Origin of the sequence: Corynebacterium pseudopelargi, from assembly GCF_003814005.1 — a bacterium.
In the GTDB taxonomy this organism is placed as follows: Bacteria; Actinomycetota; Actinomycetes; order Mycobacteriales; family Mycobacteriaceae; genus Corynebacterium; species Corynebacterium pseudopelargi.
In genome coordinates this window covers 795,220-852,890 of sequence record NZ_CP033898.1, presented here as the reverse complement: position 1 = coordinate 852,890, position 57,671 = coordinate 795,220, and the positions used below count along the sequence as shown (strand labels likewise).

Annotated in this window: 51 protein-coding genes (2 of these 51 only partly in view); 15 read left to right on the top strand and 36 right to left on the bottom strand. The window is 57.6% G+C overall.

What is annotated here, in order from left to right:
• The 6 genes from glgX to CPPEL_RS11330 all read left to right on the top strand — a co-directional run.
• On the top strand, positions 1–827 hold the end of the coding sequence (gene glgX, locus CPPEL_RS04060) for a glycogen debranching protein GlgX (RefSeq protein WP_123959937.1). It extends 1,354 nt beyond the left edge of the window; 827 of the gene's 2,181 nt are visible here — the last part of the coding sequence; the start codon falls outside the window, past its left edge; its stop codon occupies positions 825–827.
• 15 nt (positions 828–842) lie between these two features.
• Positions 843–2,150: a 3'-5' exonuclease gene (locus CPPEL_RS04055; protein ID WP_123959936.1), complete on the top strand. Its 1,308-nt coding sequence runs from the start codon at positions 843–845 to the stop codon at positions 2,148–2,150.
• Between the two features lie 93 nt (positions 2,151–2,243).
• Positions 2,244–2,900, top strand: a complete 657-nt coding sequence (locus CPPEL_RS04050) for a hypothetical protein (RefSeq protein ID WP_123959935.1) — start codon at positions 2,244–2,246, stop codon at positions 2,898–2,900.
• Between the two features lie 113 nt (positions 2,901–3,013).
• Positions 3,014–5,392, top strand: coding sequence for a malto-oligosyltrehalose synthase (gene treY, locus CPPEL_RS04045; RefSeq protein ID WP_123959934.1), 2,379 nt, complete (start codon positions 3,014–3,016; stop codon positions 5,390–5,392).
• 6 nt (positions 5,393–5,398) lie between these two features.
• Positions 5,399–6,448, top strand: a complete 1,050-nt coding sequence (locus CPPEL_RS04040) for a GTP pyrophosphokinase (protein ID WP_123959933.1) — start codon at positions 5,399–5,401, stop codon at positions 6,446–6,448.
• A 101-nt stretch (positions 6,449–6,549) separates the two neighbouring features.
• On the top strand, positions 6,550–6,672 hold the full coding sequence (locus tag CPPEL_RS11330) for a hypothetical protein (RefSeq protein ID WP_281270513.1): 123 nt from the start codon (positions 6,550–6,552) through the stop codon (positions 6,670–6,672).
• Between the two features lie 10 nt (positions 6,673–6,682).
• Here the strand turns inward: CPPEL_RS11330 and CPPEL_RS04035 are convergent, their stop codons facing one another.
• The 3 genes from CPPEL_RS04035 to CPPEL_RS04025 all read right to left on the bottom strand — a co-directional run bounded on the left by CPPEL_RS04035 (position 6,683) and on the right by CPPEL_RS04025 (position 7,981).
• On the bottom strand, positions 6,683–7,057 hold the full coding sequence (locus tag CPPEL_RS04035) for an RNA-binding S4 domain-containing protein (RefSeq protein WP_123959932.1): 375 nt from the start codon (positions 7,055–7,057) through the stop codon (positions 6,683–6,685).
• A complete protein-coding gene (locus tag CPPEL_RS04030) occupies positions 7,054–7,287 on the bottom strand; it encodes a hypothetical protein (protein WP_123959931.1) in 234 nt (77 codons plus the stop codon). The genes CPPEL_RS04035 and CPPEL_RS04030 overlap by 4 nt, the downstream gene beginning before the upstream one ends.
• A 61-nt stretch (positions 7,288–7,348) precedes the next feature.
• Positions 7,349–7,981, bottom strand: a complete 633-nt coding sequence (locus CPPEL_RS04025; RefSeq protein WP_123959930.1) for a YigZ family protein — start codon at positions 7,979–7,981, stop codon at positions 7,349–7,351.
• A gap of 41 nt (positions 7,982–8,022) precedes the next feature.
• Here CPPEL_RS04025 and treZ point away from each other — a divergent pair, with 41 nt between their 5' ends.
• The gene (gene treZ / locus CPPEL_RS04020; RefSeq protein ID WP_123959929.1) at positions 8,023–9,702 is read left to right on the top strand and encodes a malto-oligosyltrehalose trehalohydrolase; all 1,680 of its coding nucleotides are present in this window, start codon (positions 8,023–8,025) and stop codon (positions 9,700–9,702) included.
• Here treZ and ilvA read toward each other — a convergent pair.
• Positions 9,699–10,991 (bottom strand): threonine ammonia-lyase IlvA, encoded by a 1,293-nt coding sequence (gene ilvA / locus CPPEL_RS04015; protein ID WP_123959928.1) that lies wholly within the window; start codon positions 10,989–10,991, stop codon positions 9,699–9,701. The genes treZ and ilvA overlap by 4 nt on opposite strands.
• Positions 10,992–11,062: 71 nt before the next feature.
• The gene (gene dnaE, locus CPPEL_RS04010) at positions 11,063–14,623 is read right to left on the bottom strand and encodes a DNA polymerase III subunit alpha (RefSeq protein WP_123959927.1); all 3,561 of its coding nucleotides are present in this window, start codon (positions 14,621–14,623) and stop codon (positions 11,063–11,065) included.
• 106 nt (positions 14,624–14,729) lie between these two features.
• On the opposite strand from dnaE, the gene rarD reads away from it, so the two are divergent.
• Entirely contained in the window at positions 14,730–15,590 is an 861-nt protein-coding gene (gene rarD / locus CPPEL_RS04005) for an EamA family transporter RarD (RefSeq protein ID WP_123961215.1), read from the top strand.
• Here the strand turns inward: rarD and CPPEL_RS04000 are convergent.
• The 4 genes from CPPEL_RS04000 to lspA all read right to left on the bottom strand — a co-directional run bounded on the left by CPPEL_RS04000 (position 15,562) and on the right by lspA (position 17,862).
• Positions 15,562–16,101 (bottom strand): hypothetical protein, encoded by a 540-nt coding sequence (locus tag CPPEL_RS04000; protein WP_123959926.1) that lies wholly within the window; start codon positions 16,099–16,101, stop codon positions 15,562–15,564. The genes rarD and CPPEL_RS04000 overlap by 29 nt on opposite strands.
• Positions 16,102–16,125: 24 nt before the next feature.
• The gene (locus CPPEL_RS03995; protein ID WP_123959925.1) at positions 16,126–16,335 is read right to left on the bottom strand and encodes a YgaP family membrane protein; all 210 of its coding nucleotides are present in this window, start codon (positions 16,333–16,335) and stop codon (positions 16,126–16,128) included.
• Positions 16,336–16,436: 101 nt separating this feature from the next.
• Positions 16,437–17,360, bottom strand: a complete 924-nt coding sequence (locus CPPEL_RS03990; protein ID WP_245990503.1) for an RluA family pseudouridine synthase — start codon at positions 17,358–17,360, stop codon at positions 16,437–16,439.
• On the bottom strand, positions 17,353–17,862 hold the full coding sequence (gene lspA, locus CPPEL_RS03985; protein ID WP_281270512.1) for a signal peptidase II: 510 nt from the start codon (positions 17,860–17,862) through the stop codon (positions 17,353–17,355). Before lspA ends, CPPEL_RS03990 begins: the two co-directional genes overlap by 8 nt.
• A gap of 84 nt (positions 17,863–17,946) precedes the next feature.
• Here lspA and CPPEL_RS03980 point away from each other — a divergent pair, with 84 nt between their 5' ends.
• Entirely contained in the window at positions 17,947–18,978 is a 1,032-nt protein-coding gene (locus CPPEL_RS03980) for a hypothetical protein (protein WP_123959924.1), read from the top strand.
• A gap of 79 nt (positions 18,979–19,057) precedes the next feature.
• Here CPPEL_RS03980 and CPPEL_RS03975 read toward each other — a convergent pair whose 3' ends face one another.
• The gene (locus CPPEL_RS03975) at positions 19,058–19,708 is read right to left on the bottom strand and encodes a WKL family lipoprotein (protein WP_123959923.1); all 651 of its coding nucleotides are present in this window, start codon (positions 19,706–19,708) and stop codon (positions 19,058–19,060) included.
• A 155-nt stretch (positions 19,709–19,863) separates the two neighbouring features.
• Here CPPEL_RS03975 and CPPEL_RS03970 point away from each other — a divergent pair, with 155 nt between their 5' ends.
• Positions 19,864–20,805: an asparaginase gene (locus CPPEL_RS03970; RefSeq protein ID WP_123959922.1), complete on the top strand. Its 942-nt coding sequence runs from the start codon at positions 19,864–19,866 to the stop codon at positions 20,803–20,805.
• Here CPPEL_RS03970 and CPPEL_RS03965 read toward each other — a convergent pair.
• From CPPEL_RS03965 to CPPEL_RS03860, 22 genes are all read right to left on the bottom strand, one after another.
• Positions 20,802–22,142: a DNA polymerase IV gene (locus CPPEL_RS03965; RefSeq protein ID WP_123959921.1), complete on the bottom strand. Its 1,341-nt coding sequence runs from the start codon at positions 22,140–22,142 to the stop codon at positions 20,802–20,804. The genes CPPEL_RS03970 and CPPEL_RS03965 overlap by 4 nt on opposite strands.
• A gap of 51 nt (positions 22,143–22,193) precedes the next feature.
• The gene (ileS, locus tag CPPEL_RS03960) at positions 22,194–25,346 is read right to left on the bottom strand and encodes an isoleucine--tRNA ligase (protein ID WP_123959920.1); all 3,153 of its coding nucleotides are present in this window, start codon (positions 25,344–25,346) and stop codon (positions 22,194–22,196) included.
• 316 nt (positions 25,347–25,662) lie between these two features.
• Positions 25,663–26,625, bottom strand: a complete 963-nt coding sequence (locus CPPEL_RS03955) for a DivIVA domain-containing protein (RefSeq protein WP_123959919.1) — start codon at positions 26,623–26,625, stop codon at positions 25,663–25,665.
• Between the two features lie 302 nt (positions 26,626–26,927).
• A complete protein-coding gene (locus tag CPPEL_RS03950) occupies positions 26,928–27,227 on the bottom strand; it encodes a YggT family protein (RefSeq protein WP_123959918.1) in 300 nt (99 codons plus the stop codon).
• Between the two features lie 162 nt (positions 27,228–27,389).
• A complete protein-coding gene (locus tag CPPEL_RS03945) occupies positions 27,390–27,830 on the bottom strand; it encodes a cell division protein SepF (protein ID WP_123959917.1) in 441 nt (146 codons plus the stop codon).
• Between the two features lie 155 nt (positions 27,831–27,985).
• A complete protein-coding gene (pgeF, locus tag CPPEL_RS03940) occupies positions 27,986–28,723 on the bottom strand; it encodes a peptidoglycan editing factor PgeF (protein WP_123959916.1) in 738 nt (245 codons plus the stop codon).
• Positions 28,724–28,726: 3 nt separating this feature from the next.
• Positions 28,727–29,971 (bottom strand): cell division protein FtsZ, encoded by a 1,245-nt coding sequence (ftsZ, locus tag CPPEL_RS03935; RefSeq protein ID WP_123959915.1) that lies wholly within the window; start codon positions 29,969–29,971, stop codon positions 28,727–28,729.
• Positions 29,972–30,152: 181 nt separating this feature from the next.
• The gene (locus CPPEL_RS03930; protein ID WP_123959914.1) at positions 30,153–30,800 is read right to left on the bottom strand and encodes a cell division protein FtsQ/DivIB; all 648 of its coding nucleotides are present in this window, start codon (positions 30,798–30,800) and stop codon (positions 30,153–30,155) included.
• Positions 30,800–32,224, bottom strand: a complete 1,425-nt coding sequence (murC, locus tag CPPEL_RS03925; protein ID WP_123959913.1) for a UDP-N-acetylmuramate--L-alanine ligase — start codon at positions 32,222–32,224, stop codon at positions 30,800–30,802. Before murC ends, CPPEL_RS03930 begins: the two co-directional genes overlap by 1 nt.
• An 84-nt stretch (positions 32,225–32,308) precedes the next feature.
• Positions 32,309–33,361 (bottom strand): undecaprenyldiphospho-muramoylpentapeptide beta-N-acetylglucosaminyltransferase, encoded by a 1,053-nt coding sequence (murG, locus tag CPPEL_RS03920; protein ID WP_123959912.1) that lies wholly within the window; start codon positions 33,359–33,361, stop codon positions 32,309–32,311.
• Positions 33,362–34,897, bottom strand: a complete 1,536-nt coding sequence (locus CPPEL_RS03915; RefSeq protein WP_123959911.1) for an FtsW/RodA/SpoVE family cell cycle protein — start codon at positions 34,895–34,897, stop codon at positions 33,362–33,364.
• Between the two features lie 16 nt (positions 34,898–34,913).
• Positions 34,914–36,278: a UDP-N-acetylmuramoyl-L-alanine--D-glutamate ligase gene (murD, locus tag CPPEL_RS03910; RefSeq protein WP_123959910.1), complete on the bottom strand. Its 1,365-nt coding sequence runs from the start codon at positions 36,276–36,278 to the stop codon at positions 34,914–34,916.
• A gap of 3 nt (positions 36,279–36,281) precedes the next feature.
• On the bottom strand, positions 36,282–37,382 hold the full coding sequence (mraY, locus tag CPPEL_RS03905) for a phospho-N-acetylmuramoyl-pentapeptide-transferase (protein WP_123959909.1): 1,101 nt from the start codon (positions 37,380–37,382) through the stop codon (positions 36,282–36,284).
• Positions 37,379–38,875: a UDP-N-acetylmuramoyl-tripeptide--D-alanyl-D-alanine ligase gene (locus tag CPPEL_RS03900; protein WP_123959908.1), complete on the bottom strand. Its 1,497-nt coding sequence runs from the start codon at positions 38,873–38,875 to the stop codon at positions 37,379–37,381. Before CPPEL_RS03900 ends, mraY begins: the two co-directional genes overlap by 4 nt.
• The gene (locus CPPEL_RS03895) at positions 38,872–40,416 is read right to left on the bottom strand and encodes a UDP-N-acetylmuramoyl-L-alanyl-D-glutamate--2,6-diaminopimelate ligase (protein WP_123959907.1); all 1,545 of its coding nucleotides are present in this window, start codon (positions 40,414–40,416) and stop codon (positions 38,872–38,874) included. Before CPPEL_RS03895 ends, CPPEL_RS03900 begins: the two co-directional genes overlap by 4 nt.
• A gap of 91 nt (positions 40,417–40,507) precedes the next feature.
• Positions 40,508–42,415, bottom strand: a complete 1,908-nt coding sequence (locus tag CPPEL_RS03890) for a peptidoglycan D,D-transpeptidase FtsI family protein (RefSeq protein WP_123961212.1) — start codon at positions 42,413–42,415, stop codon at positions 40,508–40,510.
• Between the two features lie 113 nt (positions 42,416–42,528).
• Positions 42,529–43,260, bottom strand: a complete 732-nt coding sequence (gene ftsL / locus CPPEL_RS03885) for a cell division protein FtsL (RefSeq protein WP_245990502.1) — start codon at positions 43,258–43,260, stop codon at positions 42,529–42,531.
• A gap of 44 nt (positions 43,261–43,304) precedes the next feature.
• Positions 43,305–44,300 (bottom strand): 16S rRNA (cytosine(1402)-N(4))-methyltransferase RsmH, encoded by a 996-nt coding sequence (rsmH, locus tag CPPEL_RS03880; protein ID WP_123959906.1) that lies wholly within the window; start codon positions 44,298–44,300, stop codon positions 43,305–43,307.
• A gap of 155 nt (positions 44,301–44,455) precedes the next feature.
• A complete protein-coding gene (gene mraZ, locus CPPEL_RS03875; RefSeq protein ID WP_123959905.1) occupies positions 44,456–44,887 on the bottom strand; it encodes a division/cell wall cluster transcriptional repressor MraZ in 432 nt (143 codons plus the stop codon).
• A gap of 675 nt (positions 44,888–45,562) precedes the next feature.
• A complete protein-coding gene (locus CPPEL_RS03870) occupies positions 45,563–45,946 on the bottom strand; it encodes a DUF3040 domain-containing protein (RefSeq protein ID WP_123959904.1) in 384 nt (127 codons plus the stop codon).
• A gap of 112 nt (positions 45,947–46,058) precedes the next feature.
• Positions 46,059–46,175, bottom strand: a complete 117-nt coding sequence (locus CPPEL_RS11410) for a hypothetical protein (RefSeq protein ID WP_123959903.1) — start codon at positions 46,173–46,175, stop codon at positions 46,059–46,061.
• A gap of 53 nt (positions 46,176–46,228) precedes the next feature.
• Entirely contained in the window at positions 46,229–46,642 is a 414-nt protein-coding gene (locus tag CPPEL_RS03860) for an SAV_6107 family HEPN domain-containing protein (protein ID WP_123959902.1), read from the bottom strand.
• A gap of 359 nt (positions 46,643–47,001) precedes the next feature.
• On the opposite strand from CPPEL_RS03860, the gene CPPEL_RS03855 reads away from it, so the two are divergent.
• A complete protein-coding gene (locus tag CPPEL_RS03855) occupies positions 47,002–47,571 on the top strand; it encodes a GNAT family N-acetyltransferase (protein WP_245990501.1) in 570 nt (189 codons plus the stop codon).
• 86 nt (positions 47,572–47,657) lie between these two features.
• On the opposite strand, the gene CPPEL_RS03850 is transcribed toward CPPEL_RS03855, so the two are convergent.
• On the bottom strand, positions 47,658–48,635 hold the full coding sequence (locus CPPEL_RS03850; RefSeq protein ID WP_123959901.1) for a methylenetetrahydrofolate reductase: 978 nt from the start codon (positions 48,633–48,635) through the stop codon (positions 47,658–47,660).
• Positions 48,636–48,890: 255 nt separating this feature from the next.
• Between CPPEL_RS03850 and CPPEL_RS03845 the strand changes: the two genes are divergently transcribed.
• Both CPPEL_RS03845 and CPPEL_RS03840 read left to right on the top strand, forming a co-directional pair.
• Positions 48,891–50,015 (top strand): polyprenyl synthetase family protein, encoded by a 1,125-nt coding sequence (locus tag CPPEL_RS03845; protein ID WP_123959900.1) that lies wholly within the window; start codon positions 48,891–48,893, stop codon positions 50,013–50,015.
• Positions 50,016–50,048: 33 nt separating this feature from the next.
• Positions 50,049–51,515: an alpha-(1->6)-mannopyranosyltransferase A gene (locus tag CPPEL_RS03840; protein ID WP_123959899.1), complete on the top strand. Its 1,467-nt coding sequence runs from the start codon at positions 50,049–50,051 to the stop codon at positions 51,513–51,515.
• Here the strand turns inward: CPPEL_RS03840 and CPPEL_RS03835 are convergent.
• Positions 51,484–51,852, bottom strand: coding sequence for an Rv2175c family DNA-binding protein (locus CPPEL_RS03835; RefSeq protein ID WP_123959898.1), 369 nt, complete (start codon positions 51,850–51,852; stop codon positions 51,484–51,486). The two genes, CPPEL_RS03840 and CPPEL_RS03835, sit on opposite strands and share 32 nt — an antisense overlap.
• 124 nt (positions 51,853–51,976) lie before the next feature.
• On the opposite strand from CPPEL_RS03835, the gene CPPEL_RS03830 reads away from it, so the two are divergent.
• The gene (locus CPPEL_RS03830; protein ID WP_123959897.1) at positions 51,977–54,343 is read left to right on the top strand and encodes a PASTA domain-containing protein; all 2,367 of its coding nucleotides are present in this window, start codon (positions 51,977–51,979) and stop codon (positions 54,341–54,343) included.
• Between the two features lie 59 nt (positions 54,344–54,402).
• Here CPPEL_RS03830 and CPPEL_RS03825 read toward each other — a convergent pair whose 3' ends face one another.
• Both CPPEL_RS03825 and CPPEL_RS03820 read right to left on the bottom strand, forming a co-directional pair.
• Positions 54,403–55,791, bottom strand: coding sequence for a class II 3-deoxy-7-phosphoheptulonate synthase (locus CPPEL_RS03825; RefSeq protein WP_164470373.1), 1,389 nt, complete (start codon positions 55,789–55,791; stop codon positions 54,403–54,405).
• An 85-nt stretch (positions 55,792–55,876) separates the two neighbouring features.
• Complete coding sequence (locus CPPEL_RS03820) at positions 55,877–56,392, bottom strand: polyadenylate-specific 3'-exoribonuclease AS (RefSeq protein WP_123959895.1); 516 nt, start codon at positions 56,390–56,392, stop codon at positions 55,877–55,879.
• Positions 56,393–56,538: 146 nt separating this feature from the next.
• Here CPPEL_RS03820 and CPPEL_RS03815 point away from each other — a divergent pair, with 146 nt between their 5' ends.
• Positions 56,539–57,671 carry the 5' portion of a glycosyltransferase 87 family protein gene (locus tag CPPEL_RS03815; protein WP_123959894.1) on the top strand. 157 nt of this gene lie beyond the right edge of the window, so only the first 1,133 of its 1,290 coding nucleotides appear in the window; the start codon lies at positions 56,539–56,541; its stop codon lies off the right edge, out of view.

Genomic DNA, 57,671 nt, shown 5'->3' with positions numbered 1-57,671 from the left:
CCAGCATCAACTTCGTCACCGCTCACGATGGCTTTACCCTTAATGACCTGGTCAGTTATAACGAAAAGCACAACGAGGCCAATGGTGAAGGCAACCGCGACGGCGAAAGCCACAACCGCTCGTGGAACTGCGGTGTGGAAGGCCCCACAGACGATGAGACGGTGTTGAAGCTGCGCCAGCGCCAGCACCGCAATTTCCTCACCACCTTGATGCTCAGCCTTGGCACCCCGATGCTGGCTCACGGCGATGAGATGGGCAGAACCCAAGGTGGCAATAACAATGTCTACTGCCAAGACAATGAGCTCAGTTGGATCGATTGGGATTTGGCCACCGAAAACGAAGAGCTGGTGGAATTTACCAAACGCCTCATCCGAATCCGCCAGAATCACCCGGTATTTCGTCGTCGCCGCTTCCTCGCCGGTGGCCCGCTTGGCTCTGAGGTGCGCGACCGCGACATCGCCTGGCTGACCCCCGCCGGACGTTTGATGACTCAAGACGATTGGGGCTTCGCCTTTGGCAAATCCCTCATGGTCTACCTCAACGGCCAAGGCATCACCGAAACCGATATGCGAGGCCAAAGGCTTGTCGACGACTCCTTCATCCTCATGTTCAACGCCTACCACGAGCCGATCGAGTTCACCTTGCCCGGCGAGCAATACGGTGCGTCCTGGAAGATGATCGTTGATACCGACCAAGACACAGGGCACCCGGAAGAAGCGCTGATCATTCAATCAGGTGGCACCATCGAGCTTCCCGCTCGCACCTCAATGTTGTTGCGTATGGTCGAGCCAGAGCAAAAGAAACCCACCGACGAATACAGCTTGTAGCCTGAAGGAACCCCAATGCCCGCTGCTGAATTCCAAGCCCACGGATGCCATGTGCAACTCAATGGCCAACAGTTAAGGCTGCGCTACTCGGTGCTTCAGCGCGCCCTCGGAGCCAGCGACCAGCACCTTTTGCTCAACGATGCCCAAGCCATCAACCAAACAGCACAGCCAACTGCCACCACCATGGGCGAACTCAGCATCGCTGACGTGCGCATCCCCTTTGCCCCCGGCGCCCAAAAAGAACAGCAGCGATGCCTAAGCGCGCTGCAGGCCGCCGCCAAAGGTGAGCTCGCACCCATCGTGGTAGTGCCAGGGCTTGATTTCCTTGCAGTGGATGTAGAAACCGCCAACGCCGATTGGGGCTCAATCTGCCAGATCGGGGTATGCCAAGTTCGCGACGGAGCCGTTGTTGCTCAAGACGCCTGGCTGTGCAAGCCACCTGCCAAGCTCGGCAACTTCGAAGAAGCCAATATCGCCATCCACGGCATCACCGCTGAAGATGTAGCAGATGCCCCAGATTTTTCCGAGGCCATGCACAAGCTGGAATCGTGGATGGATGGCTCACCACTGCTGGCGCACAATGCGCAATTCGACATGACAGCACTGCGTCGGGCCTGCATTGCCGCAGACATTGAGGTGCCAGCTATTGATTTTGGCTGCTCCTTAGCCCTTGCTCGCGCGGCAAAGCTCGACGTGATCAATCACCGCCTGCCCACGGTGGCCAAGGCCTTAGATGTGATGTTGCAACGCCACCATGATGCAGGTGCTGATGCCGAGGCCTGCGCCGGCATCGTGATCGCCCTGGCCCAACGTAAGGACATCGAAGGCGATTTGGGCAGCGTGATGCACGGGTTTGGTTTCCAACTTGGCCACCTTGATGCATCCAAGGTCTATCCGGTGCTGCGTGATCGAAACGTCGATGCCAATGACGACGTAGAAATCGCAGCGCTAACACCAGAGCAATCTCAAAAACCCAAGAAGCCTCGCCAACCCTGGGCCAAGGTGGCAACGCCCGATGAGATCCCAGAGGCAAATACCGAGGCAGATCCAGCCGGCAACCTCTTTGGCCAAACGGTGGTGCTTTCTGGTGATTTCGAGCCCTATTCCAAGGGCCAGCTTTGGTCTGCGATGGCGCAACAGGGCGCCCATGTGGCAAAGAACGTGACAAAGAAGACCACCATCTTGGTCTCAGGGCCTTGGGAGGGCAAAACTTCTAAGCTCAAGCGCGCCGAGGAGCTTCAGGCACAAGGCCAAAAGCTTGAGATTTGGTCCAAAGAAGAACTCGTCACGCAGCTTGGTTTAGAAGAAGACCCCCCGTTTTAAAAATTGTTGGGAACCGATCGGCCCCGAAATGCGTCAAAGAGCTATAGAAGGTTTTTCTACAGCGAGCTCATTTGGCCGAGGGGTTGAGGGTACATGCAGCAAAGCATCACGGTTCCACCAAACAAAGAACACTCCACACACCACATCACTACGCAGCAGGAGCGCCTCCTCGCCCACGCGGAGGCGTTTCAATCAGGCATCGTGTTGCGTTTGGCACCGAATACCGGGGTGCATCGCAACACCGCTGAGGGCCGGCTTCGCAGCACCAAGCGAGCACCGGATCGTGCTGCTGCCGTGGCTCGCCTTCGGCTCAATGATCACCACAGTGCCGAATTCGTGCACATGCACGCCCCACATATCCCTTTGAAAGTTCGTACCTTCCAAGCGCTGGGCTTAAGCCTTACGCAAGCCTTTGAGCTTGCCGCCGATAATGCCATCGCGCGGGCGAGCACCCCCTCGGGTTTGGCGCTTCGTGCGCGCCCATCGGCGTTGCTCACCGGCCAACCCAGCGCGGGAATGCAAATGGATACGCCAGGTTCTTTGCCATCGGGTTGGTTGGCACACCCCCACCTCCACGGCATTATCCACCGGCACTTTAGCAACGTCTTTGGCGCAGCCCCGGTCTTTTTCGCACCGGATCACCGCACGGTGCTGCTCAGCCCCACTGCCTGCCCACTGCTTGAACATTGGATTAGCCAACGCTTTGGCAAAGTTCAGCCCATTCGCTTCCCCACCTTGGTATCGGCCTAACACTTTCACATTCATCGAACTTCTAAATCCGAAGCTGTTGAGAATCAAAGACGCCGCCCACACGCGAGTGAAGGTGCGCCCACATCCCCTGCTTCTGCCCTAGGGTTAAGAGGGTGAATATCACCGCAACGTACCGCTTGCAGCTTCGAGGCCCCAATGCTGACCCCAATGGGCGCGCTTTCGGTTTTTCCGAAGCCGAAGATATTTTGGAGTACTTGCACGATTTGGGTGTAAGCCACATCTACCTTTCTCCCATTTTGCAATCACGCGAAGGCTCCGCCCATTCCTATGACGTGGTAGACCCCACGGTGATCAACCCAGAGCTTGGGGGCATCGATGGTTTTCGCAGCCTTGCAAAACGCGCGAAGAGTTTCGGCATGGGGGTGGTTATCGATATCGTGCCCAATCACGTAGGCATTGCCGAACCCATTCAAAATGCCTGGTGGTGGGATGTGCTCAAGCATGGTCAAGGCTCTGCCTATGCGCATTATTTTGATATTGATTTCAGGCAAGACAATGGTGCACACGGCCGCATTGCCCTACCGGTCCTGGGTGCCGAAGGCGATGAAGCAGCCCTGGAATTCGACGTGGTTGATGGCCAGGAGGTGCTTCGCTACTACGAGCACCTCTTTCCCATTGCTCCGGGAACCAAACAGAACACGCCGCTGGAAACCTATCATCGCCAGCACTATGCGCTGCTCGACTGGCGCACTGGCGTGATCAACTATCGCCGGTTCTTCTCCGTCAATGATCTTGCAGGCATCCGCCAAGAAGATCCAGAGGTGTTTGAACACTCCCACGCCATGATCCAGCAGTTGATCGAAGAAGACCTCATCGACGGTGTTCGCGTCGATCACCCCGATGGCCTGGCCGATCCTTTTGCCTACCTGCAGCGGCTGCGCACCTTAATTGGTGATCGTTGGCTGGTGATTGAAAAGATCCTGGGTGTAGAAGAGCCCCTCGATCCTCGTTTGGCAGTCGACGGCACCACTGGTTATGACGCACTCAGGGAATTTGATGGCGTGTTCGTACACCGCAGCGCCGAAGATGCGCTGAGCATGTTGGCCTTAGAGCAATCAGGTTCTACATGGAATGCGACGGCCATTGCCGCAACGGAGCACCTGCTTAAAGCAGAGGTGGCCGAAGGTGAACTCGACGCGGAGATTCGCAGGCTGCTTCGTGCGATCCGTGCGGATAATTTCTCCACCGGTGGCCATAGCGTGAGCGAGGAACTGTTGCGCGAAACAGTCATTGAGCTGATCGCAGAGATGCCGGTGTATCGCGCCGATTATCTTTCTTTATCGCGTTTAACGGCCACTGCCATTGCCGATCACGCCCACCGCTTCCCCACCCGCAGGGCTGCACTTGATGTTTTTGCCGCAGCGATGCTCGCCGAAGGTGAAGCGGCCACGCGTTTTGCACAGGTATGCGGTGCGGTGATGGCCAAGGGCGTAGAAGATACAACCTTTTATCGTGCGTGCCGCTTGGTGGCGCTCCAGGAAGTCGGCGGCGCGCCCGGCCGCTTTGGGGTTTCGGCCGCGGAGTTTCATATGTTGCAACAAGAACGCGCCAAACTCTGGCCCAGGGCCATGACCACCCTTTCTACCCACGACACCAAGCGCAGCGAGGACGTGCGCGCCCGCATCATCGCGCTCACCTTAGATCCTGCGGCTTTTGTGGAGCTTTGCCACAAGGTCCAGCAGCTCGTGCCCGCCCCTGATGGTGGCACTGGGCATTTCTTATTCCAGAATATTTTGGGTGTGTGGCCAGCAGGTGGCGAGCTCACTGATGCGTTGCGCTCCAGGGTGCAAGAATACGGGCTCAAGGCCGTGCGCGAGGCCGGGGTGCACACAAGCTGGACGCAGCCAAACGAGCAATTCGAACGTGCAGTAAGTGATTGGATCGATGCGCTGCTTTCTGGGCCGGCTACTGGTTTGATTAGTGCGTTCGTCGAAAAGCTTGAACAAGCAGCCCTTCCAATTTCTTTGGGTAGAAAGCTCTTGCAGCTCACCGCCCCGGGCATTCCCGATGTGTATCAGGGCACCGAGCTTTTCGACGACTCCCTCGTCGACCCCGATAACCGACGCTTTGTCGATTACACCCGCAGGAAGCAATTGCTTGCAGCACCGATGGATCTCGAGCATCCAGATGCAGCGAAATTGCAGCTCACTCACGCAGCCCTGGCGCTTCGAGCCAGAATGCCCGAATGCTTTATAGGTGGCTCCTACCAGGCCGTATTTGCCCAAGGGCCTGCGGAATCGAAGTGCATTGGTTTTGCCCGCGGCGACGCCAACGGTGTGCTTCAGGTGATCTCTTTTGCGGTGCGCAAACCCGCGCGGTGGCAGTGCGCCGATGAGTGGGAACAGACCACCGTAAAGCTACCCGCCGGCACGTGGCGCGATGAGCTCAGCGGCAAAACCTACACCGCAACGGTGGCATGCGAGGACCTTTTTGCTACATTGCCTTGTTGTTTATTGGTCAAAGAAAGGTAGGAACCTGTGGGGTCAAAGCGCATCACGCAATTAAGCCAAAAGCTTCGTGCGTTTAACCAGGATCACCCCGAAGCCGCTGAGGAGTTCGTGGAGGCGTTTGAAGATGTGCTTGCTGATGCCGGCTTAACCTATGATCGCGTTTCTGCCCGAGTAAAAAAGTGGAACTCTTTAAAGGCCAAGGCCAATAAAAAATCAGAAGGCAAGTGGATCTATCCCGATCCTTGGCAAGATGTGCACGATATTATCGGCGTGCGCATCACCACCTTGCACTCCACGGAAATTCCCCACGTCATTGATGCTATCGACGACGTGTTTAGCGTTGTTCGCTCGGTGGATAAAACCGCACAGACCAGAATCTCGGGCGGCTTTGGGTACGGCTCGCATCACTTGATTCTGAAGGTTGATGAACGGGTAGATAGCCTGCGCGATTACATCGGCCAACAATTCGAGGTGCAGATCCGCACCGTGCTGCAGCATGCGTGGGCGGAATTCGAACACGATATTCGCTATAAGCGCGCCACGGATCTTGACCCCCAAATCGATCGCGCCTTCACCTTAACCGCAGGGCTGATCGAACTTGCCGACCAACAATTCGACCAAATCGCCGCCATCCGAGAACCCGACACCACCTCCAGCAAAGACGTGGCGTTTTCGGCAGAAACGCTACCCGGCATCATCGCGATGATCCTGGGCAACACCGTGCCACCATCGCGCAGCGAGCACTATCAGTGGCTCGAAGAACTCCTGCACGCCCACGACATCACCACCGCCTCACAATTGCGGCAATTATTGGCTCCGCAGCGCATTGCCTTGGTTCGTGACGGCCTTGATTATCGCTTCCAGCCTGGGCAAATTCGGCTTATCGACGACCTCCTGTTACTCAGCTTCGGCGAAACGCATATTGAAAAAACCGGCAGCAGCGGAGCCCACCCCAAACAGCGCGTGCCTCGTTTGCGCAGGCGCCTAGAAGCCTTGAACAAAGCACGGCAGGCCGATCCCGCTGCGCTTGTAGAACACAAACCTGAGCGCGAGGGCTCCAAGCTAAAAAAGCTCTAAGGTGAAAGCTCTAGCGTCGAGGCGGCTGAGGCGCTAAGGTGGCGGACAACATTTTATTGGCCCGTAATCCACATGGGCCTTGATCAGAAGGAGACTGACTCATGCAGGTTATTTTCGAGCTCTTCCCCCAGCTTGCCGACGCCATCCACGTGTGGGGTCTAGCCATCGCCGATGCCTTCCGCCAATTCGGCATCGACTTCCCTCCGGCTTGGATTAACCTCTAAGAGCAACCTGCTACCTGGGGCGCCTGCCGAGCAAACGATCAGTCTCGCGGCGCTCCTTTTTTGTTGGCCTGCCCGCACCTCGATCACGCTTCGGCATCGAGGCGATAATCTCCTTCGGCGGTGGCGGAGGAGAATGGTCGATATAGCACTCGCGGGCTACCGCAGCCCCGACGCGCTTGCGAATCAGTTGGGTGACCTCAACACGCTTTTCGTGGTGATTCAGCCACACTCGCACATGATCGCCCACCACAACCTGCTGTGAGGGTTTTACCGCAGCACCATTGAGCTTGACGTGCCCTGCTTTGCAGGCCTCGGCGGCTTGGGAACGCGTTTTAGCCAAACGCACCGCCCACACCCAGGCATCGATCCGAACAGCACCACTCATGCGTGCGGGTCTCGGTAGTTCGTAATCGACCGAACCTTTGCTATTCCATAACCACCGAGCGCCACGATCAGCACTAATCCAAGCAGCATCAGTGAGGATTGCCCCACCAGCAACCCGATCAGCGCTAGGCCACCGCCACCAACAACTCCTACTGCGGCAGTCTTGGAGTATTTGCGCACATCAACTTTGCGCTGTTCGATGCTATTGCTTGGGCGTCGTTGCATAGTCATAGGCATCATTCTAACCTGCCGCTATCTGCTCAACCCGGCGCCCCAAGTGGCCCACAGGTTGCTAGCTGGGCGTCTCCACCCAGGTATGCCCGGCATTTTTCAGCGTTGCTGCCCCGGAGGTCAGCTCGGCTACCAAAGCCTCAAGTGTGGCCACACCCTCTGCTTCTACACCAAGGGTGAGCGTGACCTTTTGGGCGTAGTCGCTATCGAGCACTTGCACGCCTGCTGCCCTCAGGCGAGCTTCAACCGGGCCGGCCTGGGCGTGGGTTAATTCCACGTTGTAGAGGTCTACTTTTTTGCGCACCACAGTGCGCAGGTGCTCCAGCCCTAGGCTTACTGCCTCCGAATAGGCGTGCACTAGGCCACCGGCTCCTAGTTTGATGCCTCCGAAGTAGCGCACCACAACCGCCACAATGTCTTCTACCCCGCTGCCGCGGAGCACATCGAGCATGGGTTGGCCGGCGGTGCCAGATGGTTCCCCGTCATCTGATGAACGCTCGATGGGGGTAAAACCTTCTTGGTGGCAGATAAAGGCACTGCAGTGGTGTCGCGCATCTGGGTATTGCGACTTGATTGCTGTGATGAAGTCGCGGGCTGCTTCTTCTGTATCGGCCCGTTGAATAAAGGTGAGAAACTTTGAGCGCTTGATTTCGAGCTCGGCGGTGCAGATTTCTTCAGCGGGGCGCAGGTACATGCTTTCGCAGTGTATCTTTTGTGCTTTTACACTGGTGCATTATGACCCTGCCAGCATCTACTCGCCCTGATCAGCCCACCACTGTGTGGGCGCCTTTTGCAGCCGATGTGTTGTTGTGCTGTGAAGGCACAGAAATTCCCATGGCTACCTACCCCAATGGGTGGTTCGCTTGCGATGTCCACCTTGAGCCCTCGCAGCGCTACGGTTTTCGTCTTCGCAGCCCTGGGGCCGAAGACTTCGGGCCGGTGCTGCCCGATCCTCGAAGCCAACGCCAGCCTGATGGTGTGCATGGCTTAAGCCAGAAGATTGCTCCGGTGGTTTGGGATGATGAGCACTGGCACGGCAGGCCTTTGGCCGATGAGGTGATATATGAGCTGCACGTTGGCACGTTTAGCCCCGAGGGAACCTTCTTTGGTGTGCAAAAGCGCCTGGACTATTTCTTAGACCTCGGTGTAACAGCCATCGAGTTGATGCCGGTGCAGCCTTTTGGTGGGGCTCGCAACTGGGGCTACGACGGCGTTGATTGGTTCGCGGTGCACGAGGCCTATGGCGGCCCCGATGGGTTGCGTTCGCTGGTTCAGGCCTGCCATGAACGTGGTATCAGCGTGATTTTGGATGTGGTGTTTAATCACTTCGGCCCTGATGGCAATTATCTTCCGGCCTTTGGCCCCTACCTCAGCACCGCTACTACTGGCTGGGGCGAGGCAGTGAATTTTTCTGGTCCTCATTCCGATGAGGTGCGCTTGTATTGTTTGGATGCTGCGCGCCAGTGGCTCGAAGATTTCCACATTGATGGCCTGCGGCTCGACGCGGTGCACGCCTATGATGATCGCGGTGCTTTTTCCATCATGGAGCAGTTACAGGCCGTGGCTTCGGAGGTTGAAGCAGCTACCGGCAAGCACAAGTACTTGATTGCTGAAAGTGATCTCAACGATCCGCGGCTGATTGCGCCTTCTGGCTATGGCCTTGCAGGCCAGTGGGTTGACGATATCCATCACTGCATTCACACCCTGGTCTCGGGTGAGGATCAGGCCTATTATTCCGATTACGCCAAAGCAGGTATCGAAGGCCTCAAGCACACGCTGGAGGGGATGTATTTTTTCCAAGGCAGCTTTTCGACGTTCCGCGCACGCACCCACGGCCGCAAACTCACTGCCGATATTCGCCCCCAAGCCGGAGTCACCTACACCACCACGCACGATCAAACCGGCAACCGCGCTTTAGGCGATCGTCCCTCTCAAAACCTGACCCCGCAGCAATTAAGGCTGAAAGCAGCCTTGGTGTTGCTCAGCCCTTATGTTCCCATGTTGTTTATGGGCGAAGAGTTCGCAGCTACTAGCCCCTTCCCCTTCTTTTGTTCACACGAATCCCCCGAGCTTAACCAAGCGACCTCTCAGGGGCGCCTAGAAGAATTTGCCCAGCACGGCTGGAAATCCGATGCAGTGCCCGACCCAGCCGATCCAGCCACTTTTGCTTCAGCCAAGCTCGATTGGAACTTCGACCAAGACCAGCAAGCCATGCTTGCTACCTATAGGCAGCTCATCGCTTTGCGGAAAAAGCACCAATTAGGGCAGGTCAATTTTGGTGAGTTTGAGGTCAGCACGGCTGGGCAGGTGCTCACGCTTTCCTATGAGCACCTGCGCCTGCATGCCAATTGCTCCAACGATTACGATCACCGCCATGAGCTAGGCCCATGGGAGTATCGCATCGAGGAGGATTAGAGCGAGACTAAGTAGGAGTACTCGGCAGTACCTGGCTCTAGGCGACGGCACTCGATGCGCGAGGCATCCATGCGCTGAATCAAGCCATCAAGGTCCGTTGCCCTGCCAAGTTGCAGGCCCACCAAGGCCGTTCCTGTTTCGCGGTTGTTGCGCTTGAGGTACTCGAAGAGCGTGATGTCGTCATCCGGGCCCAAAATATCGTTGAGGAAGGTACGCAACTGGCCAGGCTCTTGGGGGAAATTGACCAAGAAGTAGTGCTTGAGGCCGCGGTGTACGAGGGAACGCTCCATCACTTCGCCATATCGAAGCACATCGTTATTGCCACCGGAGATAATGCACACCACCACCTGATCTGGTTTGAGGTTGAGCTCTTTGAGGCCGGTGACAGAAAGTGCGCCCGCAGGCTCAGCGATGATGCCCTCATTTTGATACAGGTCGAGCATCTCGGTGCACACTGCACCCTCGCTTACGGTGAGGTTATGCAGGCGTCCCTTGTTCTTTTCGATGATGGCGAAGTTGATATCTCCGATTCGCTTCACGGCAGCGCCATCAACAAAGGGATCAACCGTGGCCAATGCCACCGGCTCATCTGCTTCTAATGCTGCCTGCAAGGAGGGGGCGCCTTCTGGCTCAACGCCAACCACGGAGGTACGCGGAGCCATATCTGCCAAGTAGCTCAAAATACCCGAGATCAGGCCACCGCCTCCTACTGGCACCACCATGGAATCAAGGGATTTGCCCATGCTGGTCAGTTGCGCCAACACCTCGGCTGCGACTGTGCCCTGGCCGATGATGGTGTTGCGATCATTAAAAGGCTCAATGATGGTGGCGCCGGTGGCTTTAGCATCATCGTGTGCTGCGGCTGAGGCCTCGTCGAAGTTTGCGCCCACCACAACGAGTTCTACATTGTTGCCTCCGTGGACCATGATGCGATCGCGCTTTTGTTTTGGCGTGGCTGCAGGCACATAGATGCGCCCTTGAATTCCCATGGTGCGGCAGGCAAAGGCGACACCCTGGGCATGGTTGCCGGCAGAAGCCGTGACGATCCCACGCTCACGCTGCTCGGGGGTGAGCTGGGAAATGGCATTGACTGCGCCGCGGATTTTATAAGAGCGCACGTCTTGGAGATCTTCGCGCTTGAGGTACACCTCTGCCCCCGTGAGCTCGGATAGGCGAGCACAATACTGCAGCGGTGTGGGCGCAATCGACGCCGAAATTCGTGCCTGCGCCATTTGGATATCGGCGGCATGAACATTTGCGTCCGGAATCGACTGTGCATTTTCACTCATGGCCTACAGAGTTTAGCCCACTGCCTTCACCTTGCGGTGTGTGCAGTGGGCTAAGTCGATCCCTGTTCCACTTAGCCCAAGATGCCAGGGCCCATAGTGGCTTTGAGATCTCCCATGAGGCTTCCAGAGCGCTCCACTCGCAGGTGCTCGCCAAGGATCATCAGCCGGGATTCTTCTCCGTGCACGATATTGAGGTACACATCCGATTCGCCCTTGTTATTGGCAAGCACTGCTTTGAGCTTGGCAATGTTTTCCAAAGAGCACTGGTCGGTGCGCATGGTCAATCGAAGCGGCAACCCAGCGCCGCCACCGGGGCCAAGTTCGGCTGCTTTGAGGTCATCGCCAAACAGTGAGGTGCGGTCGTCTTTGACCGAGATATGTGCTTTGGCAACGATGATGTTGTCTTCAACAATCTGCGGCGCAACGATGCCATAGAGACGGCTAAACACCAGCAGCTCCACCTGCGCGCCGTTGTAATCTTCGATCGTCACAATCGCCCAGGGCGAGCCATCTTTTTTGCTTACTCGACGATCAACACCGGCAATAATTCCGCCAATCACCACCTCGGTGCCGTGGCGTAATTCGCCTTCAGAGATGGTGGTCAGTGGCGTATCGGTCTGGGCATCGAGGGCGTCTTGGAAGCCATCAAGCGGGTGGCCGGAGACGTACAGGCCGAGCATTTCCCTTTCCAGGGCCAGCTCGTGTTTTCTATCCCAATGCTGATCCGGCACTTGCACGGCAAAGACATTCGGGGCTTCTTCATCACCGGCGCCAAGGCCTGCAAAGAGATCGAATTGGCCCTTATCGGCTGCTTTTTTGGTAGCAAGCACCGAATCCACCGCGTCTTCGTGGATGAGCATGAGCCCCTTGCGGGGATGCTCCAATGAGTCGAAGGCGCCAGCTTTGATCAACGACTCGATCACACGCTTAGAGCAGGCCACCGTGGGCACTTTGTCTAAGTAATCAGAGAAGTCTGTGAAGTTGCCTTGCTCTTCGCGGGCTTCAACGATGGCCTCAACCACGTCGGCACCGACGTTTCGCACCGCACCCAAACCGAAGCGGATTCGCTCTCCTACCGGCATGAAGTTCAGACCGGATTCATTCACATCGGGTGAAAGCACTGAGATGCCAAGGTGGCGACAATCAGCCAGGTACAGTGCCGACTTATTCTTCTTATCTGCAACAGAGGTCAGCAAAGCTGCCATGTATTCAGCCGTGTAATTGGCTTTAAGATACGCCGTCCAATAAGACACCAGACCATAACCGGCAGCGTGCGACTTATTAAAGGCATAAGAGGCGAAGGGCTCGATGGTGCCCCACAGTGCGTCTACTGCTGCTTTAGAAAAGCCATTGTCGAACATGCCTTGAGAGAACTTCTCGTACTCTTTGGCCAGCACTTCTGGCTTTTTCTTACCCATCGCTTTACGGAAGCCATCGGCTTCACCAGCGGTGTAATTGGCCAGCTTGCGAGAGATCTCCATGATCTGCTCCTGATACACGATCAGACCATAGGTTTCTTCCAGGATGTCTTTGAGTGCCTCTTCAAGCTCCGGGTGAATCGGCTCGATGGGCTTACGTCCGTTTTTGCGGTCGGCGTAATCATTGTGCGCATTCACGCCCATAGGTCCTGGGCGATACAGCGCCAAAGAAGCCACAATGTCATTAAAGCCCGTCGGCTGCATGCGCTTAAGCAGCTCTTGCATACCGCCAGAGTCGAGCTGGAACACGCCTAGGGTATGGCCGCCGGAAAGCAGCTCGTAGACCTTCGGATCATCGGTTTCGAGTGCTTCGAGGTCGATCTCCTCACCGCGGTTGACCTTGATATTTTCAAGCGCATCACCGATCACGGTGAGGTTGCGCAGGCCCAGGAAGTCCATCTTGAGCAAGCCAATGGCCTCGCAGGCAGGATATGGCCAGCCCGTAATCAATGCGCCATCGGCGGGGCGCTTCCACATGGGAATGTGATTTAGCAGCGGCACGCTAGCCATAATCACCGCGCAGGCGTGCACACCGGGTTGGCGAATCACGCCTTCAAAGCCAACAGCCGTTTCGTAGATCTTTTGTACGTCCGGGTCTGTTTCGATGAGTTTTCGTACCTCACCGGCCTCGGCATAGCGCGGGTGATTGGGATCTTTGATGCCCGTGAGCGGAATGTCCTTGGCCATGATCGCCGGAGGCAATTCCTTGGTAATCATATCGGCAATCTGGTAGCCGGCCTGGCCATATTGCACGCGGGCGGAGTCTTTCAGCGCCTGCTTCGTTTTCACCGTACCGAAGGTGATCACCTGGGCGATCTTGTCTTCACCCCAGCGATCCGAGGCATAGCGAATCATCTCACCGCGACGGCGATCGTCGAAGTCGATATCGATATCGGGTGCAGACGGACGCTCCGGGTTCAAGAATCGCTCGAACAGCAAGCCATGCTCGATGGGGTCAATATTGGTAATCGTCAGCGCATAGGCCACCAAGGCGCCAGCCGCAGAGCCACGGCCTGGTCCCACACGGATACCAATGGATCGCGCGTGCTTAATCAGCTCGGCCACGATCAGGAAGTAGGAGGGGTAGCCCTTCATGTCGATCACTTCGATCTCATAATCGGCGCGATCGATATATTCCTTCGGTATCTCGCCGCCGTCGAAACGCTCCTTGAGCCCCTCGATGACCTCATGACGCAGCCAACTGGTGGGAGTGTGACCTTCTGGCACATCGGCGATTGGCATGCGGTCGTGTGGGTGTGCCTCCCAGATCTCGCCATAATCTTGTACTCGCTCTGCGATCCACAAGGTGTTATCGCAGCCATCGGGTACGGTGTCGTCCCAAATCTCGCGCATCTGCTGCGCCGACTTGATGTAGTAGCCGGTGCCATCGAACTTAAAACGGTCTGGGTCGCTGAGCGTTTTGCCTGTTTGCACGCACAACATCGCCTCGTGTGCTTTGGCCTGGGATTCCAGCACATAGTGGCAGTCATTGGTCACAAGCGGCGGTAGATCCAGCTTGCGCCCAATTTCTAGCAGCTCGGTGCGCACGCGGCGCTCAATATCGAGCCCGTGATCCATGAGCTCTAGAAAGTAATTGTCTTTGCCATAGATGTCTTGCCACATCGCTGCAGCCTCAAGTGCGGCATCAAATTGCCCCAGGCGAAGACGGGTCTGCACATCACCTGAAGGGCATCCGGTGGTGGCGATGATGCCGGTGGCGTGCTCGGCGATCAGCTCTGCGTCCATACGCGGCCACTTACCAAGCTGGCCTTCATAAGAGGCCATGGAGGAAAGATAGAAGAGGTTATGCAGGCCCTCGGCGTTTTCGGCAAGCATGGTTTGGTGCAGGTAGGCACCGGAGGCGGAAACGTCATCGCTTTTCTGGTGCATTTCGCCCCAGCGGATGCGGTTTTTATTAAAGCGCGATTCTGGGGCCAAATAGGCCTCAATACCGATAATCGGCTTCACGCCCGCATCGCACATGGCGTGATAAAAGGCATCGGTGCCGAACATGTTGCCGTGGTCAGTCATGCCCACCGCTGGCATCTGCTGGCGCGAGACTTCCTCGGCCAACATATCCACCTTCGCCATACCGTCGAGCATGGAGTACTCGGTGTGGTTGTGCAGATGTACAAAGGAGGATTGTTTCGCCATGATTAAGCAGTGTACTGGTCTTAGCAACTCCTCCACTTTGCCCTGCACAGAGGCTATTTTTCACCCTTTGTATTGCTAGGCCATGCCCACGGGTAGGTTAAGTGCCGTGTTCTTTGGCATCTTCGCGTACCTGCTGTGGGGGTTATTTCCTGCCTATTTCCCCTTGCTTGAGCCTGCCGCGCCGCTAGAAATCATTGCCCACCGCATTATCTGGACGCTGGTGTTTATGGCCGGCGTACTCAGTGTGTCTGGGCGCTGGCATGAATTGTTTCGGGCATCCAGGCAGACCTGGCTGCGCCTGACGGCGTCGGGGTTTTTAATTGCAATCAATTGGCTGGTGTACGTCATTGCCGTGAATTCCGGCCATGTGGCAGACGCAGCGCTGGGCTACTTTATTAACCCCTTGGTAAGCGTGCTGCTCGGCGTGGTGTTCTTGCACGAGCGGCTTCGTCCCTTGCAAACCTTAAGCGTGAGCATCGCAGCGGCCGCGGTGCTACTGTTAACCATCGTCGGTGGCCAGCCACCCATCATGGGCTTATTACTCGCGTTTTCTTTTGGGTTGTATGGCTTAGTAAAAAAGGGAGTCAGCGTCTCACCCCAGGCCTCGGTTGCGGCTGAAACGATGGTGACGGCACCGTTTGCTCTTGGCTATGTGGCTTGGCTTCATGCCGCAGATAACAGCAGCTTTGCTCAAGAAGGCTTGAGCTATTCGTTGCTGTTGATTTCAACCGGTGTAGTCACCGCAGTGCCGTTGTTGTTATTTGGTGCTGCAGCCAAGCGGATTCCTTTGGCCACCATTGGCATGCTCCAGTACATCACTCCCACCATGCAAATGTTGTGGGCAGTATTTGTCATGCATGAGCACCTCAGCACCGTGCGCTGGATTGGTTTTGTGGTGATCTGGGTGTCGGTGGCGCTGTATCTGTTGGATTTAGGTTTTAGGCAGCGGGGGCGCGCACGAGCGTGATGCCAAAATGGCCCCAAGCGGCATCTTCTGGCAAGGCTTCCACGGCAGCGATGTGGGGCTCGGCTTCAAGATGGCGCAGTGTGTCTAGATCTTCTCGTACTACTGCTGCCTGCAGTGGTGCATCATCGGCAGCGACAAAGGATTGATAGCGCCGGATTACATCGGCACGCCCTTCGGGCGCTACTGGTTCGGGTAGCACCAAAGGCGCACTGGAATCCAGCAATACGGCATTGACTCGCGTTATCGTTTCAAGGCTGTGCCCAGCGCTTTCTGGGCTTAAAGGTTGTGCGAAGGTCACTAATGCAAAGCGTTGGCCTTGGCCTTCTAGGCTTTCATGTGCACGTTGTTGGTATTGCTGGAAGGTTTCTTCTTCCTGTTTTCCGAGCACATCGCCATTGTGGAGGGTGGTGTGATGGCCTGGTTGGTTGCTCGATAGCACTACAAGCAAGATGACTAAGGCAGCCAGGCTGCCAATGGCAATACTTAAGCGAGCGCGGTCAGTGGTGTCCACGCTCGCTTATTTTAATTGCTGGTGTTATTTGCGCTTACAGGTGTTGATGCCAAAGAGGGTGTATGCGGGGCAGAATCCCGAGAATGCCGTTGCGCCGAGCACCACGGTGAGGATGGCGAGCACGACGCCGAGGACGGTTTTATCGCCATTAAAGGCAGCAAATGCGCCGATGGCAGCCAGTACGGCTGCGGCGCCACGGATCGCACGATCCGTGTTGTTTTCGTTTCGCTTCATAGTTTCTAAGCATAAAAAGTGCTACCTGCGCCCACATAGGGTTTGGCCTGTGATCCGTGACTCAGCCAACGCGGGTGCTGGCAGTGTGCAAGCCAGGAGTATTAGCCGGCACGCAGCACGTCGAGTGCATGCTGTAGATCATCGGGGTACGGGGATTCGATTTCCATCCAACGCCCGTCGGCTGGGTGGTGAAAGCCCAAACTCACCGCGTGCAGCCACTGGCGATCCAGGCCGAGGCGTTGCGCTAATTTCGCATCCGAGCCATACATGGGGTCGCCACAGCAAGGGTGGTGCAAAGCAGAGGTATGGACGCGGATCTGGTGGGTCCGCCCAGTTTCGAGGTGGATCTTTAAAAGCGAGGCCTCGGCGAAAGCCTCGATCGTTTCATAGTGGGTCACGGCATGTTTGCCGTCGCTGGTAACAGCGAAGCGCCACCCTGCGGAGGGGTGTCGGCCAATGGGGGCTTCAATAGTGCCTTGGAGTGGATCCATGTGGCCTTGCACCAGTGCGTGATAGGTCTTGGATACGGTGCGTTGCTTAAAGGCGCGCTTGAGCACCGAGTAGCCGCGCTCGCTTGCTGCCACCACCATCACCCCGGAGGTGCCAACGTCGAGGCGTTGGACAATTCCTTTGCGCTCTGGCGGCCCGGAGGTAGAGATGCGGAAACCCGCTGCGGCGAGACCACCGATCACAGTGGGGCCTTCCCAGCCCAAGGTGGGGTGCGCTGCCACGCCCACAGGCTTATTCACTGCGATCAGGTCCTCATCGGAGTAGAGAATATCCATGCCCTCGATGAGTTCTTCTTTGGGCTCAAGATCGGGCACTTCTGGCAATGTGACTTCAAGCCATGCCCCTTCGTGGAGGCGATCAGATTTCGCCACAGCGGAGGCGTCGACAAGCACATCGCCTGCTTGGGCAAGTTCCGCGGCGGCGGTGCGAGAGATGCCGAAGAGTTTGGAAATCGCTTGATCTACCCGCATGCCCGCAAGCCCTTCGGGGACGAAGAGTTGACGATGATCACGCACGGGAATCACCGGCTTTTGCCTGGCGGTCTTGCAGCAGCATGCCAATGACGAACACCACTACCCCGCAGGTGATCGCCGAATCCGCGAGATTAAATACTGCAAAATTGCCCACGGAGATGAAATCCACCACGTGGCCTACGAAGAAGCCGGGCGCGCGAAAGAGCCTATCGATGACATTGCCAAGCGCCCCACCGGCCATCAACGCAAGCCCGACTGCAGACCAGCGATCTTGCACGCGGTGGCCTAAAAGCAGCACTGCGATAACGAAGCCGAGCTGGATCGTGGTGAAAATCCAGGTGGCGCCTTCACCAAATGAGAACGCCGCACCGGAATTAAAAAGCAGCCTAAACCGGAACCAATCTCCGATGAGGTAGTGCACCTGGCCATCTTGGAGGTGGTGCAACATGATTTCTTTGACCACTTGGTCGATCAATGCCACTACAGCGATGATCGGGATCATCAACCAGCGATTCTTGCTCGTACTCCTTACATTTCGCGTCACGGCCTTTATCTTTGCAAATTCGGAGCACAAAGTGCCAACTGAACTGCCCTCATCAGGTTGATCGGGTGCGGTAACGTGCTTGGGGTGGACCGAACAACACCGCTTTTAGCTTCGCTTTCTAAGCCGATTTCTAAGTCGATTTCCAAGTCGCTTTCTAAGCCGCTTTCCAGCAACGACGGCGGCCATCGCCATGCCTTCAAGCCGCAGCGCTCAAGGCGGCGGGCGTTTTTGGCACTCGCCCTGTGTGGCGCTTTGAGCCTTGCAGCGTGCAGTGATGAAACCGGTGATGATGCCAAGGTGGAAGAGGCTGTCGGCGTGACCGTCGAGGCGCCGAAGGTGGAGGTGCTTGATCAGGGTGCGCAGCCTGCTCGTGTGTTGCGCTATGAGGATGCCGATGCGCAGCAGTCTGTGAATTTGGCTATCGCCAGTGGTTTTGGCCAGCAGGCAAGTGATCAGGCGCAGGTTGATAGCCAAGCCCCTGCATCGGTTGAAACGACGTCCTTGAAAGCCCAGGCCGAGGCGCAGGTAAACAGTGATGAGGGTTCGCGTTCTATTACGCTTCGCCTGCATAATCCGCGCATTGATGATTTGGAGTTGGGCGAGGATGTGGCTTCCAGCGATGGTTTTCAGGCCGGTTGGTTTGCCGATGCCAGCGGGAAGATCAGCTCGGTCAATTTCGCAGCCCCTGTGGATGCCACTGATCGTGGACGTGGCGTGACTGAGGAATATATGCGCACCTTGGTCGCTAATCAGGTGGTGTTCCCCGATGAGGCTTTGGGTGTTGGCGGGCGCTGGAGCGTGGAGTCTTTGGTCTCGCTTGGCACTAATATGCTCCAAACCACCACTTATACAATCCGCGCGCTTGATGATGCTTCCGTGGATCTCGATGCCACCATTGAGCGCCGCCCGGCCGAGGGCGCCATCGAGGACGGCGATGTGCAGTTGAAGGTGTTGAGTTCTAAATCAACGAGCACCGCCAAGCTGCATATCGATTTGCGCGAGCCTCTCCCCCAGACCGGTGAGCTCAGCGCGATTACCCGCGTGGTCTATGGCCAGGACGATTCCCCGGCCCGGGTGCTGCAGGACTTCGGCGCGGCAGTTCGCTATAGCCAATAGCAGCTAGCTTTTCGACGCCAACGCGGCGCACCCCAACAGTGTTCAAAGGGGTGCGCCGCGGTTTTTTCTGCGACTTAGCTTATTGAGCTTCCGGTGCCGGAGCCTCTGGCGCCGGTGCTTCGGGTGCAGGTGCATCGGCAGGAGGTGCCTCTGGTGCAGGCGCATCAGCAGCCGGCGCCTCAGGTGCCGGTGCTTCGCCCTCAACAGGAGCCGGCGGTGCTGGCTCGTCGATGCACATGGGCGGTACTTGATCTGCAGGCACGGAGTTCTTAAGCAAGGTACAAGCCCAGTCTTGGCTGAGCTTCCAACGGCCATCTTCGAAGATGAACTCGACATTGTCGGCCGTCTGGGGTTCCTGCTCGGGGATATTGACGTTCACGGTTGCCAATACCGAGTTCGGTGCATAGCCGGGAAGGACCGGATCAACCACGATGAACTCGGCGCCGGATTCTTGCTTCGAGCGAGTCAGCACCTCAAACAGGGCCGGGTCCACATTGCTGCCCTGGACGGTTTGTTGCTTTTCTTCAATAGGAGCGTTGGGGTCGGTGGCCACTGCAACGATCGCATTGAGGTCAGCGGCGGTGGGCATTTCTGCCTGAGCGGCCGCCTTGGAGCTCGAAGTAGAAGAGCTGCTGGACTCTGCTTCCTTATCGTCGTCATTCGAGCAGGCCGCCATGGTCAAGGCCATGCTCAAGGCTGCGGTTGCTGCCAGCGTTTTGGAAAGCTTCACGAGTTCTCCTTCGTGTTGGGGCATCGAGTTAGCAGCTAGCAAGCTGCCACATCGATGCGGGCTTCTCGGGCAAATGGTAGCGCGTTCCTATGAAAAACTCGATAAAGCCCAACCCGTTGGCCACACGCAATCTGCTTATATGGCAAGCTCAAAGCATGAATGATTCGAAAGAACCATTGCCCAAAGTTATTGTGATCACCACCGGTGGCACCATCGCTTGTACCGCCGATGAACGCGGCGCACTCATTCCCACCGTCAGTGGCCAAGCATTGGTTGAGCCAGTAGCGCAACGATTTGCCGGCAACCTCGAGCTTGAGGTGCGCGAATTAAATCGCCTGGATTCTTCTTCCATGAACTTTGGCGATATCGACGAAATTCTTCAAGCAAGCCATGATGCTTTAGAAGAAGACAACGTGATCGGTGTCGTGATCACCCACGGCACTGATTCCATGGAAGAAACAGCCATCGCGCTCGATACCTTCCACAACGATCCTCGCCCCATCGTGCTGACCGGGGCACAAAAGCCTTTCAACCATCCTCAAAGCGATGGTCCCGGCAATCTTTTCGAGGCCGTGATGGTGGCCTCTGATGCTTCGGCCAAAGACATCGGCGTTTTGGTCGTATTTGGCCACGCGGTACTACCTGCCCGAGGGTGTGTGAAGTGGCATGCTCAAGATGAACTCGCCTTTGCCACCAATGGGCCAGAAGAGCCTCGACGCGCCGATCCGGTAGCCCCACAGCACCTCAAGGGCATCAATGTGCCCATCATTAGCGCCTACCCCGGCGCCGATGGGCATCTGGTGCACGCCGCCATCGAACACGGCGCGCAGGGCTTAGTTATCGAGGCCATGGGCTCCGGCAATGTTGGTACCGAGATGGCCAAGGCCTTAGATGCTGCCCTTGAAGCCGATATCCCCGTCGTGATCAGCACGCGTGTGCCTCGCGGCGAGGTTGCAGGCACCTATGGCGGTGCCGGGGGTGGTTCGACCCTGGCGCACAAAGGCGCGATTGGTTCTACCTACTTCCGTGCCGGCCAGGCTCGGGTGTTGCTTGCCATCGCCATCGCATCTGGTGTGCATCCGGCGACGTTGTTCTAAGCCAAGCTATCGAGAGGATCACCTGGCTGCAGGGCTGGGTCTGAGGCATCGAAGGTTTTCACCCGCCCCACCCCTGTGCTGCGGGTTTCAAAACGCACGGTGAGCTTGCCTAGCCCAATGCCTTGAATCCAGCCGTGCCCAAATTCTGGATGCACCACATCCTGGGTGGCCTTCCAGCCCTGTTCCTGTTGTTCGAGCACTACTTCGATCGGGGCGTGGTGATCGCGCACCCCTGCCTCATAATCAACATCGCGTTCGGTACTTACTACCTGGTCTAGCTCTGGAAATAACACATCTTGGCGGGCTTGATCAAGCCCTGAGAACCCCACCCCTACGAGCCGAATCGGCCCGACGTCATCGGGATAGCGCAGCAGCTTTTTTGCCATCGCCTTGAGCGTATCTAGGTTATCGGTGGCGTAATCCAAGGTGGCAGAACGCGATTCGGTATGAAAATCGGCCATTTTCAATTTGACGGTGATGGTTCTGGCCCCGCGGCCGTCGTGAAGCAAACGACGATGCGCATCATTGGCTGCGCGCTCCAAGGCCGCATCCACCTCTGGGATGCTCGTGAGGTCTTTCGGGTAGGTGTGCTCCGCGGAGATTTGCTTGGCAATTTTGCGCACCTCAACCGGACGATCATCGTGGCCTCGCGCCATCATCCACAACGCCCTGCCCACCGTCGCGCCAAGGGAAATGTCGACCTCTCGCTGCGTCATCGCGGCTAGATCGCCAATCGTTTCAATACCGAGCTGCCCGAGCTTTTGCCTGGTTACAGGCCCTACACCCCAGAGCTTGCCTACCGGAAGCGGGTGGATCACGCTTGCGAGGGATTCCTGGGGAATTAGCGCTACCCCATCGGGCTTGGCTAGACCTGAGCCAATTTTTGCGATTTGTTTGCCAGGGCCACACCCCACCGATGCAGTAAGCCCGGTGCGCTTACGCACCGCCGCGCGCATCTGTTCTACCCAGGTGCGCACCTGTTCTGGTTCGAGGTCTTGGATCGCTTCGGGCTCTAGAAAGGCTTCGTCGATGGATACTTGCTCAACCACGCCGCCGAATTCCGCAAACACTTCAAAGGCTTTCCTTGAAAGGTGCTTATATAACGCAGCGCGCGGGGCAACGGTCACGCCTCGGTAGCCAACCAGCGTGCGAGCCTGGTACATGGGCATGGCTGAATGAGCTCCAAGCACCCTTGCTTCATAGGAGCAGCCGGCAACCACGCCTCGGCCACTCACGCCGCCAACAAGGACGGGGCGGCCGCGCAACGTGGGGCGCGTGAGTTGCTCACAGGAGGCGTAGAACGCGTCCATATCGATGTGCAAAACCCAGCGTCGCATAGCTCTTGTAGGCTACCGCGAACGCTGGGTCGAACACAATATCGAAGCAGGCTATACCTTGTGCAAGGTAGCGCTGACGCCAGGGATGATGTCCTGCTCGCCTGCAGGGCTGTCTGCACCTAGCACCTCGAAGGAGGTGGCAAGCACTTCCTTGGCAATCATGTCTTGGTGGCGCTTGGCCCACTCAACCTTATCGGCCACCAACACCACCTCAATGCGATCGGAGACTGCAAAGCCCTTGACCTTGCGCGCATCTTGCAATCCGCGCACCACGTCGGCAGCCCAGCCTTCTGCCTCGAGCTCCTCGGTGACCTCAAGGTCGAGCACCACGAGCCCATCCACACCATCGATGCGGGCGGTGTGATCGGGGTTCGCAGCAACGAGGCGCTCGCTAAATTCCCCTTCGCGCAATTCGATGCCATCGGCTAGCACCACGTCGCCGCGGCGCTCATAGTTGCCGGACTTGACTGCCTTGATGGCCTTTTGCACATCCTTGCCCAAGCGCGGCCCTGCCACCTTGGCATTGACGGCCACCTCGAAACGGCCCACAGCATCAACATCGGAGGTAAGCACCACTTCCTTGACGTTGACTTCATCACCGATGATGGCCTTGAAGGGCTCGAGGCGCTCGGCTTGAGGCAGCGCCACGGTGAGCTTGGCCAGCGGCAGGCGGTTGCGCAGCTTATTTGCCTTGCGGATGCTGCTGGTTGCCGAGCACACCTTGCGCACATCGTCCATGGCGGCCACCAGGGCGTCGTCTGCCGGGAAGTCTTCGGCATTGGGGTAATCCTGCAGGTGCACAGAACGCCCACCGGTGAGACCACGCCAGATCACCTCGGTTGCCATCGGCAGCAGCGGAGCTGCAACGCGGGTGAGGGTTTCAAGCACCGTGTACAAGGTGTTGAAGGCCTCGGGGTGTGCCTGGTCGCCTTCCCAGAAACGCTCGCGGGAACGGCGCACATACCAGTTGGTCATGGCATCGCAGAACCAACGCACCTCGTCGCAAGCCCGAGCAATATCGGTGTTATCCAAAGCCTCGGTGGTGTTTGCCACCAGGTCGTGCAGCTTGGCCAAGATGTAGCGATCCAGGGTGTTGGTGGAATCCACCGACCACTGAGCAGGCTTGGAGGAATAGAGCTGCAAGAAGGAATAGGCGTTCCACATGGGCAGCAATGCCTGGCGCACGCCCTCGCGGATGCCCTGCTCCGTAACGATGAGGTTGCCGCCGCGAAGGATGGGGCTGGACATGAGGAACCAGCGCATCGCATCGGAGCCGTCTCGGTCGAAGACCTCATTGACGTTGGGGTAATTGCCCTTAGACTTGCTCATCTTCAGCCCGTCATCGCCGAGCACGATGCCGTGGGCTACGACCTTCTTAAACGCTGGGCGATCAAACAGCGCCACAGAGAGCACGTGCAGCAGGTAGAACCAGCCGCGGGTCTGGCCGATGTATTCGACAATGAAATCTGCCGGGTTGTGCTCTTCGAAGAACTCCTTGTTCTCGAAGGGATAGTGGAACTGCGCAAAGGGCATGGAGCCTGAGTCGAACCACACGTCGAGCACGTCGGGCACGCGACGCATGGTGGACTTGCCCGTTGGATCATCAGGGTTCGGGCGGGTGAGCTCGTCAATGTAGGGGCGGTGGAGGTTCTTTGGCCTCACACCAAAGTCTTGCTCCAGCTCGTCGAGCGAACCATAGACATCCACGCGCGGGTACTCATCGTTATCCGATACCCACACCGGGATGGGTGAGCCCCAGTAGCGCGAACGGGAGATGTTCCAGTCGCGGGCATTTTCAAGCCACTTACCAAATTGGCCATCGCGGATGTGCTCGGGCATCCACTCGATTTCCTGGTTGAGCTCGACCATGCGCTCGCGGATCTTTGTCACGTTGACAAACCAAGAAGGCAGCGCCATGTAGATCAGCGGTTCACCGGAGCGCCAGGAGTGGGGGTAGGAGTGCTCGATGGTTTGGTGGCGCACTACCCTGCCGGCGGCTTTGAGGTCACGAATGATGTCTTTATTGGCATCAAACACGAGCAAACCGGCATATTCAGGCACCTCGTTGGTGAATTTGCCATCGAGATCCACCGGGATCACCACGTCGATGCCGGCCTCTTTACAGGTGTTCATATCGTCTTCACCAAACGCCGGTGCCTGGTGCACGATGCCCGTACCGTCTTCGGTGGTGACGTAATCGGCTGCCAAGATTTGGAAGGCGTTGGGCTGATCCTTGAAGTAATCAAAGATCGGCTGGTATTCGAGGCCTACAAGCTCGCTACCTTTGAGCGTTTGTAGCAACTCATAATCGCCGAGTTCCTTGGCGTATTGCCCAACAAGTGCCTGCGCCAGCAACACTCGCTGGCCTTCAAGCTTGTCGACGCAACCCGCACCCGGAGCCAGCAGTACGTATTCAACCTCTGGGTTGACGGCAAGGGCGAGGTTGGAAGGCAAGGTCCAGGGAGTCGTGGTCCACGCAAGCGCGAGTGCTCCCACGAGATCCTCATCGGCTGCCGCACCTTCTTTTACCCCAGTGATGGGGAAGGTCACGGTAAGCGTTGGGTCTTGGCGCATCTTATAAGAGTCGTCCAGACGCGTTTCCTGGTTAGAAAGTGGGGTGTGCTCGGCCCAGGAATATGGCAGAACGCGGAAGCCTTGGTACACCAGGCCTTTTTCGTAAAGCTGCTTAAAGGCCCAGATCACCGATTCCATATAGCCGGGATCCATGGTCTTGTAGCCGTGCTCAAAGTCCACCCAGCGTGCCTGCCGGGTGACGTATTCTTCCCACTCCTTGGTGTAGCGGAGCACCGAGGTAGCGCAGTAATCATTGAACTTGGCCAAACCCATTTGCTCGATTTCGCCCTTGTCCTTGATGCCGAGCTGCTTTTCGGCCTCGAGCTCTGCTGGAAGGCCGTGGGTATCCCAACCAAAGACGCGGGGCACCATGTAGCCGCGCATGGTTTGGTAGCGAGGAACAATATCTTTGACGTAGCCGGTAAGCAGGTGGCCATAGTGTGGCAGGCCGTTGGCAAAGGGAGGGCCGTCATAAAAGACGTATTCCTTATTGCCCTTGCGGTTATCGATCGTTGCCTGGAAAGTATCGTCTTGCTTCCAATAATCCAGCACTTCGCGTTCCATATCAGGGAACTTGGAAGATCCACCCGTCATATCTACGCGCGGATATACGCTGCCAACATCACCCATAACGTGCTCCTTCATAACTTCGTATTTGTTGGCAGGGACGCGGTTTCCCACGCGGTACCACCCTGCTTGAGTAGTGCAAGCTACTCCGCTTCGTTATGAAGGAGATGACGGTCCCACCCGTTCGGTTCTACTCCCCCGGTGTGAAGCCATAAAGGCCTCGAGGTTTCTTCCGAAGGCTCCCCGGTGATTGCCGGATCAAAGCCATACGGTCACACACTATAGCGCATCTTGGCCTCATTGTTTCAGCGCCAAGGAAAAAGAAAGCAGCCCCACCTTCTTCGGCGGGGCTGCTTCTAGGAAGCCTTAGGGCTTGTGATTAGCGACCTTCAGGTGCGGAGGTGCTGCGGCTTTCAAGATCCTCCAACTGGCTTTGCAGGAGGGTCTTGAGGCGAGTGCGGTACTCACGCTCGAAGGTGCGCAGCTCTGCGATGCGGGTTTCAAGCGCATTTTGCTGCTGCTTCACGGTAGCCATGATCTCGGTGTGCTTGCGCTCGGCATCTGCCTGCAGGGCGTTAGCCTTGTCTTCGGCCTTACGTACCTGAGCCTCAGCCTGAGCATTGGCATCGGCGATGGTCTTTTCGGACTTCTGCTTGGCCTCAGAAACCATGGTCTCGGAGCGCTGCTTTGCGTCGGAAAGCTGTGCGTGTGCCTTCTGCTCTGCTTCTTCGACGGTGCGCTTGGCACGCTCCACGGCCTCGCGGACGCGCTTATCTGCGGCCTCACGGGCCTCAGTGAGCATGGAGTCGGACTCGCTGCGCGCATCGGAGGTGAGGCGATCGGCCATCTCTTGGGCAAGCGAGAGCACCTTGGCGGCCTGCATGTGAGTCTCGGCGCTGGCCGGCTCATCATTGGCAACCGGTGCTGCTGCAGCAGCGGCCTGTGGCTGAGCGCTCGAAGACTTAGCGCGACGAGCCTCTTCCTGAGCCGACTTCAGTTCCTTGCGGGCACTGGCAAGTTCGCCCTGTGCCTGCTCTGCGGCGCGGCGGGCGTCGGCAAGCTTGCCTTCGTACTCGGCCTTGAGCGAAGCCTCGATTTCCTCGCGGATCTTGGACTCGTCGGCGGAGGCAGCGGTACGAACAGGCGCGGGAGCCGACTGGCCCGATTCTGCCTTCAGCTCCTCAACCTGCTGACGGAGGTCCTCGTTTTCTTCCTGGATCTCCGCAAGCGTGTCCTCAACCAGGTCAAGGAACTGGTCAACCTCGTCCTCGTTGTATCCGCGCTTGCCGATCGGTGGCTTACTAAAAGCGACGTTATGCACATCGGCTGGAGTCAGCGGCATGGAGCTCTTCCCTTCGAGATGGTTCTTCGCTCCCAGGCAACGCCCAGGAACAATATGTGTCTTTGTCCAAAATATCGCACAACCGGAAGATTGTGGGAACTTTGCACAAAATTCATCAAATATTGTGCACTGATACTCGGTTAGGCAACCACGTATCACTACATCTAGTTGTTTCCACTGAAAGTTTAGCGAACCTTCCTGGTGCTTTCCTACATTGACAGGCAAATTACCTAGAAAAACTTAGAAAAGCCCAGGTCGCGGATAATTAAAAACCTCCGCATACCTCAGGTTCAAGCTCAACCTTATATAAATTGTGCTTGCAGCACACGCAGCAAGATGATCAAAAGCTGGATTCCGAAGAACAACACCAGGATGGAAACGTCTAACGCAACTTGCCCAAGACGCAGCGGCGGAATCCAACGACGCAGCAGACGCACCGGCGGATCGGTGAGCACGAAGAAGAATTCGGCAATCACCATAAACCAACGCGGCGCGGTAAAGCGGCGCGAAAAGGACTGGATCATCTCAATTAAAATGCGCGCAATTAAGATCCAGGTGTAGATGGTGAGGAGCAGAATCAGGATGTCAAAAACTAGACTCACGAGGTTCCCACGATTTCTATTTCTATTAGCTGAACACCGGCATTCTACATGAGCAATCCCCCACCACCTTCTTTTTAGCGCTGAGGGACACTCGCACAGCAGGTGATGGGGGATGCTCGTTACAGCAGAAGCTCTTGAGGTTTGGAAAAACCTTCTCGGTGATTAGTGCACGCGAGCAGAGCGACGAAGATCGTCTTGGTTAAGATCTTCTGCCTGCGGAGGACGAAGACCGAACACCATGTTGTCCAGCTTCCACAGATCACCATCGACTGCCATGACCAGACCAGCAGAGAAATCCACAAAACGCTTTGCTTCATCGCGAGGCAGGTCGCGCAGATCCAGCACGATGGCGTCACCATCGCGGAAAGCCTCACCCACGCGCTTTGCATCGCTGTAGGAGTGAGCGGTGATGTTCACAATCGAAGAAGGGTATGCCGCGCGTGCATCTCGGCGATCATAAGCCTCATAGCGGTCGTAGGAACGCTCTGGAGCGTAGCTCGAGGTGTGCTCGTAGCGAGGCTCGCCGTAGTAGGCATCCTCTTCATAGGCCACGGCCTCGTTATCGAGCCCGAAGAATTCCTTGGTCCTCTTCACAAATGACATCTGTGTCCCTTTCGGTGTTCACCTGCTGGGTGAACTGCTTCTTTGAAAAAAGTGTGTGTGTTGCTTTTGCTCAGTTCAAGCGTTGCTGCTTGCTTTAAAACCTAACCGCCATGCAGGCGAAGTTGCGCGAATGACACGGTGAAAAGATCAAACTTTTAGTGAATCTTTTCGCTTGCTTGCTCGGGCAACCACACCACACCCGCCTGGCGGCCGGTCGTGCCTTCTCGACGGTAGGAAAAGAACGTCTCATCCTCGATGGTGCAGCGAGGGTCCGAGTACACATTGCGCACCCCTAGCCCATAGAGCTGCACTACAAGGCCACGTCGCAGATCCAAACCGGTAGTACCGGCCTTGGTTCGAACCATCGATCCCGGCAGGTGCTGTTCTACATCCCTAGCCATTGGCTCCGGCACCTCATAGTTGCTGCCTGAGGCCGCAGGGCCGAGCAGGGCGTGGATATCTTCAGCCTTTGCCCCTAATTCCACCATGGTGCGCACCGTGGCCGGCACGATGCCATTTCTAGCACCCATACGCCCAGCATGGACTGCCGCGATTACTCCGGCGTGATGGTCAGAAAGCAAAATCGGCACGCAATCTGCCACCAGCACCCCAAGGCCAACGCCCCTGAGCGTGCTCACGATGGCGTCGCAGGCCTCGATTGGCTCGGGCTGATACTGCTCTACTACCTGCACGGTGTTCGAGTGGATTTGCTCCATCCACTGGATCTTTGGCAGATCGAGGATTCTTTGCAGGCGCTCACGATTGGCCGCCACATGCTCTGGATCGTCACCAACATGGGTTGCCAGATTGAATGAGGCATAGGGCTTAAGCGAGACCCCGCCCGCTTTGGTGCTAAATACCTTGCGGACGGGGCGGTCGTTTCCAGTGCTCATGTATTAACGGAGGAAGTCCGGGACGTCGATATCGTCTTCGTCACCGCGGTTATAGCGATCGCTGTAGGTATCGCGGCGTTCCTCGCGGTTGGTAAACAGACCGGAGCGAGAACCGTAGTGTTCGCGCGAATCGCCACGCTGTGGCTCCTGGCGGGAAGCCTCATAGCGCTGCGGATCTTCATCGCTGAGTGCATGACGGGGGCTTGGCACCTCGTCCTGCTGGAACAAGGAGCTCGACTCCGGTGCGGGAGTAGGCGAAGGCGCTGCCTGCTCTGGCTCCTTCTTGGAGGGAAGCTTGTTTTCTACACCATTAAAGCCGGTGGCAATGACGGTAACGACAACTTCATCGCCGAGGTTATCGTCGAAGATCGTACCGAAGATGAGGTTCACGTCGTCGTCGGCAAGCTCGGAAATCATGCTGGATGCATCGTTGACTTCCTGCAGGCCAAGATCGGAACCACCTGCAACGGAAAGCAGCACGCCGGTAGCGCCTTCCATGGTGGCCTCCAGCAATGGCGAGTTGATCGCTTGCTGGGCTGCCTCAAATACGCGGTTATCGCCAGAAGCAGAACCAACGCCCATGAGCGCGGAGCCGGCATCGGCCATCACGGAGCGAACGTCTGCGAAGTCGACGTTGATCATGCCGGGGATGGTGATGAGGTTCGTAATACCCTGCACACCGTTGTAGAGCACCTGGTCTGCAGCGCGGAAGGCTTCATCCATGGTCAGATCAGGATCGCCCATTTCCAGCAGACGCTGGTTGGGGATCACGATGAGGGTGTCGCATACCTCGCGCAGCGCCTGGATGCCCTCCATGGCCTGGCGGGTGCGGCGCTTGCCTTCAAAGTTGAAGGGGCGGGTAACAACACCAACGGTCAGCGCGCCCATCTTCTTAGCAATGCTGGCAACCACAGGGGCCGCGCCGGTGCCGGTGCCGCCGCCTTCGCCTGCGGTAACAAAGACCATGTCGGCACCCTTGAGGGTTTCTTCGATCTCGGATTTGTGGTCTTCTGCGGAGGTGCGGCCAACCTCGGGGTTGGCGCCCGCGCCGAGGCCACGGGTGGCTTCGCGTCCGATATCCAACTTGACGTCGGCGTCGGAGAACATAAGGGCCTGGGAGTCGGTGTTCACGGCGATGAACTCCACGCCCTTGAGGCCTTCTTCGATCATGCGGTCAACAGCATTGACGCCACCGCCGCCGACACCGACGACCTTTATGACGGCGAGGTAGTTATCTGGGGAAGTCATGAGCGAGGCTCGCCTTTCTTTGTACAAGTTTATTGCTAGCTATGCGTCTCACCGCCACTGGAAACGACCCTGGGTTGGCGATGCATTACAACCATCTTGAACGACGCGGAGCAAAATGTGGCGGACATTTTCCCGCGTGTCGAGACCCTAAACTTCTACTTGAGACTTTTGACCTGCGGTTTTAGCGCACCGCAATATCGGGAGCGGCACTGATATCAACGAATTGTTCCTCGCGGCTCAACGCCGCCTTCATCGCCACGGCCTTATTGTGAGTGTTGTCTAAAGAACCCCAGAAAATGGTGTGGCCATTGTCCAACTTCAGCGAAATGGCGTTGGGGTTATTGGCCTCGATCTCGGCGATTCTTTCCCGTTGAGCAGGATCAATAGCTGCAAGCACCTCGGCAGCGGCCTCCTGGGAGGCTTGGTCATCACCAACAACCTTGGTGGCGCCAGCAGGATCATCGCTGATCAAAAACACCGTGCCCTCGGCGTTGAAGATGTGGTGCCCATCGGATTTATCGATGTAGCCAACAGGCTGATGCTCCGATACTTCGATGACGACGGTATCGGGCAGTTGCTTATGCACAGAGACCTTGGCCACCCACGGCAATTGGCTTACTCGGGTAGCCACCTGCTTGCTTGAAAGCGGCAGAAGCTTAGCGTCACTTGGGATATCAGCGGCTTGCTCAATTTCTTCCACGCTGCTGCGCTGATTGCCCTCAACTTTAACGTTGTTGGCCACAAACAGCGGAGAAAACCACGCTATCGCCGCCAGGATGGCTGCTACTAGCACCAGCAGCACGAGGCTAAGCCATACCCGCTTCGACATTAGGCTTCCTTCAAACGCTTCAAAATCTCATCGGCAAGCATGGTCACGCTGCCAGCACCGATGGTCAAAATCATGTCTCGTTCTTCTGCAATCTCTGCCACGCGTTCGGGCACATCTAAGAAGGTGGGCTCGAATACGGTCGGGATCGTCATCGACTCGGTGATGATCCGCGAGCTCACTCCTTCTACCGGCTCCTCCCTGGCGCCGTAGATGTCGAGCACCACGGCGGCGTCGGCAAGCGAAAGTGCTTGGGCGAACTCATCAGCAAACTCGATGGTGCGCGAATACAGGTGAGGTTGGAATACGGCAATGATCTTGCCGCCACCAATGGCCTCCTGGCGCTCACGGGCTGCGCGGAGCACCGCCTCGACCTCAGTGGGATGGTGGGCGTAATCGTCGTAGACCAAGGCACGCTTGGCGCGGCCCTGGCTTACTTCACCATGGAATTCGAAGCGACGGCGCACACCAGAAAAATCACAAATACCCTGAGCCAGCTCCTCCAAGTTGCCGCCAGCCAGCACACCAGCGGTGAGCGCTGCTGCGGCATTGAGCACCATGTGGGTACCAGGAATGCGCATCAACACTTCGGTGTGCTGCTCCCCCACGCGCAAGGCACAGCGGGTTCCTGCTGCTTCTACCTGCATGGACTCCACCACCGTGTGGGCAAGCTCGGGATGGCGGCTCGCTGCCTCACTGGTGCCATAACCTAGCACATTGATCTTGTCTTTAAAGCGCTCGCCCAAGGCCGCCGCGTGGGGATCATCCAAGCAGACCACCAGGGATCCCCCTTCGACGATCCTCTCGGCGAAATCTTCAAATACCTTGAAGTAGGCGTCTTCGGAACGGAAATAATCCAAGTGATCCGGCTCGATATTGGTCACCACCGCAACCGAGGGCTTGTAGCGCAACAAGGAAGCATCAGATTCATCGGCTTCCGCCACGAAAGCGCTGCCGGTGCCGTGATGGGCGTTGGTGCCGGCCTTATTTAATTGGCCACCAATGGCAAAGCTGGGATCAAGCCCTGCAGCCTGCATCGCCACAACCGTCATCGAAGTGGTGGAAGTTTTGCCGTGGGTACCAGCAATGAGCACCTGCTGGTAGCCCTCCATGAGCTCGCCTAGAAGATCGGAGCGTCGGATCACGGGAATGCCGGCGTCTCGCGCAGCCACCAGCTCAGGGTTGTACTGAGGAATCGCGGCAAAGGAAGTGACCACGACCGTGGGCAGCTCGCCGCAGAGTTCGAGATTTTCCTTGGCGTGGCCCACCGCAATCTTGGCTCCCATGGAACGTAAGGCCAGCAGCGGGCGAGAATCTTTGACGTCGGAGCCAGATACGGTGGCACCACGGGCGAGCAAAATGCGGGCAACGCCCGACATGCCTGCACCGCCGATACCGATCATGTGCACGCGGCTGAGGTCGATCATGAGCTTGGGGTGTCCTTCATCCTGGGGGTCAAACGCTGTTGTTTGCAACGTTCTAGGGGCAATCTTGCTGGGATCTGGCGTTGATTAGTCTTCGCTGGTGATATGCACGACCATGTCGGCGATATGCTCTGCGGCATTCGCGCCAACGCTTTCTTTGGTCTGCTTGGCCATGCTTGCGCGAAGCGAATCATCACCCAAGATTCCGGTGACGTAGTCTGCAAAAGCCGTGCCGTCGAATTCTTGGTCCTCTACCAACTGCGCCCCGCCAGCTTGCACAACCTGCAAGGCATTGAGGCCTTGTTCGCCATTGCCGTGCGGCAGGGGCACATACACCGCTGGCACACCGGCCGCGGTATTTTCTGCCACCGTCATGGCACCAGCGCGGCAGACCACCAGCGAGGCAATGGCATAGGCTGCAGCCATGTCCTCGATATACGGCACAGGCACATAGCCCTCGCGCGCTTGAGGGGCAGTGTTTTTCTTGCCATAGGAGTGCAGTACCTGCACGCCTTGCTCGAGTACCCGATCCAAACCTTCGGCAACAGCCGAGTTAATAGAGGCCGCACCTTGAGAACCACCGGTGACTAACACCACGGGACGCTGCGGATCCAGGCCCCAAAGCTTTAGGGCGCGGTCTTTGGCATCGGGATCTTCCATGTTGCGGATGGGAATGCCTACGACTTCGCCTTTCATGCCCGAATCCGGCGCGGCATTAAGCCCCATGCCGCCAAGCCACACGCCGAGCTTATTGGCCATACCGGCGCGAGCATTGGCCTCGTGCACCAGCATTGGCATGCGCAAGGACCTTGCTGCGATATAGGCAGGTGCTGCCACATAGCCACCGAAGCCGATCAAGACATCGGCCTGCTTGAGCACCTCGCGCGATTGGCGCATGGCCTTCCATACGCGACGCGGTAAACGGAGTAGATCCATGTTGAGCTTGCGCGGCACTGGCACTGGTTGGATAAGGGCCAGCTCGAAGCCTCGTTCGGGCACGATGGTGGTTTCTAGGCCTCGTTCGGTACCAAGGGCAATCACTTCAAAGCCGCGCTCGCGAAGCGCTTCTGCTACTGCCATGGCTGGCTCGATATGGCCTGCGGTTCCTCCGCCTGCAACGACGATCTTCCTGTGTTGCATCTAGCGCCTCCTGCGGTCGCGATGTGGGGCGGGGCGTTGCCCCCGTGAACGGTTATTCAGGCTACCAGCGCCACCTTCGGATCGGCGCGAGCGATTGCCCGAAGCTGTATCTTGGGCGCTCTCAGCACCCGGGCGGGCCTGGCTGCGACGTGGATTTACCCGCTCCGGGGTAACACGCTGCGGGCGCGTTCTTCCTGCTTCGCGGCTTGGTGCTGGCCTGCGCCGAGCCTCTTGCCTGCTGCCAGAAGCAGAAGAAGCTGCCTTGGCGCGGACCGATTTGCTCGCAGAGATGCCTTCTAATGAGGGCTCAGGTAAACCAACAAGCCTGTCAAGGGTTGGCCTGCCATAAGAGCGCATGGCAGAGATTGCCTCTGGCTCATGGCGTGCACAGCTAAGCAACAGGCCCATGGCCGTGAGCGTAATAATGGCCGAGGTACCACCGGCGGAGATCAGTGGGAGCTGAATACCGGTCACCGGCACAAGCCCCACCACATAGGCCATGTTGACAAAGGCCTGCACCACCACCGATGCGGTAAGCGCACCGGCGAGCAGTGAGAGGTACATGTTGGAGCAGCGCTTGGCGGTGCGGAATCCCACCACGCCTAGGGTGGCGAATAGTCCAACGATGACGGCGGCGCCAACAAAGCCGAGCTCCTCGCCCACCACGGCGAAAATGAAGTCGTTTTTTGCCTCCGGCAAGTAGAACCACTTGGCGCGTGATTGGCCTAGGCCCAGGCCGGTGAGGGAACCGTCGGCAAGCGAAAGGAAGCCCTGATAGGACTGGTATGCCTTACCGGAGGTGTCGTCGAAACGCCCGAAGAGGGCATCGAAATACACCGCGATGCGGTCGCTGCGGTAGCCACCGCCAACGGAGACCATCACGATTGCGCCGAAGGCGGCGATGACGGTGCCCCACACCATGCGCCCATCCAGGCCGGCGAAGACTGATACGGCAAACACCACGATGAGGAAGGTCACGGCCATGCCGGTGTCGTGCTCCATGGCGATCAAGCCACACATGGCAAGGCTGACGCCAAGGAACCAGTACATGCGGCGATTGAATTCCTTGGTGCCCGGTTCGCCATTGGCTAGAAAGCTCGCGCCCCAAATGGCGATGGCAATACGGGCTACCTCAGAAGGCTGAAAAGAAAGCGGACCTAACACCAGCCAGGATTGGGAACCCACCTGCTCATAACCGGTGCCAAGCGGGGTGAGCACCAAAATGAGCAAGGCCACAGACACGACCAAAAATGGCAAGGCCATGCGGCGCACCGCACCCGGTGGGACCCTCAAGGCAAGCCAACCGGCACCCAAACCGAGGATCACCATGATGGTTTGACGCAGCGCAGTAGTCCATGCGCTGCCGCCAGCCGAGATCGACCACGTCATGGAACTCGAGGCCACCAGTGTCACACCGATGACGGTGAGCAGCCCGATGACGATGATCAGGATGTAGTAATCGGCCAGGGGGCGGCGCCTGGTTTCACGCAGGCGCGAACCAACAGCCTTTGCAATGGTGTTCAACCCCTGTGCCATGGTGTCTCCTCAAGATCTATCTGGCTGACTTGCTCAATGCTTGAATGTAATAGGCAAAGAGGTCACCGCGCTGCGCCATGCTGGTGTACATGTCCAAGCTGGCTGCTGCAGGTGCCAGCACGATGGCGTCGGAATCCTCATACCTAGAAAGGGCGAACCCCACTACCTCACCCATCGCCTTATCGGGATCGGTCGATGCGGTGCACATGATCTCTACACCTGGTGCGTGCGCACGCAACTGTGCTGCAATTTCTTCGCGGTCCACACCAAGCAGCGCTGCCGCTTTGAGGCGATCGGCGTGGTTGCGCACCAGCTCTTCTACGCTTGCGCCCTTGAGCTGGCCACCAGCAATCCAAATGATGGACTCAAAGCCCGCAAGCGCAGCGTCGGCAGCATGGGGGTTGGTGGCCTTGGAGTTATCCACCGCCACAACACCGCCTTCGTTTTCCACCCGCTGGCCGCGGTGGCCTGCAACCTGGAACTCTTGCAAGGCCTGGGCAATTGCTTCGGGGCTTACCCCCTGGGAGCGAGCTGCTGCAGCCGCTGCCAAGGCATCGGCAATACCGGCAGGCCCTGGAGGTTGGATCCCCTCGGTTGGTGCCAGCGGAAGATTGGAATCGCCGAAAGCGCGAGAAACCAGCATGCCGTTGAGCACCCCAAGCTCATTGGCTTGAGGCGCCTCCAGGCGAAAACCAATGCTGCGATCATCTGCGAGCTCGGCTACGGCTGGATCTTCAATACCGGCAATATGAATAGGTGCTGCCAAAACTTTGGCCTTGGCCTGCGCGTATGCCTCGAAGCTGCCGTGCCAATCAATGTGATCATCGGCAAGGTTGAGCAATACGCCCACATCAGGCACCAGGGTTGGTGCCCAGTGCAGTTGGAAGCTAGAGAGTTCTGCAACGAGCACATCAATGCGAGGGCCAAGCAGTGCCTCGGCGATAGACACACCGATATTGCCTACGGCTTGAGCCTCGAAGCCGCCGGCTTGCATCATCGCAGCCAGCATGGCGGTGGTGGTGGTTTTGCCATTTGTTCCGGTTACCACCATCCAGGTGCGCGGCTTGCCAAAGGCACCATCGCGATCAAGGCGGTAGGCAAGCTCAACATCGCCAATGACCGGGATCTCGCGTTGGGCTGCCTCGAGCAGCAGTGGCGAGTCTGGGCGCCAACCCGGCGAGGTCACTACCAGCGAGGCGCCTTCAAGGGTGTCTGGCCCGATGAGGGCAGTGGGGATCCCCTGGGCACGTTCGAGGGCTTCTGGGGAGGCGTCGACAAGCTCGAAATGTGCTTCGACCTTTTGTAATAGCCGTGCTGTGCCGATACCGGAAATGCCGGCACCGGCGACGATGATTTTGCCTTCAAGCAGTGAGGATGCCATGGCTTATACCCCCGCCAGGGAGAGCCACTCGCCGTAGAAAATGGCGATGCCGATCATGCCGAACAGCCCTGCAAGCAGCCAGAAGCGGATCACCACGGTGGTTTCGGCCCAATTGATGTGCTCGAAATGGTGATGCAGCGGCGCCATCTTAAACACGCGCTTGCCGGTCGTTTTAAAGCTGGCCACTTGGATCACCACAGAGGCCGCCTCCAGCACGAAGAGCAGGCCAACCACGATCATCAATAGCTCGGTGCGCGAGGTTACCGAGATGCCAGCGACCAAGCCGCCGAGCGCCAAGGAACCGGTATCGCCCATGAAGATTTGGGCCGGGGCGGCGTTCCACCACAAAAAGCCCACGCAGGCGCCCATGCCCGCGGCGGCCAAAATGGCGAGGTCGAGCGGGTCACGCACGTTGTAGCAGCCCGGCTCAGCACCGGCGGTGCAGGCGTTTCGGTACTGCCAGAAGGTGATCAGGGTGTACACGCCCATGACGATGCCGGTGGTGCCAGCAGCCAGGCCGTCGAGGCCATCGGTGAGGTTCACGGCATTAGACCAGGCAGAGACAAGAATGTAAATGAAAGCCAGGAATACGACGATGCCGATGATGGTCGGGCCCACGGCGAGATCCCAGCTTCCGATATCGCGCAAGAAGCTCAGGTGCGTGGAACCGGGGGTCAGGCCGTTTTCATCGGGGAATTGCAAAATGAGCACGCCGAAGATCATCGCTGCGGCGAATTGGCCGATGAGCTTGGCTTTTTTATTCAGCCCGAGGTTGCGGCCTTTGTAGAGTTTGATGAAGTCATCGGCAAAGCCCAAACCGCCGAGTGCGAGCATCAAGAACATCACCACGGCACCGGTTGCGCTAAAACCACCCTGGTGGGTGAGCTCGCCATAAATGCCCGTGACCAGGTAGGCCACCGAGATTGCGGTGATAATGGCGATGCCGCCCATCGTTGGGGTGCCGCGTTTGCGCAGGTGAGATTTCGGCCCTTCCTCACGGATTTCCTGGCCGATCCCCTCGGCGCTAAAGCGTTTGATCAGCACCGGGGTTAGCAGCACCGATACCAGCAGCGCCACAGCGGCAGCGATGATGATTTGGGTCACTTGTCATTCACCTGCAGTTCGGATTGTTCCTGTTGAGCTTCATTAGTCGCGTGATTGGCCATCAAAGCATCGGCCGCACGCCAAAGTTGAAATGCATTGGAAGCCTTGACCAACACCGTATCGTGTGAGCCAGCTAGCTTTTCGACGACACCCGCAGCCTGCTCAGGCGTCTGCGTCACAGCTTCAGTCAATGCTCCTGCACCGCGAGCTAGGGCTTGGGCGTCTGGTTGATCACCAACGACCACCAACTTGTCTATGCCAAGGCAGGCCAGCTCTTTTCCAAGCCGCTCGTGTTCTTCGGAGGAATCCTCGCCCAACTCCCCCATCGGGCCAAGCACTGCAATGGCTTTTCCCTTATTGGCTTGGGCTGTGCTCACCGCGGCACGGATGCCTGCGCGCATGGATTCGGCGTTGGCGTTGTAGGCATCATCGATCACGGTGAGCCCATCGGCGCGGTGGCGCACATCCATCCTGTGGGCCGAGGCATTCCGGTGCGCTTGGATTGCATCAACGGCGGTAGCAAGCTCCACGCCGGCTGCAAGCGCTGCTGCAATGGCAGCAAGTGCATTCCACACTTGGTGCTCACCGGAGACGTTGAGCTGGATCTCGGCCTCACCTTCAGGTGTGTGCAGGTGGAAAGCCGGTTGTGCCTGGGCATTGAGGCGAATGTCGCTGGCTCGAACAGTGGCGTTATCGGCGGTGCCGAAGGTGCACACCTTCGCCTTGGTGCGCGAGGCCATCGCGGCTACAAGCGGATCGTCGGCATTTAATACGGCAACGCCATCGGCTGGCAGTGCCTCTACTAATTCGCCTTTGGCTTTGGCGATGGTTGCTTGAGATCCGAACTCGCCAAGGTGGGCAGAACCCACATTGAGCACCACGCCGATGCGCGGCGGAGCAACCTGGGTAAGTGCTCGAATATGGCCTACTCCCCTGGCAGAAAGCTCGCTGACTAAAAAGCGAGTATCTGCATCACAGCGCAGCACTGTGTAGGGGTGGCCGATTTCATTATTAAAAGAACCAGGCGGTGCCACCGTGGGGGCTTGTGCAGAAAAGATGCTGGCCATCATGTCTTTGGCCGAGGTCTTTCCTGCCGAGCCGGTGACTCCCACCACGCAAAGCTCAGGGGTGAGCTGATCGCATACATAGCGGGCCAATGAGCTCATCGCCGCGATCACGCTGGCTGCAGCACCAGTGCTGTCATGCGCTGTGGCATAAGCATTAGAACCCGTCTGCTCCACCTTGGCGGCAATGACCGCAGGCACGCCAACATCGCGAAACACCAGCGCGCCTGCCGCACCGGCTTGCATCACTGATTGGGCGAAGTCGTGGCCGTCGACGCGCGCGCCGTGCAGGGCAACAAACAGATCGCCCTGGCTAATCTTGCGGGAATCAAATTCCACCTTGCCGCTTATAAGCTCATTGCCGGTGGCATCAGCGCTCAGGGTGCCACCACAAGCCTGAGCAATGCTGGCTAAGTCGAGGGGGATCATGCGTTATCGCCTGCTTGATTGCTTGGGTCTTCGGTGTTCGGCTGAGATTGCAGCATCTCGGTGATGGCGAGCTCGAGAGCTTCACGATCATCAAAGTGGTGCTGTACGCCGCGAATCAACTGGCCCACCTCGTGGCCTTTGCCGGCCACCACGATGGCATCACCCGGCGTGGCCCACTGAACGGCCTTGCGGATGGCTGCGAAACGATCGCCTTCTTCTACAATCTGCGCGCCATCATCTACAGCTTCAGCGCCTTCCATAATGGCAGCTCGGATCTGCGATGGATCCTCATCACGCGGGTTATCGTCGCTGACGATCAGCAAATCAGCCCTGCTGGCTGCAGCTTCACCCATCAACGCGCGCTTGGAGGCATCACGATTACCGCCAGCACCTAACACCACTGCTACTCGCCCAGGGGTTTGAGCACGAATGGTATCGAGCACCGCGGCCACCGCTGCAGGCTTGTGGGCATAATCCACCACCGCAATAAAGTCTTGACCTGCATCGATTCGCTGCATACGTCCGGGCACGCCGACTGTGGCTAAACCTTCAGCCACCACGTCTGCATCCACGCCCACAGCATCAGCCAGAGCAATAGCCAAGCTGGCATTGGTGATATTAAATGCCCCCGGCATGTTCAGATCCACAGCAATGCGCCGGCCACGAGCATTCAGCGTGAAGTGCTGCGTGCCTGCATCGTTGGTTTGGGCGTCTTCTACAAAGTAGTTGGCTACTACATCGCCTTCTTGGGAGCTTTTCGACGCCAACGCCCAAGGATGCTTGGCGCGAGCGAACATGGCCTGACCCCATTCATCATCGATACAGATCACCGACTTCTCAGGGCTGAGCTCACTCGATGGATCAAAAAGCTTTGCCTTCGTCTCGAAATAATCTTCCATCGTGGGGTGGAAATCGAGATGGTCTTGGGTGAGGTTGCTAAACCCTGCCGCATCAAATTTGGTGCCACCCACGCGCCCCAATGCCAGGGCGTGAGAAGACACTTCCATCACCACATGCGTCACACCCTGTTCCACCATGCGGGCAAAAAGCTCTTGCAGCTTCGGGGCTTCTGGCGTGGTCAGTTGCGTGGGAACCTTCGTGCCGTTGATGCGGGTGCCGGTGGTGCCGATCAGCCCTACGTGCAGGCCGGCATGCATGAGCCCGGCCTCGAGCAGGTAGCTCGTGGTGGTTTTACCAGAGGTGCCGGTAATGCCAATCACGCAAAGGTGCTGGGAGGGATTGTTGTAGAGCGCTGAGGAAACCTGGCCGAGGATGGCTCGGATATCTTCCACCACGATCACCGGGCGCTGTTCGCCAGCTTGTGCCAAAAGCTCAAAGCCTTGAGCATCGCTGAGGATGGCCGCAGCCGGGGTATCTGCCGCGAAGCGGGCGCCGTGGTTACGAGTGCCAGGCAGCGCGGCAAACAGGGCGCCTGGTGCCAGCTCTTGGGAATCCAATCCGATGCCGTGGACCAGCACATCTCCATCACCATGCACGGTGCCACCGGCGATGCGCGCCACTTCAGCTACCCGCATGTTCATGCCTTGCTCCCTTCAACAACGTTCTTTTGACACTTACAGCCGAAAGTGTCAAGGCTAGCACCTGCCGTGCCCTTTTCTATCGCACCACGCATTAGCGTGCCTCCAGCACCAATTGGCCTTCTGGCGGCGGGGAAAGCGGCACATTATCCCTATTGAGCAGCCACGAAGCAATACCGTGGAACAGCGGCGCAGCCGATTGCCCACCTTCGCCGTGGACACCGCGCTGAGGCTGATCCAACATGATGGCCACAACATATCGGGGGTTATCTGCCGGTGCGATGCCGGCGAAGGTGATCCAATAGTTCGAATTAGAATATGCGCCCGTATTGGGGTCTACCTGCTGGGCCGTACCCGTCTTACCCGATACCTGGTAGCCATCGATGGCGGCCTGGGGGCCTGTGCCCTGTTGCAGCCCCGAAGGATCGCTTTGAGCCACGGAGCGGAACATATCGCGCACGGTGCGAGCCGTAGCGGGCGAGACCACTTGCACCTTTTCTGGTTCTGGCTGTTCCACCACGGCACCAGAGGCATCTTCTACATGATCAACGATTCTCGGTTCGATGCGCTCACCGTCATTGGCGATGGCCTGATACACCCCGGCCATCTGCAGCAAGGTCCAAGACATGCCCTGCCCGATGGGCAGGTTGGCAAAGGTACCGCCCGACCACTGCGACAAATTGGGCAAAAGACCAGCCGATTCGCTGGGCAATTCGATGCCCGTGGTTTGGCCGATACCGAATTTCAGCAGCAGATCATTAAAGCGCTGTTCGCCCAAGCGCTCCGCGAGCATCAGTGTGCCAACATTGGAAGACTTACCAAACACACCCGTGGTGGTATAGGGCGCAACGTCGTGGACCCAGGCGTCGCGCACATTCACACCGGCCATATCGATGCTGCCGGGAACCTGGAGCACCTCATCGGGTGTTGTCTTTTTATCTTCAATGGCACCGGCTGCGGTAATCACCTTTGCTACCGATCCAGGCTCAAAGGGAGCAGAGATCGTGGTGTTGGCAAAGGTCTTGCCGCGTTCGAGCTGCTTTTCAATATCCCCATTGGGGTTGATCGTGGCCGAATTTGCCATTGCCATCACCTTGGCGGTCTTGGCATCGAGCACCACGGCCGAAGCACTCTTGGCGCCAGAATTTGCCACCGCTTGTTCCACCTGCTGCTGCACATAGGTTTGCAGATCCAAGTCAAGGCTCAAATGCACTTTGGCACCATTGGTGGCAGGAATTTCGTCTCGCATCGTGCCGGGAATGACCACACCGTCGGGTGAGACGTCGAAGGTTTTTCTTCCGTCTACCCCGGCCAAGATGCCGTCGTTAGAGGCCTCGAAACCGAACTGTCCTTCGCCGTCTTGGCTGATCTTGCCAATGACGTTCTCGGCAATCGCACCATTGGGGTATTGGCGAATACTTTGCATATCAGCGGCAATGCCATGGAAGTCCTTGGCAATTTGCTCGGCAACATCAGGATCGACGTTGCGCACCAACACCTGGTAGGTGGAGTCCGACTTGAGCTTGTTCAGAATGTCTTTTTCGCTCACCTCGGCATTCGACGCGCCAGCTTGCTCAATGGCCTTAGGAATTTCACGCGCGTAGCGCTCAATTTCTTCTTTCACCTTCGCATCGAGGCGCTCATCGCGCTCGGATTCTTTGAGGTCGTAATAATCTTTAGATTCTTGAAGCTCAAAATCGGCTAGCGTGCGCAGCTCTTTGCGCAATACCACCGGAGAGGCAGTAAGCGATCGCGCCTGCATTGTGTAGGCAAGCTGCTGGCCACGCACATCCGAAATCTCGCCGCGGCGTGCAGGATCCACATAGATGCGGGTGCGCTGCTGGGAAGCCTTCTCGCTGAGATCCGGGCCCCACACAAGCTGCACCCAACCCAACCTTGCGGTCAGCACAACAGCCAAGGTAACGCCAATGGTGACGGCGAGTTTGAGGCGACGGCGCAACAGATCGCGCTGGCCATGCGCCTTGGGCTTGCGAGTATTCATTTCACGACGAAGAGCGGCCTCATGCTCGGCCGCTCCTGTCTGCTGTGGGCGGTCACCCGAACGCGCGTTTCGGGGATAGCGCCCGCCGCGGGGGTCGTTCGAGTAGCGATCCACTATCGAGCCTCACCTCTTGTCTCGGCTGCGGGCGGTGCCGCTGGTGCTTGCGGAGCCTGCCCTGGGTACGGCGCAAGCGTAGCGCCATTTGGTGCCGTATTGCCGGAACGCGGCGCAGATTGGTTCGGAACTGGATTGAGCTGGCCGTTGAGCTCTTCAGTTTTTTCAGGATTGCTCGAGGCAGCCCTGGCGCGAATGGCATCGCCATTGATATCCACGATTGGGCGAGTGAGATCCGAGGCGGGACGCTGCTCGACCACGTTGCCCTCTGGATCGGTAGCCAACACACCAGGCTGATCCGGTACCACCAGGTTCATTTCTGCTGCCTTCTTGGCCAGCTCGGCAGTGGAGCTGGCATTGGCCGCATCGCGTTGCAGCGTTTCAATCTGATTGCCGAGCGTGGATTCGGTGGCTCGAAGTTCTTGCAACTTGAACGACTGCGCCGTGGTCATGCCGGAAAGCCCCATGGCAATACCAACGCCGACTACTAAGAGCACGGTCAAGGTGATGACGAAACGAACCAGGCCGCGATCGGCCTTCTTTTGTTCGATCCGGCGCCCGCGGTAGGAAAACACCTGCTGGGAGCCGGGCTTGTGCTGGAAGCGACGGCGCTGGGGTGTTGGCTGCGGACTACGAACCCGACGAGTGGGCGCATCCATTACGGAGGCATGCGTGCTGAAGTCGCGGGAGGTGTGGCTCGACTGGCGGCGCGTGCCTTGCGTCATCGTCATGATGTGCTCCTGAATGGGGCTTGAGTCTTATGTGTTTAGGGTTCTTATCGGGCTTCTACTGCTCTTACGCGAACAGAAGCAGCTCTGGGGTTATCTCGTATTTCTTCTTCGGACGCCTGCTCGGCTCCCCTAGTCACCAGCGAGAATTTTGCTTCGTGGCCAGGTAGTTCCATGGGCAAGCCCGGCGGCGAACTCGAAGTGGTGATCTCTTTGAAGAAGCGCTTGACCAGCTTGTCTTCTAAGGACTGATAGGACATAAACACTGCCCTGCCTGAAGGAGCCAGGCGGTTGCATACTGCGGGCAAAGCCTGCTCGATGCTTTCGAGTTCCTTATTCACCTCGATGCGCAGCGCCTGGAATGTGCGCTTAGCCGGGTGCCCACCACTTCTCCTCGCAGCAGCGGGGATGGTGGCGTAGAGCAATTCCACTAAACGCGCGGAACTACTAAAGGGCTCGTTTTCACGCTCGCGGATCACAGCGCTGGCGATCTTGCCGGCAAAACGTTCCTCGCCGTACACCTTGAGCACTCGGGCGAGGTCTCCGTGGCTATAGGTATTGAGCACCGTTGCCGCGGTGAGTTGTGTTGCCGGATCCATGCGCATATCCAAAGGAGCATCCACGCGGTAGGCAAAACCGCGGTCTTCCTCGTCGAGCTGCATGGAAGACACCCCTAGATCAAACAGGGCACCGGCAAAACCTTCATCTTGTGCAAGCAGGGCGGCGGGGTGCTCTTCAGCAGCAGCAGCTTCGGCCAGCGGTTGATCGAATTGATCAAAACGACAGTGCAGCGCTAGAAAACGATCACCGAAAGGGGCAAGGCGAGCGCGGGCGTCGACAAGCGAACGGCTATCGCGATCAAGCCCAATCACGTGGGCTTGAGGGAAACGCTGCAAGAAGTACTCGCTGTGGCCTCCGGCGCCCAGCGTGCCGTCCAGGATGACCGCACGTTCGCCCATCGCCTCAACTGGCGGCGCGAGCAGATCGCCCATGCGATCGCGCATGACAGGGATATGACCGTGGTGCGTGTGAGACTGCGCCATGTCGATCCTGCCTTTTCGCTTCTGCTTTGGGTGTTGTGGGTTGCAATGTCGTTATGGGGTGCACACAGATCCCCACCCGAGGGCGCTCTGATATCGGGGAAGTACACCAGAGCGCGCCCCGAGCGGAGGTCCTACGTACACTCCATCGGCACTGTCTAGATCAGATCGCCAAGAAACTCGCCTTCGGCAGCGGCAAATGCTGCCTCGGTCTGCTCCTGGTAGGCGCTCCATGCCTCTGCATCCCAGATTTCGAGGAAGTCCACCGAACCAATCACGACGCATTCTTTGCTCAACCCCGCGTACTCGCGGTGCGCGGCCGATAACGTGATGCGCCCTTGACCGTCCGGACGTTGCTCATCAGCACTGGCGGCTAGGTTACGAATGAACGCGCGTGCCTCGGGATTCGTTCGCGATACCGCTGCCGCTTTGCGAGCCCTGGCCGCGAATTCCTCTCGGGGGTACACAGCAAGGCTGTGGTCTTGTCCCTTCGTCACCATCAAGCCGCCCGCTAAGTCTTCGCGAAACTTCGCCGGGAGCGTGAGGCGTCCTTTGTCGTCGAGTTTTGGGGTGTAGGTACCAAGAAACATGCAGGCCACCTACCTCCCTTAGGTTCTCCGACTCCAGATCTTTTCTCGTTTCACACCAGCCACATCGCTATCGCTAGTGATCCACTGTCGCCCACCTTACCCCACTTTCCCCCACAAACAACAGGAGCAACACTCCTATGCTCAAAAATCCAGCAGAAATATAGCTTCTTAACAGCAAGAATGGCCGTGAGGCGAAGTGGGGAGGATGGCGCATTGGCCTCTCACCCCAAAGCAACACATGGGTGCCAGATAGCTTCCAAAGCAGTCACATTGATTAATAGCCGCCACTTTAATGCGTTTTCTTCACACCAGATATGCTCGAAGTGGAGGAAAGTGGGGAAATATTTGGACAGATTTTGGCCCAGTGGGTGAATGTGGGGAACCAGCCAACGCCACCCCACTGCCCCGCAGCCCGCTGAGAAAAACCGGGGAATCAGAATAAAGAGGCATACCCCCGAGCCACACCCTCGCTGGGTAGTACTGTTCGGCGCTGTGTCGTTGGGCGTTACCAAGGCCGCGGGGTGACGCCTAAGCCTCGGGGCGATGCCCAAACCGTAGAGCGGCGCCTAAGCGGGAGATCTTTGAAGAAGATGCGCTTCGGAAGGCTTCAGGCATAGCAAAAGCCGCAGCCATTCGTTATGGCTGCGGCTTTAAATCTGTATGGCGCGCGGTGATCTAGTTATCAAAACGACGCTTGAAGTTTTCTTCCATCTTGCTGGCAAAACCACCCTGGGATTTTGCAGGCTTTGCCTTTGCCTTCTTGGGCGCCTTTGCAGTTGCAGTCCCGCCACCGCCGCGAAGCATCCAAACGGCACCACCGAACATGACAAGGAAGCCGACCACGCTGAGTGCAACAAACATCAGGTTGGACTGCGCTAGCGCCATGCCGCCTACCAGCATGACCAAGCCGATCACCACAACGGCAATGCCACGAAGGGTGAAGTTTCCGATACCGCCATTGCCTTCACGGGCAACCGAGCGGCCAAATTTCGGATCCTCAGCCATCAAGGAACGCTCGATCTCATACAGGGCGCGCTGTTCCTGCTCTGAAAGTGCCACCTTTTGCCTCCGGGGTGATGTATTAGGGGTGCTACTTCACACGCACTTATTGCCTCGGCTTTTGCAAGCAATCAAGCAGATATCGCAATAAAGATAACGCGCTAAGAAGCTTTCACTTCAATATAACGCCCAGCGTAGCGTTTAAGTTCCACGCTCCCATATTTTTTCCGAGTCCTTGACCCAAAAACTTCTCTTTCCACCCAAAGGCCTGGAGCATTACTGCAGCCACATAGCCACCACCGCCCTTGAGTCACCTCGGGCTTCTGTGTGCCTTCCTGCAAATTAGGCTGCCATCGGCGCTGCCCCATCGATAGCTTGGGTGAAATCCCCCACCAGGGACATCAACGCGCGAACCTTCGCTGCATCAATATCCACCTCAAGGCCCATAGATGCGCGCGCCCGCAGCGTCGACCACCGCTGAAACTCTTGCGCCCAGGCTTGGCCGGCATTGCCAGTGAGCTCCAATTGAGCCCACACACCCTTAGGCTTACGCACTCGGCGGGCGATGGGAGTTTGAGAAACCCACGCGCCTGCCACTCGAAGTGCTGCGCGATAGGCGTATTCCAACGCCACGGTGTTATCGCCGCGTTCGAGCATCGCGGCGGCCTCGCGTTGTAGCGCTGCTGATTGATCCAGCAACTGGCCAGCCTTGCCGGGACGCTGGTATCCGGTGGTGGCAGAAATAACGGTGTTCATAGTGCCGCTCCTTTTCATCCCTTCAGATCTGGCGCCTATTGCGCGCATCGATTGAGTTAAACCTAGAACGCAACCTCCGAGTTGCTTAGCCCCATTATAGAACAGTCGTTCGACATTGAAAAGACCTTCCACGGCTTTTTTCTTGCCCTCACCTCAACACCCACGCATTAAGCGCTGGCCCTTTTTACGGTGACAACAACGCCCGAACTCAAAAAAGCGCCATGTATCCGAACAGCCGAACAAGCAGCGCGCACGCACCTTCCACCGCCAGCGCGCAGGCACCTCCCAGCGCCAATACTGTTTGCAAACCAACGCAAAAACTTCACCCGCAACTAGAGCAAACATGATTCGATAGTGAGGTGAGTTATTCCATCCTCGATTTGCCACCGGCAGCGTTTTCTACCCATGCTCCCGCGCTGGTTGATCTATATATCGAGGCAATGGGTTATGAGCCATCTCTTCGCAACCGCGCGATCCATTCTTGGCGTTCAGCCGTGATGGAAGCCGGGTTTGTAGCTGCCTGCGCTTTAAGCGGCGAGGAGCTGCTTGGCGTGACCTATGGGTTTATTGGCAGGCCAGAGCACTGGTGGTATAGGCAAATTAGCCAAGGTATCCGCCGCCAGCACCCTGGCACACACCCCACACAAGCACCAGCGGTATGGCTTCGCAATTACTTTGAGCTTGCAGAAATCCACGTCCATCCCCGAGCCCAAGGCCAAGGGATTGGCAGGACACTGCTGCAGCACATCCTCAATCAGGTACATACCCCAAATATCTTGCTCTCTACCCCAGAGGTGCCCAAGGAACGCAGTGCGGCATTTAACCTCTATCGTTCTGTGGGGTTTGAAGATGTGCTGCGTAACTTCTACTTCCTGGGAGATCCCCGCCCCTTCGCGGTTTTACGCGCACCCAGCCAGCTCACTGCCTAATCAAATCAACTCGCAGCTCTGGCCTGGCTGCTTGCCCAGCAAAGAGAAGATCTTCCTGCCTGGTATTGCTGGGCGCTGTGAGCCTTTTAGCGCAGAGCGTCGTGGCCAAGCTCGGTGCCCCACGCTGGCGCCATGCCTAAGTTGTGCAGCACTTCTTGGGTGGCGCGGGCAAAATTCATCGTCATAAAGTGCACATCTGGCACACCTTCGCGGATCAGGCGGTCCACCATCTGCGTGGTGATCTCAATGCCCACCTTGCGCACCTCATCGGCACCAGTGATCTTGGCTCGTTCGTCTGCCTCGAGTAGTTGACGTCGAAGCGAATCCGGCAGCGTAGCACCGGATAGCTCAATTTGGCGCTTTACGCTGCGGATACTCGTAATTGGCATAACGCCCGGAATGATGGGCTTTGCGCCTTGCTCAGGATCGTAGGCAACTAGCCGATCACGCAGGCGCAAGAAGTAGTCCACGTCGAAAAACATCTGCGTGATGGAAAACTCTGCACCGGCACGCAGTTTGCGCACCGTCATCTCAGTGTCTTGTTCTAGGCTATCGCAGCGGAAATGCCCCTCGGGGAACGTCGCAATGCCAACCTCAAAGTGTTTGGTGGCATCCAAAGATTCCACCAACTCGATTAAGTCACTGGCGTATTCCAGCCCGCCTTCAGTTTTTTGCCAAGGCCCCAAAGGATCAGCACCAGGGGGATCGCCGCGCAAGGCCAAGAGATTAGATAGGCCTGCATCGGCATAGTCGCGCAGAATTTGCTGTAGCTCTTCTACGGTGTGGTTGACCAAGGTGAGGTGCACCAGGGTGGTCAGGGGGTGCTGCGCCAATTTCTTGGCCACACGCAGCGTGCGCTCGCGGCTGGATCCGCCGGCACCATAGGTAACGGATACAAACGCGGCACCGAGATCGTGAAAATCTACGGCAGCATTCCACAGCCTTTGCTCGGCCGCATCATCGCGCGGGGGCATGAACTCCACCGAAAAGGGCACGAGCCCGGGAGGAGTATCGGCAATGACGTCGGTGATTGGCCGCTGATAGCGGGCAGGAATGCTAGGCATGGGTGCAAAGTGTAGAAGATAAAGGCGCAGCGCTGCTAAGCAATCAGCCCGATGGAGGTATTTTTATTCACCCCTCCCCCTTCGGCCTAGCGCCTTTGGGGTGGTGATCCTTTTCAGCCTCTGCCGTGCTGTGTGATGTTGATTAGGTCAACCTTTGGTGGTGGCAAAAAGGCAACCATTCAGATGTGGCATAGGCTAGTAGCAGTTACCTACTTGGACTCACTGCACCCTGTTTTGGAAAGTTGATGCACAGCAATGACCCGAAGCCCTGCTCAGCACAGCGATCTCATGGATCTTCCCGTTATTGTCACGGAAGTTGAAGCAACGCTTCAGCGCTTTTTTGAACAACGCGAACCAGAAATCGCTCGCATCGGCGAACCAGCATCGCTGGCAGTGAACTTTCTTCAAGACCTCGTCTTTAGTGGCGGCAAGAGAATCCGCCCCGCATACGCACTGGCTGGTTTCTATGCGGCAGGCGGTGAAATCGGCGAAGGCGCCCTCGATGCCCAAGCGGTACTGCAGATGGTCAGTGCCTTAGAGCTGATTCAGGCATGTGCCCTGGCTCATGACGATGTGATTGATGCCTCCGATACCCGGCGCGGCCAGCCAACGGTGCACCGCGCTGCCCAGCACCACCATGAAACGCAGAGGTGGCTCGGCGATTCCGCGCACTTTGGCGAGTCTGTGGCGATCCTCGCCGGCGATCTGGCGTTGGTCTGGGCTGACGATATGTTCTTAACTGCGCAGGTGCCCCTAGAAAGGATCGCCGCGGCCATCGAACCCTGGCGCAGCATGCGCACGGAAGTAATCGGCGGGCAGTTGCTCGACATCTTCTTGGAATCGGAAGGCAGTGAGAGCCTGCAGTTGGCCGAAAACGTCAATCGCTTTAAATCCGCTGCCTACACCATCGAACGTCCCTTGCATATCGGTGCTGCGATCGCGCAGGGCTCCCCGGAGCTTATTCATGAGTTGCGCGAATACGGTCGCGATATCGGCATCGCCTTCCAGCTTCGCGACGACCTGCTCGGCGTTTTCGGCGATCCCGCGATCACCGGCAAACCCGCAGGCGATGATTTGCGCGAAGGAAAGCGAACCGTGCTGGTTACTCGCGCCATTGAATTATCTATCAAGCAGGGGCATGAGGACTGGGCACAGCGCATCCGCGAGCAGGTGGGCACTGTTGAAGACCCGGCCGAGATTGCCGAACTTGCCTCTTTGATTAAAAACACCGGAGCGGTAGAAGAAGTCGAGCGAAGGATTGATCAGCTCACCGAATCGGGTATGGCTAATTTGGAACGTGTGCAAGCCTTGGGCGTGTCTGAAAAAGCCATGGACATGCTCTATCGCTTAACCCAACTAGCCACCGCAAGAAAGTCTTAATCACGCTGAAAAGCCGTAGTACAAAGAGAGACCATGCCCGAGCTCAGCACCCGCCGCTTTGACACCATGAACCCCACCACCGTGGGGCTTATTGGGTCGATTTTGATGTTCCTCGGATCCTTCGGCGGCGGTGCGATTCGCCACCGCGGCGGTGCGCTTGAGGCAATAGGCCTTGAATTTTTAAGCTATGGCCACGGCGCCGGCTTTTCCAATATCACCTTATGGGTTGGCACAGCGTTGTTGCTGTTCGCGTGGTTTCTCGCCGGCAGGTTCGTTGCCCGCGGCGTACTCAGCAGTGCTGATCTGCTCAAGATGATGGGGATCTGGGTGCTGCCTTTGGTGTTTGCAGCCCCGATCATGTCGCGGGATATCTACTCATATTTAATGCAAGGCGCCCTGCTTCGCGATGGCTTTGATCCTTATACCCAGGGCGCTTCCGCCAACCCTGGGCCGTTGTTATATGAGGTATCCCACGATTGGCGCAATACCACTACCCCCTATGGGCCACTGCATCTGTGGTTGGGCAAGCTCATCACCAGCGTGTTCCCCGGCAGCATCGCCGCTGAAATAGCGTTATTTAAGCTCGCATCAGTAGCAGGCTTTGCGGCCATCGCCTGGTCGGTGCCGCGCATCGCCACCGCCCTTGGCGCAGACCCTGCCTATGCACTGTGGATTGGTGTGGCCAATCCCGTGATGATCTTCCACCTCATCGGCGGCATGCACAACGAGGCCATCATGGTCGGATGCGTAAGCCTCGGCCTGCTTGCAGTACTCCGGGGGCGTTTCTATCCCGGTGTTGCCATCATTGCCATTGGTATGTCGCTCAAGGCCACCGCGGCGATCGCACTGCCTTTTGCGGTGTGGATCGTGGTATCGCAGCAGCCGGCTGCAAAACGTTGGTCTACCTTTATCCGCACCGCGGTGTTGGGCGCCTTGATCACCATCGGCATTTTGGCGGTGGTGACCTGGCTTTCGGGCGCCTCATGGGGCTGGATTGCGGCGCTGACGGGCAATACCAAGGTGATTAATCCCCTGGCGCTGCCTTCGCTGATCGCCGGAGCCATTGCCAGCGTGGGCGGGCTCGTGATCGAGCCCTTCCCCTACAACGCTGTGCTGGCGGTGGTGCGAAGCCTTTCAATGATTGGCATGCTCATCGGCTTGATTTTCACCTGGTGGCATTTTCGCAAAACCCCGGTGGATGCCATTCGCGGCACCACCGCGGCCTATACGGTGGCGTTTGTATTTAACGCCGTGACCTTGCCGTGGTACTACGCCAGCGTGTTGTCACTGGTGGGAACCTTCCCCAACCCACGTTGGCTTCGGGGCTTAAGCATCGGGGCTTCCATCGTGGTGGCCATGGCCTTTACGGGCAGCGGCAATCACCAGCTATACAACCCAGTGTGGATGGTCATGCTGTTGATTGTGGCGTGGTGGATGACCAGCCACATTCTCAAACTTGGCCGAGACGCTAGAGCGCAGCAGCTTGAGCCCTGCGCATAACTTCGCGCGCGAGGTGCCCGTGGAGGGCGTCGATGGGGCGACCCGGTAGGGAATCATCTTCTTCAAAGAGGTACCTGAAGATCTCCTCGTCGGAGTAGCCGCCGTCGGCAAGCAAAGCAATGCAACCAGGAACGAACTTGTTGGTAGTGCCTTTGGCGCTTAAGAAGGCCTCGGGGATCATCTTGATGCCGTCTTTGAGCACATAGATCAACTTGTGCTCGCCAATGAGGTCGTGCACACGGGTGACGGGGATGCCGAGGCGCTCTGCGTAGTCGGGAACGGAAAGCAGGGGCTCTTCGGGGCTTAAGACTGTCCAGGAAACTTGTTTCGAACTCACCTAGCCAAATGTAGCCGTTGAAGGCGCCAAATCCACGTTGAGGCGGGGGCGAGTTGGTCACGATAAGGCAAAAGTTGTGCCCCAGGTTCGCAATGCCAAAGCATCATCATTCATACTGTTAGCTATGGCAGAGCTTAAAGCAGGTGATCTTTTAGAGAACCGATACCGGATCGAAGCCCCCATCGCCAAGGGTGGCATGTCCACGGTGTACCGCTGCCTTGATGTGCGCCTCGGGCGCCTCGTAGCTGCCAAGGTCATGCACGAGCACTACGTAGAAGACCCGGTTTTCCGCCAACGCTTCCAGCGCGAAGCGCGCTCAATGGCCCAGCTTAGCCACCCCTGCTTGGTTGGGGTATATGACTTTTCGGCCGATGGCGATGAGGTGTTTTTGGTGATGGAGCTCATCACCGGCGGCACGCTGCGCGAATTGCTCGCAGAACGCGGCCCCATGCCACCCCATGCCGCCGTTGCGGTGATGCGCCAAGTGCTCACCGGGCTTGCCGTTGCCCACGATGCCGGGATGATCCACCGCGATCTCAAACCCGATAATGTCTTGATCCACAGCGATCACAGCGTCAAACTTGCAGATTTCGGCCTTGTGCGCGCCGCTTCCGCAGCCCAAGCCACCAGTGCTCAAATTGTGGGCACCGTAAGCTACCTCTCCCCCGAGCAAGTATCCGGTGAAGAGCTCACTCCCGCCAGCGATGTCTATTCAGCCGGCATCGTGCTGTTTGAGCTTTTGACTGGCACCACGCCTTTTGAGGGCAGCTCTCAAATCGCGCACGCCTATGCCCGTTTGGATCAAGACGTTCCTGCGCCAAGTAGCCGCATTGCGGGGGTTCCTCCGCTTATCGACGAGCTCGTCGGCACCGCAACGACCCGGTATCCAGAGGAGCGTTTTGCCAACGCAGAGGAATTTTTACACGCCTTAGAAGATGTAGCTGCAGAACTGGCCTTGCCAGCCTTTAAAGTCCCGGTGCCACAAAATGCGGCAGCGCATCGCGCCTCGGAATCAATGGTGGCCCCCATCGGCCCTACTGATTTACTCACCACCAATATCCCGCGTGAACAAGACGCCACCGAAGTATTTGGCACCGAGGTGATTGATGCCCCCGCAGGCGCTGAGGATGCCACTGAGATTGTCCCTGGCACCCCTGCTCACAATCCGCACGAAACCCAAGCGCTGTTTCCTGACTTTCAAGAAGAAAGCCAAGACGATCCTGGCGAGCCCTGGCCCGAATCTGAGCAGGCCTATCGCAGCACGGCACCGGAAACTTCCGTTATGCCGCCGGTGGCAGGCCCTACCCCTGCGTACTCTCCCGCCGCCTATCCGCCGGCACACACTCCTGCGCCAAGCCCCGAGTACCAGCAGCCGGCGGCCCAAGGCAATGGCGGGCAGGATTACATCAAGCCCACCAGCAACCGCTCTGGTTGGAAGTTTGCCATTTGGATGATCCTGGTAGCGCTGCTTACTGGCGCTATTGCGATTGGTGCGTGGTGGTTTGGTTCAGGCCGCTATGGAGAAATACCTCAGGTTCTAGGCTTAGACCAGGTAGAAGCCACCGCAATGGTGCAAGATGCGGGGTTTAGCACCATAGTTGAACAGGAATACTCCAATGAACCCGCAGATCAAGTGATAGGGACCCGGCCAGAGGTCGGGTCCAAGGCCGTTAAAGGCAACAACATCACACTGTTGGTTTCTCAAGGCCAGCCCACCGTGCCGAATGTGCCACCGAGTCGCACCATTGACGACGTCACCGCGGCACTGCAGCAAGTGACGCTATCGGTGGCCTCGCAGCAACAGGAATACGACAATGACGTTCCGGTAGGCCAAGTCATCGCCACCGACCCCAAAGCAGGCACCGTGGTGCCGGCAAACAGCCAAGTTCGCTTAAAAATCTCTAAAGGGCCTGCCCCGGTAAAGATCCCGAGTGTGCGTGGGGAAAGCGCTGAACAAGCCCGCAAGAAGCTTGAGAGCGCCGGCTTGAAGGTCACTGAATCTCAAGAGTTCAGCGCCGATGAAGAAGCAGGCGATGCCTTTGCCACCGAACCGCCCGCAGGCACCGCAGTGCCGCGCGATTCCAGCGTGACGCTGAAGATCTCTACCGCCATCAAAATCCCGGATGTAGAGGGCATGTCTCAGCAAGAAGCAGAGCGCGTGCTCGCCGAAGCCGGCGTGATCGTAAGCGAAGTCAGCCGCTCTGATAGCTACAGCGGTGATCGCCCAGATGAGGTCGCACGAGTTTGGCCCTCGCCTGGCACGCTGGTAGATCCCGCCACCGCCCAGGTGCGCATGGAACTTGTAGGCGAAGTCAAGATCCCTAATGTGCTGAATAAGAAGCTCGGCGATGCCATCCAAATCCTTGAAGATGCAGGCTTTGAAGTCGATGCAAGCTCAGGCAACAATGCCGCGCGAGTATATTCTCAAAGCCCCCGAGGCGGCAGCGCCCCACCCGGCAGCACCATCACCTTAAAAGTCATTGGTGGCTAATAACGCCAAACGCCGCGCTTGAATAAGCGCGGCGTTGTTTTGTGCGGTGCTAGCCCAAATTAGGAACGCAGCATCTCTGCAACAAGGAATGCCAATTCCAAAGACTGCTGGGTGTTCAGGCGGGGATCGCAAGCAGACTCGTAGCGGCCGGGCAGATCCACATCAGTGATGTCCTCGGCGCCACCGAGGCACTCGGTGACGTTCTCGCCGGTGAATTCGATGTGAATGCCACCTGGGTGCGTACCCAATGCGCGGTGTACCTCGAAGAAGCCCTGGACTTCGTCGATCACCTTGTCAAAGTGGCGGGTCTTGTAGCCATTCGACGCAGTGTGGGTATTGCCGTGCATCGGATCGGACTGCCAAATCACCTTGTGGCCAGAATTCTCCACGGCAGCGATAATGCCAGGCAATACGCTACGGATCTTGTCGTGGCCCATGCGTGCCACCATGGTCAAGCGGCCGGGCTCGAAGTTCGGGTCGAGCTTATCGGCATACGCCACTGCTTCTTCAGGAGTACAGGTCGGCCCGATCTTGATGCCCACCGGATTAGCGATCATGGCCGCGAAGTTCACGTGGAAATCTTCAATATCGCGGGTGCGCTCGCCAATCCACAGTTGGTGTGCGGAAAGATCGTAAAGTTCCGTTTCGCCCTCATCGTTTTGGGCAAGACGCAGCATGGCGCGCTCATAGTCCACAACCAACGCCTCGTGGGAGCAGAAGATATCTGCAGCACGCAGCGTATCGTCGTGCACGCCGCAGGCATTCATGAAGTCCAAACCGCGCTCAATTTCTTGAGCCAGCGCCTCATAACGTGCACCTGCCGGCGATTGAGCCACGAACTCACGGTTCCACTCAGTCAGGCGGGAAAGATCAGCGGTGCCAGAAGCCGTAAGCGCACGCACCAGGTTCATGGCGGCAGAAGAGTTTGCATACGCGCGGATCATACGAGCCGGGTCATGGCGACGTGCCTCTTGGGTAGCGTCCACACCATTGACCAGATCGCCGCGGTAATTCGGCAGGCCATTGCCGTCAAGATCAGAGGAACGCGGCTTTGCGTACTGGCCTGCAATACGCGACATCTTCACCACAGGGGTGGATGCGCCATAGGTAAGCACCACGGCCATCTGGAGCAGCGTTTTTACATTGGCGCGAATGTGCGGTTCGGTGTTCGATTCAAAGGTCTCGGCACAGTCGCCACCTTGGAGTAAGAATGCTTTGCCATTGGCGACGTCGGCAAGCTGCTCTTTGAGCTTACGGATCTCCGGTGCAACCACCACCGGGGGCACAGATTCGAGAATCTTGCGCACGTTATCCGCCATGTGGCGATCCCACGAAGGCTGCTGCTTAGCATCGCGGGCGATCACGTCTTCAAAGCGCTGCTGCAATCCATCGGGCAATGGAGGCAGATCGGGAAGCACGTCTTTGGGGATATCAACTGTCCAACTCACACACATATGTCTAGCACGAGTGCGCAAATTCCCAACCTCTGCCGCCGTTTAAGCGCATCTAGCGGGGGCAACCTTGATAGAAAACTCAACCCCGAAACTGGAAATGGTTGGAAGCATCCAGCGGTAACACCTGCATGCAGGCCTTGAACTTTTCTAAGTTATGGCGCGCATCCACCAACGCATCGTGGCTGCCGGCTGGCACCTCCGGAAGCGAAGGTTTTCCGGCCATCTCCCAGTATTGCCGCAGTTCACGGGTATAGTGCGGGAGCTGTTTTGGAAGGCTGCGCATATCACCCCAAAGCTGCGCCAACACCACATGGTCATAGGCGCCCACCCACGCCCAAAGCTGGGGGCGATCGTCGTGGCGGGTAAGAAACTCAAGCACCTCGCGGCGGATCGTCTCTCGGGACTTCCACGCTTGGTTGGAAGGATTGGGCAGCTTGTTTAGCACATTGTCACGAACCCAGCGATTAGCCAGTTGGTGGTTCGCCTCAGTAGAAACGGCGTAGTATTCGCTGCCGTCTTCGCCAACGATGCCAATGGAGACGAGCTCGATGGTGGAGCCATCTTCAATGAACTCGGTGTCGTAGAAATACCGCACTGCCGGGCAACCTTACTTTTTTAGGCGTTGGGTTTTTTGCTCACGCTGAAATTTCTCTTCGCTTTTCTGCGCCACCACCAAGCCTAAACCACGGCTACCAAGGCGATCTCACCGCACCCTTCGATGGGGATCTAGAATCAGCCAGTGTGACCCATACGCCAACACCCCAACGAACGCTGCCCGAACTAGCGCGCATCGTCAGCCACCCCTTCGTGGTGACAGTGGCCGTGCTGATTGCTTGCGCCTGGATGGTGATGTGGAACCTTTCCAACACGCTCTACGCCGTTCCCTTTGGCACGCTGAGCGTAGATGAGTGGTTTCGCTACCACATCGATTTCGATGTCTACCGCGAAGGCGCTAAAGCCTATTTAGCAGGCGAGAACCTCTATACCCGCGATTATTCGGTGTGGGGCATCAATCTGCCCTTTACCTACCCACCGCTTGCCGCCATCGTGTTTAGCCCCTTCGTGCTCGTACCGGTCAATACCGGAGCCACGGTGCTCAACGTGATCACCGCCTTGCTGCTGTGGCATGTGTTGGTAATGGTGAGCCGTCGCCTGCTGCCTACTTGGACTCCGGGCCAAGTGCGTGGCCTAGCAACGGTGGTTCTGCCGCTTATGCTCGTGCTTGAGCCACTGCGAGAAACGATGAGCTTCTCACAGGTCAATGTGGTGTTGATGTGGCTGGTGGTGCTCGACATTGTGCCGAAGCACAAACGACTGCCCCGAGGCATCCTCGTTGGGTTTGCTGCAGCCATTAAGCTCACGCCCGCTGTGTTTGGCCTCTACTTCTTGGTCAACCGCCAATGGCGCGCCGCTATCACCTCGGTCCTGAGCGCGATTGTGCTCAGTGCTATTGCCTGGATTTTGGCACCCGCCAGCTCAAGCACCTACTGGTTTAGCACCCTGCGCGATCCTGAGCGCATTGGCAACCTTGCGTGGCCAAGCAACCAGTCCATCCGCGGCGTGCTTGCGCGCGCAGGGGTGGAGTCTTCTGCGTTGTGGCTGTTGCTGGTGTTGTTGAGCATCGCGTTGATTGCCTATGCCATGTGGAAAGTCTCGATGCGTGGCGATGATGCAGCGGTGGTGTACGCGGTGGTGGCGAACTCGGCGGTGGCGTTGTTGTGCTCGCCGGTGTCGTGGACCCACCACTGGGTGTGGGTTGCCCCTGCCCTACTGGCACTCAGTTATGCAGCCATTGAGCATTCCAGTTGGTTGCTCGGGGCTTTTACTGTGCTGTGGACAGCAACCGCGCTGCACGCACCCCACTGGAATTTGCC

Excerpts from the sequence above, each read along its gene's own strand:
- CPPEL_RS03845 (WP_123959900.1), top strand. The coding sequence starts at position 48,891 with ATGACCCGAAGCCCTGCTCAGCACAGCGATCTCATGGATCTTCCCGTT.
- dnaE (WP_123959927.1), bottom strand. The coding sequence starts at position 14,623 with ATGGCGAAACAATCCTCCTTTGTACATCTGCACAACCACACCGAGTAC.
- ileS (WP_123959920.1), bottom strand. The coding sequence starts at position 25,346 with ATGGGTGATGTTGGCAGCGTATATCCGCGCGTAGATATGACGGGTGGA.
- CPPEL_RS03955 (WP_123959919.1), bottom strand. The coding sequence starts at position 26,625 with ATGCCGCTGACTCCAGCCGATGTGCATAACGTCGCTTTTAGTAAGCCA.
- CPPEL_RS04055 (WP_123959936.1), top strand. The coding sequence starts at position 843 with ATGCCCGCTGCTGAATTCCAAGCCCACGGATGCCATGTGCAACTCAAT.
- CPPEL_RS04050 (WP_123959935.1), top strand. The coding sequence starts at position 2,244 with ATGCAGCAAAGCATCACGGTTCCACCAAACAAAGAACACTCCACACAC.
- CPPEL_RS03900 (WP_123959908.1), bottom strand. The coding sequence starts at position 38,875 with ATGATCCCCCTCGACTTAGCCAGCATTGCTCAGGCTTGTGGTGGCACC.
- CPPEL_RS03840 (WP_123959899.1), top strand. The coding sequence starts at position 50,049 with ATGCCCGAGCTCAGCACCCGCCGCTTTGACACCATGAACCCCACCACC.
- ilvA (WP_123959928.1), bottom strand. The coding sequence starts at position 10,991 with ATGAGTGAAAATGCACAGTCGATTCCGGACGCAAATGTTCATGCCGCC.
- rsmH (WP_123959906.1), bottom strand. The coding sequence starts at position 44,300 with ATGGCGCAGTCTCACACGCACCACGGTCATATCCCTGTCATGCGCGAT.
- murD (WP_123959910.1), bottom strand. The coding sequence starts at position 36,278 with ATGGCATCCTCACTGCTTGAAGGCAAAATCATCGTCGCCGGTGCCGGC.
- CPPEL_RS03850 (WP_123959901.1), bottom strand. The coding sequence starts at position 48,635 with ATGCCTAGCATTCCTGCCCGCTATCAGCGGCCAATCACCGACGTCATT.
- treZ (WP_123959929.1), top strand. The coding sequence starts at position 8,023 with ATGACCCTGCCAGCATCTACTCGCCCTGATCAGCCCACCACTGTGTGG.
- ftsL (WP_245990502.1), bottom strand. The coding sequence starts at position 43,260 with ATGACGATGACGCAAGGCACGCGCCGCCAGTCGAGCCACACCTCCCGC.
- CPPEL_RS04025 (WP_123959930.1), bottom strand. The coding sequence starts at position 7,981 with ATGTACCTGCGCCCCGCTGAAGAAATCTGCACCGCCGAGCTCGAAATC.
- CPPEL_RS03995 (WP_123959925.1), bottom strand. The coding sequence starts at position 16,335 with ATGAAGCGAAACGAAAACAACACGGATCGTGCGATCCGTGGCGCCGCA.
- murG (WP_123959912.1), bottom strand. The coding sequence starts at position 33,361 with ATGCAACACAGGAAGATCGTCGTTGCAGGCGGAGGAACCGCAGGCCAT.
- ftsZ (WP_123959915.1), bottom strand. The coding sequence starts at position 29,971 with ATGACTTCCCCAGATAACTACCTCGCCGTCATAAAGGTCGTCGGTGTC.
- CPPEL_RS03970 (WP_123959922.1), top strand. The coding sequence starts at position 19,864 with ATGAATGATTCGAAAGAACCATTGCCCAAAGTTATTGTGATCACCACC.
- CPPEL_RS03860 (WP_123959902.1), bottom strand. The coding sequence starts at position 46,642 with ATGAACACCGTTATTTCTGCCACCACCGGATACCAGCGTCCCGGCAAG.
- CPPEL_RS03895 (WP_123959907.1), bottom strand. The coding sequence starts at position 40,416 with ATGAACATGCGGGTAGCTGAAGTGGCGCGCATCGCCGGTGGCACCGTG.
- CPPEL_RS11330 (WP_281270513.1), top strand. The coding sequence starts at position 6,550 with ATGCAGGTTATTTTCGAGCTCTTCCCCCAGCTTGCCGACGCCATCCAC.
- CPPEL_RS03915 (WP_123959911.1), bottom strand. The coding sequence starts at position 34,897 with ATGGCACAGGGGTTGAACACCATTGCAAAGGCTGTTGGTTCGCGCCTG.
- CPPEL_RS03830 (WP_123959897.1), top strand. The coding sequence starts at position 51,977 with ATGGCAGAGCTTAAAGCAGGTGATCTTTTAGAGAACCGATACCGGATC.
- pgeF (WP_123959916.1), bottom strand. The coding sequence starts at position 28,723 with ATGAGCACTGGAAACGACCGCCCCGTCCGCAAGGTATTTAGCACCAAA.
- CPPEL_RS03930 (WP_123959914.1), bottom strand. The coding sequence starts at position 30,800 with ATGTCGAAGCGGGTATGGCTTAGCCTCGTGCTGCTGGTGCTAGTAGCA.
- murC (WP_123959913.1), bottom strand. The coding sequence starts at position 32,224 with ATGATCGACCTCAGCCGCGTGCACATGATCGGTATCGGCGGTGCAGGC.
- CPPEL_RS04035 (WP_123959932.1), bottom strand. The coding sequence starts at position 7,057 with ATGAGTGGTGCTGTTCGGATCGATGCCTGGGTGTGGGCGGTGCGTTTG.
- CPPEL_RS03965 (WP_123959921.1), bottom strand. The coding sequence starts at position 22,142 with ATGCGACGCTGGGTTTTGCACATCGATATGGACGCGTTCTACGCCTCC.
- CPPEL_RS03945 (WP_123959917.1), bottom strand. The coding sequence starts at position 27,830 with ATGTCATTTGTGAAGAGGACCAAGGAATTCTTCGGGCTCGATAACGAG.
- mraZ (WP_123959905.1), bottom strand. The coding sequence starts at position 44,887 with ATGTTTCTTGGTACCTACACCCCAAAACTCGACGACAAAGGACGCCTC.
- CPPEL_RS04030 (WP_123959931.1), bottom strand. The coding sequence starts at position 7,287 with ATGACTATGCAACGACGCCCAAGCAATAGCATCGAACAGCGCAAAGTT.
- CPPEL_RS03890 (WP_123961212.1), bottom strand. The coding sequence starts at position 42,415 with ATGAATACTCGCAAGCCCAAGGCGCATGGCCAGCGCGATCTGTTGCGC.